The sequence below is a fragment of the Pseudomonas sp. S44 genome, assembly GCF_016624805.1.
Taxonomy (GTDB): domain Bacteria; phylum Pseudomonadota; class Gammaproteobacteria; order Pseudomonadales; family Pseudomonadaceae; genus Aquipseudomonas; species Aquipseudomonas machongensis.
In genome coordinates this window covers 111696-169366 of the sequence record NZ_JACVTY010000005.1, presented here as the reverse complement: position 1 = coordinate 169366, position 57671 = coordinate 111696, and the positions used below count along the sequence as shown (strand labels likewise).

Annotated in this window: 47 protein-coding genes (2 of these 47 cut by a window edge); 27 read left to right on the top strand and 20 right to left on the bottom strand. The window is 64.1% G+C overall.

The window, feature by feature from the left end; all coding sequences use genetic code 11:
* A protein-coding gene (locus IAE40_RS06825; RefSeq protein WP_153772438.1) for a threonine aldolase family protein crosses the window boundary here: on the bottom strand, positions 1-122 show its beginning. It extends 919 nt beyond the left edge of the window; the window shows 122 of its 1041 coding nt (coding positions 1-122); its start codon is at positions 120-122; the stop codon falls past the left edge of the window.
* 270 nt (positions 123-392) lie between these two features.
* Between IAE40_RS06825 and IAE40_RS06820 the strand changes: the two genes are divergently transcribed.
* From IAE40_RS06820 to IAE40_RS06785, 8 genes are all read left to right on the top strand, one after another.
* Positions 393-1646, top strand: coding sequence for a serine hydroxymethyltransferase (locus IAE40_RS06820; protein ID WP_054892148.1), 1254 nt, complete (start codon positions 393-395; stop codon positions 1644-1646).
* Positions 1647-1661: 15 nt separating this feature from the next.
* Positions 1662-2912, top strand: a complete 1251-nt coding sequence (locus IAE40_RS06815) for a sarcosine oxidase subunit beta family protein (protein WP_054892149.1) — start codon at positions 1662-1664, stop codon at positions 2910-2912.
* A gap of 16 nt (positions 2913-2928) precedes the next feature.
* Positions 2929-3264: a sarcosine oxidase subunit delta gene (locus IAE40_RS06810; RefSeq protein WP_054892150.1), complete on the top strand. Its 336-nt coding sequence runs from the start codon at positions 2929-2931 to the stop codon at positions 3262-3264.
* Complete coding sequence (locus tag IAE40_RS06805) at positions 3261-6278, top strand: sarcosine oxidase subunit alpha (protein WP_200602899.1); 3018 nt, start codon at positions 3261-3263, stop codon at positions 6276-6278. Before IAE40_RS06810 ends, IAE40_RS06805 begins: the two co-directional genes overlap by 4 nt.
* 150 nt (positions 6279-6428) lie before the next feature.
* Positions 6429-7061: a sarcosine oxidase subunit gamma gene (locus IAE40_RS06800; protein WP_200602898.1), complete on the top strand. Its 633-nt coding sequence runs from the start codon at positions 6429-6431 to the stop codon at positions 7059-7061.
* 12 nt (positions 7062-7073) lie between these two features.
* The gene (purU, locus tag IAE40_RS06795) at positions 7074-7931 is read left to right on the top strand and encodes a formyltetrahydrofolate deformylase (protein WP_197889773.1); all 858 of its coding nucleotides are present in this window, start codon (positions 7074-7076) and stop codon (positions 7929-7931) included.
* 266 nt (positions 7932-8197) lie between these two features.
* Complete coding sequence (gene fdhA, locus IAE40_RS06790; protein WP_054892154.1) at positions 8198-9397, top strand: formaldehyde dehydrogenase, glutathione-independent; 1200 nt, start codon at positions 8198-8200, stop codon at positions 9395-9397.
* Positions 9398-9569: 172 nt separating this feature from the next.
* Entirely contained in the window at positions 9570-10133 is a 564-nt protein-coding gene (locus tag IAE40_RS06785) for a DUF2780 domain-containing protein (protein WP_197889774.1), read from the top strand.
* A gap of 30 nt (positions 10134-10163) precedes the next feature.
* Here the strand turns inward: IAE40_RS06785 and IAE40_RS06780 are convergent, their stop codons facing one another.
* The gene (locus tag IAE40_RS06780; protein WP_200602897.1) at positions 10164-11051 is read right to left on the bottom strand and encodes an acyltransferase; all 888 of its coding nucleotides are present in this window, start codon (positions 11049-11051) and stop codon (positions 10164-10166) included.
* Positions 11052-11245: 194 nt separating this feature from the next.
* On the opposite strand from IAE40_RS06780, the gene rloA2 reads away from it, so the two are divergent.
* The 4 genes from rloA2 (at position 11246) to creD (ending at position 15430) form a co-directional block, all read left to right on the top strand.
* Positions 11246-11749, top strand: a complete 504-nt coding sequence (gene rloA2 / locus IAE40_RS06775; protein ID WP_054892157.1) for a retropepsin-like aspartic peptidase RloA2 — start codon at positions 11246-11248, stop codon at positions 11747-11749.
* 132 nt (positions 11750-11881) lie between these two features.
* A complete protein-coding gene (gene creB, locus IAE40_RS06770; RefSeq protein ID WP_112897147.1) occupies positions 11882-12562 on the top strand; it encodes a two-component system response regulator CreB in 681 nt (226 codons plus the stop codon).
* Complete coding sequence (gene creC / locus IAE40_RS06765; protein ID WP_200602896.1) at positions 12562-13995, top strand: two-component system sensor histidine kinase CreC; 1434 nt, start codon at positions 12562-12564, stop codon at positions 13993-13995. The genes creB and creC overlap by 1 nt, the downstream gene beginning before the upstream one ends.
* A 106-nt stretch (positions 13996-14101) precedes the next feature.
* Complete coding sequence (creD, locus tag IAE40_RS06760) at positions 14102-15430, top strand: cell envelope integrity protein CreD (protein ID WP_200602895.1); 1329 nt, start codon at positions 14102-14104, stop codon at positions 15428-15430.
* A gap of 141 nt (positions 15431-15571) precedes the next feature.
* On the opposite strand, the gene IAE40_RS06755 is transcribed toward creD, so the two are convergent.
* From IAE40_RS06755 to aceE, 5 genes are all read right to left on the bottom strand, one after another.
* Complete coding sequence (locus IAE40_RS06755) at positions 15572-16186, bottom strand: glutathione S-transferase (protein WP_153772513.1); 615 nt, start codon at positions 16184-16186, stop codon at positions 15572-15574.
* A 7-nt stretch (positions 16187-16193) separates the two neighbouring features.
* Positions 16194-16862 carry a peptide-methionine (S)-S-oxide reductase MsrA gene (gene msrA, locus IAE40_RS06750; RefSeq protein ID WP_054892161.1) on the bottom strand — a complete coding sequence of 223 codons (669 nt, stop codon included), beginning with the start codon at positions 16860-16862 and terminating at the stop codon, positions 16194-16196.
* 153 nt (positions 16863-17015) lie between these two features.
* Positions 17016-19709: a putative bifunctional diguanylate cyclase/phosphodiesterase gene (locus tag IAE40_RS06745; protein WP_153772431.1), complete on the bottom strand. Its 2694-nt coding sequence runs from the start codon at positions 19707-19709 to the stop codon at positions 17016-17018.
* 285 nt (positions 19710-19994) lie between these two features.
* Positions 19995-21641 (bottom strand): dihydrolipoyllysine-residue acetyltransferase, encoded by a 1647-nt coding sequence (gene aceF, locus IAE40_RS06740; protein WP_153772430.1) that lies wholly within the window; start codon positions 21639-21641, stop codon positions 19995-19997.
* A 12-nt stretch (positions 21642-21653) separates the two neighbouring features.
* Positions 21654-24299: a pyruvate dehydrogenase (acetyl-transferring), homodimeric type gene (gene aceE, locus IAE40_RS06735; RefSeq protein ID WP_054892164.1), complete on the bottom strand. Its 2646-nt coding sequence runs from the start codon at positions 24297-24299 to the stop codon at positions 21654-21656.
* Between the two features lie 384 nt (positions 24300-24683).
* Between aceE and glnE the strand changes: the two genes are divergently transcribed.
* The 8 genes from glnE (at position 24684) to IAE40_RS06695 (ending at position 34781) form a co-directional block, all read left to right on the top strand.
* Positions 24684-27617, top strand: coding sequence for a bifunctional [glutamate--ammonia ligase]-adenylyl-L-tyrosine phosphorylase/[glutamate--ammonia-ligase] adenylyltransferase (gene glnE / locus IAE40_RS06730; RefSeq protein WP_200602894.1), 2934 nt, complete (start codon positions 24684-24686; stop codon positions 27615-27617).
* A gap of 203 nt (positions 27618-27820) precedes the next feature.
* Entirely contained in the window at positions 27821-28870 is a 1050-nt protein-coding gene (gene waaF / locus IAE40_RS06725; RefSeq protein ID WP_153772428.1) for a lipopolysaccharide heptosyltransferase II, read from the top strand.
* On the top strand, positions 28871-29929 hold the full coding sequence (gene waaC / locus IAE40_RS06720; protein ID WP_153772427.1) for a lipopolysaccharide heptosyltransferase I: 1059 nt from the start codon (positions 28871-28873) through the stop codon (positions 29927-29929).
* Positions 29929-31053 carry a glycosyltransferase family 4 protein gene (locus tag IAE40_RS06715; RefSeq protein ID WP_197889779.1) on the top strand — a complete coding sequence of 375 codons (1125 nt, stop codon included), beginning with the start codon at positions 29929-29931 and terminating at the stop codon, positions 31051-31053. Before waaC ends, IAE40_RS06715 begins: the two co-directional genes overlap by 1 nt.
* Positions 31050-31856: a lipopolysaccharide core heptose(I) kinase RfaP gene (gene rfaP / locus IAE40_RS06710; RefSeq protein ID WP_054892169.1), complete on the top strand. Its 807-nt coding sequence runs from the start codon at positions 31050-31052 to the stop codon at positions 31854-31856. Before IAE40_RS06715 ends, rfaP begins: the two co-directional genes overlap by 4 nt.
* Positions 31856-32590 (top strand): lipopolysaccharide kinase InaA family protein, encoded by a 735-nt coding sequence (locus IAE40_RS06705; RefSeq protein WP_054892170.1) that lies wholly within the window; start codon positions 31856-31858, stop codon positions 32588-32590. Before rfaP ends, IAE40_RS06705 begins: the two co-directional genes overlap by 1 nt.
* A complete protein-coding gene (locus IAE40_RS06700) occupies positions 32587-33339 on the top strand; it encodes a lipopolysaccharide kinase InaA family protein (RefSeq protein WP_054892171.1) in 753 nt (250 codons plus the stop codon). Before IAE40_RS06705 ends, IAE40_RS06700 begins: the two co-directional genes overlap by 4 nt.
* Positions 33339-34781, top strand: coding sequence for a lipopolysaccharide kinase InaA family protein (locus IAE40_RS06695; RefSeq protein ID WP_200602893.1), 1443 nt, complete (start codon positions 33339-33341; stop codon positions 34779-34781). Before IAE40_RS06700 ends, IAE40_RS06695 begins: the two co-directional genes overlap by 1 nt.
* Here the strand turns inward: IAE40_RS06695 and IAE40_RS06690 are convergent.
* The 8 genes from IAE40_RS06690 to IAE40_RS06655 all read right to left on the bottom strand — a co-directional run bounded on the left by IAE40_RS06690 (position 34754) and on the right by IAE40_RS06655 (position 45840).
* Entirely contained in the window at positions 34754-37552 is a 2799-nt protein-coding gene (locus IAE40_RS06690; RefSeq protein ID WP_200602892.1) for a dermonecrotic toxin domain-containing protein, read from the bottom strand. The genes IAE40_RS06695 and IAE40_RS06690 overlap by 28 nt on opposite strands.
* A gap of 72 nt (positions 37553-37624) precedes the next feature.
* Positions 37625-37801: a hypothetical protein gene (locus IAE40_RS06685; RefSeq protein ID WP_200602891.1), complete on the bottom strand. Its 177-nt coding sequence runs from the start codon at positions 37799-37801 to the stop codon at positions 37625-37627.
* Positions 37798-38910, bottom strand: a complete 1113-nt coding sequence (locus IAE40_RS06680) for a PepSY-associated TM helix domain-containing protein (RefSeq protein ID WP_200602890.1) — start codon at positions 38908-38910, stop codon at positions 37798-37800. Before IAE40_RS06680 ends, IAE40_RS06685 begins: the two co-directional genes overlap by 4 nt.
* A 115-nt stretch (positions 38911-39025) precedes the next feature.
* A complete protein-coding gene (locus IAE40_RS06675) occupies positions 39026-41458 on the bottom strand; it encodes a TonB-dependent siderophore receptor (RefSeq protein WP_200602889.1) in 2433 nt (810 codons plus the stop codon).
* 129 nt (positions 41459-41587) lie between these two features.
* Positions 41588-42544 (bottom strand): FecR domain-containing protein, encoded by a 957-nt coding sequence (locus tag IAE40_RS06670; protein ID WP_153772421.1) that lies wholly within the window; start codon positions 42542-42544, stop codon positions 41588-41590.
* On the bottom strand, positions 42541-43059 hold the full coding sequence (locus IAE40_RS06665) for an RNA polymerase sigma factor (RefSeq protein WP_153772420.1): 519 nt from the start codon (positions 43057-43059) through the stop codon (positions 42541-42543). Before IAE40_RS06665 ends, IAE40_RS06670 begins: the two co-directional genes overlap by 4 nt.
* A 136-nt stretch (positions 43060-43195) precedes the next feature.
* Positions 43196-43906 carry a 3'-5' exonuclease gene (locus IAE40_RS06660; RefSeq protein WP_153772419.1) on the bottom strand — a complete coding sequence of 237 codons (711 nt, stop codon included), beginning with the start codon at positions 43904-43906 and terminating at the stop codon, positions 43196-43198.
* Entirely contained in the window at positions 43903-45840 is a 1938-nt protein-coding gene (locus IAE40_RS06655; RefSeq protein WP_200602888.1) for a putative nucleotidyltransferase substrate binding domain-containing protein, read from the bottom strand. Before IAE40_RS06655 ends, IAE40_RS06660 begins: the two co-directional genes overlap by 4 nt.
* A gap of 216 nt (positions 45841-46056) precedes the next feature.
* On the opposite strand from IAE40_RS06655, the gene IAE40_RS06650 reads away from it, so the two are divergent.
* Positions 46057-46500, top strand: a complete 444-nt coding sequence (locus IAE40_RS06650; protein WP_153772418.1) for a response regulator — start codon at positions 46057-46059, stop codon at positions 46498-46500.
* Between the two features lie 100 nt (positions 46501-46600).
* On the opposite strand, the gene IAE40_RS06645 is transcribed toward IAE40_RS06650, so the two are convergent.
* Complete coding sequence (locus IAE40_RS06645) at positions 46601-48778, bottom strand: malate synthase G (RefSeq protein WP_200602887.1); 2178 nt, start codon at positions 48776-48778, stop codon at positions 46601-46603.
* Between the two features lie 435 nt (positions 48779-49213).
* Between IAE40_RS06645 and IAE40_RS06640 the strand changes: the two genes are divergently transcribed.
* Entirely contained in the window at positions 49214-49732 is a 519-nt protein-coding gene (locus tag IAE40_RS06640; RefSeq protein ID WP_112897161.1) for a glycine cleavage system protein R, read from the top strand.
* A 215-nt stretch (positions 49733-49947) separates the two neighbouring features.
* Here IAE40_RS06640 and rarD read toward each other — a convergent pair whose 3' ends face one another.
* The 4 genes from rarD to IAE40_RS06620 all read right to left on the bottom strand — a co-directional run bounded on the left by rarD (position 49948) and on the right by IAE40_RS06620 (position 53650).
* Positions 49948-50835, bottom strand: a complete 888-nt coding sequence (gene rarD / locus IAE40_RS06635) for an EamA family transporter RarD (RefSeq protein WP_200602886.1) — start codon at positions 50833-50835, stop codon at positions 49948-49950.
* A 63-nt stretch (positions 50836-50898) separates the two neighbouring features.
* A complete protein-coding gene (locus IAE40_RS06630) occupies positions 50899-51873 on the bottom strand; it encodes a serine/threonine protein kinase (protein ID WP_200602885.1) in 975 nt (324 codons plus the stop codon).
* Positions 51874-52092: 219 nt separating this feature from the next.
* The gene (locus IAE40_RS06625; protein ID WP_153772416.1) at positions 52093-52857 is read right to left on the bottom strand and encodes a TOBE domain-containing protein; all 765 of its coding nucleotides are present in this window, start codon (positions 52855-52857) and stop codon (positions 52093-52095) included.
* Positions 52858-52912: 55 nt separating this feature from the next.
* Positions 52913-53650, bottom strand: coding sequence for a ComF family protein (locus tag IAE40_RS06620; protein ID WP_200602884.1), 738 nt, complete (start codon positions 53648-53650; stop codon positions 52913-52915).
* A gap of 88 nt (positions 53651-53738) precedes the next feature.
* On the opposite strand from IAE40_RS06620, the gene bioB reads away from it, so the two are divergent.
* The 5 genes in view from bioB to bioD are tightly spaced (at most 2 nt apart) and all read left to right on the top strand, a layout consistent with a single transcriptional unit that may run on beyond the window.
* Positions 53739-54797 (top strand): biotin synthase BioB, encoded by a 1059-nt coding sequence (gene bioB / locus IAE40_RS06615; protein WP_054892185.1) that lies wholly within the window; start codon positions 53739-53741, stop codon positions 54795-54797.
* Between the two features lie 2 nt (positions 54798-54799).
* Positions 54800-55972 carry an 8-amino-7-oxononanoate synthase gene (gene bioF, locus IAE40_RS06610; protein WP_200602883.1) on the top strand — a complete coding sequence of 391 codons (1173 nt, stop codon included), beginning with the start codon at positions 54800-54802 and terminating at the stop codon, positions 55970-55972.
* The gene (locus tag IAE40_RS06605) at positions 55965-56696 is read left to right on the top strand and encodes an alpha/beta fold hydrolase (protein ID WP_200602882.1); all 732 of its coding nucleotides are present in this window, start codon (positions 55965-55967) and stop codon (positions 56694-56696) included. The genes bioF and IAE40_RS06605 overlap by 8 nt, the downstream gene beginning before the upstream one ends.
* Positions 56689-57507 (top strand): malonyl-ACP O-methyltransferase BioC, encoded by an 819-nt coding sequence (gene bioC, locus IAE40_RS06600; RefSeq protein ID WP_200602881.1) that lies wholly within the window; start codon positions 56689-56691, stop codon positions 57505-57507. Before IAE40_RS06605 ends, bioC begins: the two co-directional genes overlap by 8 nt.
* Before the next feature lies 1 nt (position 57508).
* Positions 57509-57671 carry the start of a dethiobiotin synthase gene (gene bioD / locus IAE40_RS06595; RefSeq protein WP_197889796.1) on the top strand. It continues 518 nt past the right edge of the window, so the window shows 163 of its 681 coding nt (coding positions 1-163); it begins with the start codon at positions 57509-57511; its stop codon lies beyond the right edge, outside the window.

The window sequence follows — 57671 nt, the reverse complement described above, 5'->3', positions numbered from 1 at the left end:
GTCCACTGATCGTCGCCGTAGGCGCGCTCATGGCCCTGGTTGGCCTTTTCCATCGCCGCCCAGGCTTCGGGGCAGATGCCGGAATAGTTGTCGCTGGCGAATTGTTGGTTGTTATCGGTCATGACGCCTGTCCTTTTTACGACGCAAGGCAGCACTCTAAACCATCGATTCAGCAGTTGCCTATACAGGCCGGTGTGGGGTGTCAGTACCGGCCTCTTCGCGGGCGAGCCCGCTCCTACAGTGGGCAACACGGTACCTGCACCACAATGTCGTAAACGCGCCATTGCAAGGCGCGCGCAGGCATCTGTGCCCTCCGGCCCAGTCATACCATCGCTGCAAAGGGTGAGAAGACCCTCATCAGACAAGAAGCGATCGCTGCCGGGAGAAACACGATGTTCAGCAAGCAAGACCAGATCCAGGGTTACGACGATGCACTGCTGGCGGCGATGAATGCCGAGGAACAGCGCCAGGAAGATCACATCGAGCTGATCGCCTCGGAGAACTACACCAGCAAGCGCGTGATGCAGGCCCAGGGCAGCGGCCTGACCAACAAGTACGCCGAAGGCTATCCGGGCAAGCGCTACTACGGTGGTTGCGAGCACGTCGACAAGGTCGAGGCACTGGCCATCGAGCGCGCCAAGCAGCTGTTCGGCGCTGATTACGCCAACGTCCAGCCGCACTCCGGCTCCTCGGCCAACAGTGCGGTCTACCTCGCCCTGCTGCAGGCCGGTGACACCATTCTGGGCATGAGCCTGGCCCACGGCGGCCACCTCACCCACGGCGCCAAGGTGTCGTCCTCGGGTAAGCTTTACAACGCCGTTCAATACGGAATCGACACCAATACCGGCCTGATCGACTACGACGAAGTCGAGCGCCTCGCCGTCGAGCACAAGCCGAAGATGATCGTCGCAGGTTTCTCGGCCTACTCGAAAACCCTCGATTTCCCACGCTTCCGCCAGATCGCCGATAAAGTCGGTGCGCTGCTGTTCGTCGACATGGCCCACGTTGCCGGCCTGGTCGCTGCGGGCCTGTACCCGAATCCGATTCCTTTCGCCGACGTGGTCACCACCACCACCCACAAGACCCTGCGCGGCCCGCGTGGCGGCCTGATCCTGGCCAAGTCCAACGAAGAGATCGAGAAGAAGCTCAACGCCGCGGTGTTCCCCGGCGCCCAGGGCGGCCCGCTGATGCACGTGATCGCCGCCAAGGCGGTGTGCTTCAAGGAGGCGCTGGAGCCCGAGTTCAAGAGCTACCAGAAGCAGGTCATCGAGAATGCCCAGGCCATGGCCCAGGTGTTCATCGAGCGTGGCTACGACGTGGTCTCCGGCGGCACCGACAATCACCTGTTCCTGGTCAGCCTGATTCGCCAGGGCCTGACCGGCAAGGATGCCGACGCCGCCCTCGGCCGCGCTCACATCACCGTCAACAAGAACGCCGTGCCCAACGATCCGCAGTCGCCGTTCGTCACCTCGGGCCTGCGCATCGGTACCCCGGCCGTCACCACCCGCGGCTTCAAGGTTGCCCAGTGCGTGGCGCTGGCTGGCTGGATCTGCGATGTGCTGGACAACCTGGGCGACGCCGACGTCGAAGCCGATGTCGCCAAGAACGTCGCCGCCCTGTGCGCCGACTTCCCGGTCTACCGCTGAGTGGAGTAGAACACCATGCAACGCTATTCGGGCTTCGGCCTCCTCAAGCACTCCCTCAGCCACCACGAGAACTGGCAGCGCATGTGGCGCACGCCAACTCCCAAGAAGGTCTACGACGTGGTCATCGTTGGCGGCGGTGGTCATGGCCTGGCCACGGCCTACTACCTGGCCAAGGAACATGGCATTACCAACGTCGCGGTGGTCGAGAAGGGTTACCTGGGTGGTGGCAACACCGCGCGCAACACCACCATCGTGCGTTCCAACTACCTGTGGGATGAGTCCGCGCACCTCTACGAGCATGCCATGAAGCTCTGGGAGGGCCTGTCGCAGGACATCAACTACAACGTGATGTTCTCCCAGCGCGGCGTCTACAACCTGTGCCATACCCTGCAGGACATCCGTGATTCCGAGCGCCGGGTCAACGCCAACCGCCTCAATGGGGTCGATGGCGAGCTGATCCTCACCGACCAGGTCGCAGCCGAGATCCCGTACCTGGACTGCTCGAAGAACACCCGTTACCCCATTCTGGGCGCCACCGTGCAGCGTCGCGGCGGCGTAGCCCGTCACGATGCGGTCGCCTGGGGTTTCGCCCGGGCTGCCGATGCCCTGGGTGTGGACCTGATACAGCAGACCGAAGTCATTGGTTTCCGCAAGGAGAACGGTGCAGTGATCGGCGTGGAAACCAACAAGGGTTTCATCGGTGCCAAGCGCGTCGGCGTGGTCACCGCCGGTAACTCCGGGCACATGGCCAAGCTGGCTGGCTTCCGCCTGCCGCTGGAGTCGCACCCCTTGCAGGCACTGGTATCGGAGCCGATCAAGCCGATCATCGACTCGGTGATCATGTCCAACGCCGTGCACGGCTACATCAGCCAGTCCGACAAAGGCGACCTGGTGATCGGTGCCGGCATCGACGGCTGGGTCGGTTATGGCCAGCGTGGCTCGTACCCGATCATCGAACATACCCTGCAGGCGATCGTCGAGATGTTCCCGATCCTGTCGCGCGTGCGCATGAACCGTCAGTGGGGCGGCATCGTCGACACCACCCCGGATGCCTGCCCGATCATCTCCAAGACTCCGGTCAAGAACATGTTCTTCAACTGCGGTTGGGGCACGGGCGGCTTCAAGGCCACGCCAGGTTCGGGCAACGTCTTTGCGGCGAGCCTGGCCAAGGGCGAGATGCACCCGCTGGCCGCGCCTTTCTCCATCGACCGTTTCTACAACGGCGCGCTGATCGACGAACACGGCGCTGCTGCCGTCGCCCACTGACCCGGAGACAATCGTCATGTTGCAAATCTTCTGTCCCCACTGCGGCGAGCTGCGCTCCGAAGAAGAATTCCACGCTTCAGGCCAGGCGCACATCGCCCGCCCTCTGGACCCGAACGCCTGCTCCGACGAAGAGTGGGGTACCTACATGTTCTTCCGCGACAACCCGCGCGGTATCCACCATGAGCTGTGGGACCACGTCGCAGGTTGCCGCCAGTACTTCAACGTGACCCGCGACACGGTGACCTACGAGATTCTCGAAACCTACAAGATCGGTGAGAAACCTCAGGTGACCGCCGCATCCAGACAAAGCGCCGCACCGGCGACCGCCAAGGGCCAGGGAGAAAAAGTATGAGCCAGGTCTATCGCCTCGCCAGCGGCGGTCGCATCGACCGCAGCAAGGTTCTGAACTTTACCTTCAACGGCAAGACCTACCAGGGTTATGCCGGCGATACCCTGGCCGCCGCGCTGTTGGCCAACGGTGTCGAGATCGTCGGGCGCAGCTTCAAGTATTCGCGCCCACGCGGGATCATCGCCGCCGGTACCGAAGAGCCGAACGCCATCCTGCAGATCGGCTCCAGCGAAGCCACCCAGATCCCCAACGTGCGTGCCACCCAGCAGGCGCTGTATTCGGGCCTGGTGGCCAGCAGTACCAACGGCTGGCCGAACGTCAACAACGACGTCATGGGCATCATTGGCAAGGTCGGCGGCAACATGATGCCGCCGGGGTTCTACTACAAGACCTTCATGTATCCCAAGTCGTTCTGGATGACCTACGAGAAGTACATCCGCAAGGCGGCGGGCCTGGGCCGTGCACCGCTGCAGAACGACCCGGACAGCTACGACTACATGAACCAGCACTGCGACGTGCTGATCGTCGGCGCGGGCCCGGCAGGCCTGGCCGCCGCACTGGCGGCTGGCCGTAGCGGTGCGCGGGTGATCCTGGCCGACGAACAGGAAGAGTTCGGCGGCAGCCTGCTCGACAGCCGCGAGACCCTCGATGGCAAGCCGGCCGCCGACTGGGTGGCTGCGACCCTTGCCGAGCTGCAGGGGCTGGCGGAAGTCACCCTGCTGCCGCGCAGCACGGTCAACGGTTATCACGACCATAACTTCCTGACCATCCACGAGCGCCTCACCGATCACCTCGGCGATCGCGCGCCGATCGGCCAGGTACGCCAGCGCGTGCACCGTGTGCGGGCCAAGCGTGTGGTGCTGGCCACCGGCGCCCACGAGCGTCCGCTGGTGTACGGCAACAACGACCTGCCGGGCAACATGCTGGCCGGAGCGGTTTCCACCTATGTGCGCCGTTATGGCGTGGCGCCGGGCCGCAAGCTGGTGCTGTCGACCAACAACGATCACGCCTACCGCACCGCCCTGGACTGGCACGATGCCGGCCTGCAGGTGATCGCCATCGCCGATGCGCGCCACAATCCTCGCGGTTCGTTGGTCGAGGAGGCGCGTGCCAAGGGCATCCGCATCCTCACCTCCAGTGCAGTGATCGAAGCCCGTGGCGGCAAGCACGTCACCGGTGCCCGTGTGGCGGCCATCGATGTGCCTGCGCACAAGGTCACCAGCCCTGGCGAATGGCTCGAATGCGACCTGGTGGCCACCTCCGGGGGCTACAGCCCGGTGGTGCACCTGGCTTCGCACCTGGGCGGACGCCCGGTCTGGCGTGACGATATCCTCGGCTTCGTGCCGGGCGACGCGCCGCAGAAGCGCGTGTGCGTCGGTGGCGTGAACGGCGTCTATGCGCTGGGCGACACCCTCGCCGATGGCTTCGAAGGGGGTGCTCGCGCCGCCACCGAGGCCGGCTTCAAGGCCAGCGTCGGCAACCTGCCCAAGGCCCTGCAACGCAAGGAAGAGGCCACTGTGGCGCTGTTCCAGGTGCCGCACGACAAGGGCACTGCGCGCGCGCCGAAACAGTTCGTCGACCAGCAGAACGACGTCACTGCGGCCGCCATCGAGCTGGCCACCCGCGAAGGCTTCGAGTCGGTCGAGCACGTCAAGCGCTACACCGCGCTGGGCTTCGGTACCGACCAGGGCAAGCTGGGCAACATCAACGGCCTGGCCATCGCCGCCCGCTCGCTGGGTATCACCATTCCGGAAATGGGTACCACCATGTTCCGCCCCAACTACACGCCGGTCACGTTCGGCGCGGTGGCGGGCCGTCATTGTGGCCACCTGTTCGAGCCGGTGCGCTTCACCGCGCTGCACGCCTGGCACGTGAAGAACAACGCCGAGTTCGAGGATGTCGGCCAGTGGAAGCGCCCGTGGTACTTCCCCAAGCCTGGCGAAGACATTCACGCCGCCGTGGCACGTGAGTGCAAGGCAGTGCGTGACAGCGTGGGCCTGCTCGATGCCTCCACGCTCGGCAAGATCGATATCCAGGGCCCGGATGCGCGCGAGTTCCTCAACCGCGTTTATACCAACGCCTGGACCAAGCTCGATGTGGGCAAGGCCCGCTACGGCCTGATGTGCAAGGAAGACGGGATGGTCTTCGACGACGGCGTGACCGCCTGCGTCGGCGACAACCACTTCATCATGACCACCACCACTGGCGGTGCCGCCCGTGTGCTGCAGTGGCTGGAGCTGTATCACCAGACCGAATGGCCGGAGCTGAAGGTGTATTTCACCTCGGTCACCGACCACTGGGCGACCATGACCCTGTCCGGCCCCAACAGCCGCAAGCTGCTGGAGCAGATCAGCGACATCGACCTGGACAAGGACGCCTTCCCGTTCATGAGCTGGAAGGAAGGCAACGTCGGTGGTGTACCGGCGCGGGTGTTCCGTATCTCGTTCACCGGCGAGCTGTCGTACGAGGTCAACGTCCAGGCCAACTACGCCATGGGCGTGCTGGAAAAGATCATCGAGGCGGGCAAGCAGTACAACCTCACGCCGTATGGCACCGAGACCATGCACGTGCTGCGCGCCGAGAAGGGTTTCATCATCGTCGGCCAGGACACCGACGGCTCGATGACTCCGGACGACCTCAACATGAGCTGGTGCGTGGGCCGCAACAAGCCGTACTCGTGGATTGGCCTGCGCGGCATGAACCGCGAGGACACCACCCGCGAGAACCGCAAGCAACTGGTTGGCCTCAAGCCTGTCGACCCGAACGTGTGGCTGCCTGAAGGCGCCCAGCTGGTATTCGATCCCAAGCAGCCAATCCCGATGGACATGGTCGGTCACGTCACCTCCAGCTACAAGGCCAACTCCCTGGGCTATTCGTTTGCCATGGGCGTGGTCAAGGGTGGCCTCAAGCGCCTCGGCGAGCGGGTCTATTCGCCACAGGCCGATGGCAGCGTGATCGAGGCAGAGATCGTGTCTTCGGTGTTCTTCGATCCGAAGGGTGAGCGGCAGAACGTTTGAGGCCCAGCCAGTACTCCTGGTTGGAATGAGGTCCCTGTGGGAGCGGGCTCGCCCGCGAATGCGATGGTGCATTCACCGCACTCTTCGCGGGCAAGCCCGCTCCCACAGGGTCTCGGGTCGCGTCGCACAAGAATTCAAGGCAGGTAAGAAATGAGCGCTATCAACGTCTTCCAGCAGAACCCCGGCAGTGATGCCAAGGCCCAATCGCCGCTGCACCATGCAGACCTGACCAGCCTGGTCGGAAAGGGCCGCAACAACGCAGGCGTGACCCTGCGCGAGAAGAAATTCCTCGGTCACCTGACCCTTCGTGGCGACGGCCATGACCCGCAGTTCGCCGGTGCCGTGCACAAGGCCCTGGGCCTGGAGCTGCCGGTGGCGCTGACGGTGGTCGCCAACAGTGAAATGTCGTTGCAGTGGGTGGGCCCCGACGAATGGCTGCTGATCGTCCCGGGCGGCCAGGAGTTCAGCGTCGAGCAGAAGCTGCGCGATGCCCTCGAAGGCCAGCACGTCCAGGTGGTCAATGTCAGTGGCGGGCAGACCCTGCTCGAGCTGCGCGGCCCGAACGTGCGCGACGTGCTGATGAAATCCACCAGCTATGATGTACACCCGAACAACTTCCCGGTCGGCAAGGCCGTGGGTACCGTGTTCGCCAAGTCGCAACTGGTGATCCGTCGCACTGCCGAAGACACCTGGGAGCTGGTGACCCGCCGCAGCTTCTCCGACTACTGGTGGCTGTGGCTGCAGGACGCATCGGCCGAGTACGGCCTGGCCATCGAGGCATAAGGAGCGCAGATCATGAGTCGGGCACCGGACACCTGGATTCTCACCGCCGACTGCCCGAGCATGCTCGGCACGGTCGATGTGGTCACGCGTCATCTCTTCGAGCAGCGCTGCTACGTCACCGAGCATCACTCCTTCGATGACCGACTGTCGGGGCGCTTCTTCATCCGTGTCGAATTCCGCGCACCCGAGGGTTTCGATGAAGATGCCTTCCGTGCCGGATTCGCCGAGCGCAGCGAAGCGTTTGGCATGGCCTTCGAGCTGACTGCACCCAATCACCGCCCCAAGGTGGTGATCATGGTGTCCAAGGCCGACCATTGCCTGAACGACCTGCTGTATCGCCAGCGCATCGGCCAACTGGGCATGGAGGTGGTCGCAGTGATCTCCAACCACCCCGACCTGGAGCCGCTGGCGCACTGGCACAAGATCCCCTACTACCACTTCGCGCTCGATCCGAACGACAAGCCGGGCCAGGAGCGCAAGGTGCTCAAGGTGATCGAGGAAACCGGCGCGGAACTGGTGATTCTCGCCCGCTACATGCAGGTGCTGTCGCCAGAGCTGTGTCGGCGCCTGGATGGCTGGGCGATCAACATCCATCACTCGCTGCTGCCGGGGTTCAAGGGCGCCAAGCCCTATCACCAGGCGTACAACAAGGGTGTGAAGATGGTCGGTGCGACCGCGCACTACATCAACAATGACCTCGACGAAGGGCCGATCATCGCCCAGGGCGTCGAGGTGGTCGATCACAGCCACTATCCTGAAGATCTGATCGCCAAGGGGCGCGATATCGAATGCCTGACCCTGGCGCGGGCGGTGGGGTATCACATCGAGCGGCGGGTGTTCCTCAATGCCAACCGGACTGTGGTTCTCTGACGCCTGCCCTGGCCTCTTCGCGGGCAAGCCCGCTCCTACGGGGGATCGCGTGTCTGAGAACGGCACTGTGCCTGTAGGAGCGGGCTTGCCCGCGAATGGCATCACCGCTTTCGACCTGCCGTAAACAGACAACCCCCTGTCGCATCCAGTCACTGCGACATCCCCCATCAAGCCCACAATTCCCCTCATTCCAGTAACACAGGCCGCCCAAGGATGGCGGCGCTTCAACCACCGCTGCATAAATACAAATCAAGCGAGGTAAGAGCATGTCTGGTAATCGTGGAGTGGTGTATCTCGGCGCAGGCAAGGTCGAGGTGCAGAAGATCGACTACCCCAAGATGCAGGATCCGCGCGGCAAGAAGATCGAGCACGGCGTGATCCTCAAGGTGGTTTCCACCAATATCTGCGGCTCCGACCAGCACATGGTCCGTGGCCGCACCACCGCTCAGGTCGGCCTGGTGCTCGGCCATGAAATCACCGGTGAAATCGTCGAGTTGGGCCGTGATGTCGAGCGCCTGAAGATCGGCGACCTGGTGTCGGTGCCGTTCAACGTTGCTTGCGGGCGCTGCCGTTCCTGCAAGGAGATGCATACCGGCGTCTGCCTGACCGTCAACCCGGCCCGTGCCGGCGGTGCCTACGGCTATGTCGACATGGGTGACTGGACCGGCGGCCAGGCTGAATACGTGCTGGTACCGTACGCCGACTTCAACCTGCTGAAATTGCCCGACCGCGACAAGGCCATGGAGAAGATCCGTGACCTGACCTGCCTGTCCGACATCCTGCCCACCGGCTACCACGGCGCTGTCACCGCGGGCGTCGGCCCGGGCAGCACCGTCTACGTGGCTGGCGCCGGCCCGGTCGGCCTGGCCGCTGCCGCTTCGGCACGCCTGCTGGGCGCCGCGTGCGTGATCGTGGGTGACCTCAATCCGCTGCGCCTGGCCCACGCCAAGTCCCAGGGCTTCGAGGTGGTCGATCTGTCCAAGGACACGCCGCTGCACGAGCAGATCATCGACATCCTCGGCGAGCCTGAAGTGGACTGCGCCGTCGATGCAGTAGGCTTCGAAGCCCGCGGCCACGGCCATGAAGGCGCCAAGCACGAGGCTCCGGCGACCGTGCTCAACTCGCTGATGCAGGTCACCCGTGTGGCCGGCAAGATCGGTATTCCGGGCCTGTACGTGACCGAAGATCCGGGTGCGGTGGACGCGGCGGCGAAGATCGGTGCGCTGAGCATCCGCTTCGGCCTGGGCTGGGCCAAGTCGCACAGCTTCCACACCGGCCAGACCCCGACCATGAAGTACAACCGCCAGCTGATGCAGGCGATCATGTGGGATCGGATCAATATTGCCGAAGTGGTCGGTGTTCAGGTGATCAGCCTGGACCAGGCGCCGGAAGGGTACGGCGAGTTCGATGCGGGCGTGCCGAAGAAATTCGTGATCGATCCGCACAGGACCTTCAGCGCTGCCTGAGGCCTTTGGCGTCGCTTTGCGGGCCAATCGCGGGACGAGCCCGCTCCCACAGGTGGGGTGACTGCCTGTGGGGGCGGGTTCGTCCCTTACCGACATCCGGCCCGGAACAAAGCTCCAGCCCCCCAGTCCAACGCCTCGTTTCCCAGGCCATCCCGGCCTACGAGGTCCTCCGATGAAAGCATTCACCCTGGCAACCCTGATGACCCTGGCCGCAAGCCCGGTGTTCGCCTTCAACCTCAACGATGCCGCCAACGCCGTCTCGGCCATGCAGACCCCGAAAGGCCAGGTCCAGGCGCCGGCCGCCCAGGCCAATCTGCTCAATACCTTGGGCAGCGAACTGAAGATCACCCCCGAACAGGCTGTCGGCGGCGCTGGCGCCATGCTGGGCCTTGCGCGCAACAACCTGAGCAATGACGACTATGGCCAGTTGACCAAGGCGGTGCCCGGTCTTGACCTGTTGTCCGGTGCCAACGCCTTGGGCGGGCTCAACGGGCTGGGCGAGTTGCTGGGGCAGAACAGCCAGCACTCGTCGGCGCTGAGCAATGCTCTGGGCAATGTCGAGAATCGCAACGACCTGGATAACGCCTTCAAGGCGCTGGGCATGGATACCGGCATGATTGGCCAGTTCGCGCCGTTGATCCTGCAATATCTGGGGCAACAGGGCATTGCCGGCTCGTTGCTGCAGAACCTGGGCAGCCTGTGGGGCAGCCCGGCGACAGCGGTGCCATCGGTCTGACGCTGCTGCGGGTTTCGCGCAACGCCAGGCTCAGCGCAACTCTGCGCGCAGTTGCTCGATGCGTTGATCCTTGTCTTCCCACAGCTGGTTGACCCAGGCCTGCACGGTCTGGCGAAACGCCGGATCGCTCTCGTAGTCGCCTTCGCATAATGCCGGGTCCAGCTCGCGCACGCGGATGTCGATGATGACCCGGCTGATGCTGCCGTTGAGCAGGTCCCAGAACCCTGGGGCCTTGTTGCCGGGGTAGACGATGGTCACATCGAGCAGGGCGTCGAGTTGCTCGCCCAGTGCGGCGAGCACGAAGGCGACGCCGCCGGCCTTGGGCTTGAGCAGGTGGCGGTACGGCGATTGCTGCTGTTCGCGTTTGGCTTCGGTGAAGCGCGTGCCTTCGAGGTAGTTGACCACCGTCACCGGCTGGCGCTTGAACAGCTCGCAGGCGGCCTTGGTGATTTCCAGGTCCTTGCCCTTGAGCTCGGGGTGCTTGTCGAGGAAGGCCTTGCTGTAGCGCTTCATGAAGGGGTAGTCCAGCGCCCACCAGGCCAGGCCCAGCAGCGGTACCCAGATCAGCTCCTTCTTGAGGAAGAACTTGAAGAACGGCACACGGCGGTTGAGGCTTTCGATCAGTGCGGGAATGTCGACCCAGCTCTGATGGTTGCTGACGCACAGGTAGGAGGTGTTCGCGTTCAGCGTCTCGATGCCGCGGATGTCCCATTGCGTGGGGATGCACAGGGCGAAGATGGCCTTGTCGATTTCCGACCAGGTCTCGGCGATCCACATCACCGCCCAGGAGGCATAGTCGCGACCACGGCCGGGCAGCACCAGCTTGAGCAGGGCGAAGACCATCAGCGGGCAGATCAACACGAGGGTGTTGAGCAGCAGCAGGACAGTTGTAAGGATGCCGGTCAGCAGGCGACGCATAAGGAGACTCTTGTTGTATGAAAGTGTTGTGTGAGATTTGCGGTTGGCAATGATAAGCAGGGTAACGTCCTACGCCAAACGTCCAGTGCCCAATGGAAGGTACAAATGTTTCACATTATGTTGGATAGGCTGTGACAACGAACCTATCCTCCCCGCGTAGTCTAAGCACTGTCTCATCTCAAGGAATGCTTCCCGTGAAACCACTGCTTGCCCTCCTGTCGCTGCTGGCGTTGCCGGTGATGGCCGCCGAGCCGACACTCTATGGCCGCTACGAGTACATCAAGCTCCCCGAGATCGGCCAGACCCTCAAGGCCAAGATGGATACTGGCGCGCTGACCGCATCGCTGTCGGCCAAGGATATCGAGACCTTCACCCGCGACGGCGAGGACTGGGTGCGTTTCCGCCTGGCGACCAAGGATGCCGACGGCAAGGTCTATGAACACAAGGTGGCGCGCATCAGCAAGATCAAGGCCCGCTCAGGCGATGAGGAAGACGAGGACGAACCGGCCGAGGCTGCCCGCCGCCCGGTGGTGGACCTGGAGCTGTGCCTGGGTGACGTCAAGCGTACGGTGGAGGTCAACCTGACCGACCGCAGCAACTTCAACTACCCGCTGCTGATCGGCGCCAAGGCGTTGCGTGAGTTCAAGGCGGCGGTGAACCCGGCACGGCGGTATACGGCGGACAAGCCGGACTGCTGATCGTCCGGCCTGGCCTCTCGCAGGCAAGCCCGCTTCCCGCAGGTGCAGCGTCAACCTGCAATTGTGCGAGTGGGCTTGTTCTGCGACAGGGCCCGGTCAGACAATCGGCGACCAGCCCTCAGAGCCTCACCCATGCCCCACATCCTCATCGTCGAAGACGAGTCCGCCATCGCCGACACCCTGGTCTATGCCCTCCAGGCCGACGGCCATAGCACCGCCTGGGTGACCCTGGGCAGCGCCGCGCTCGAACAGATGCGCCAGCGCCCGGCCGACCTGGTCATCCTCGACATCGGCCTGCCAGATATCAGTGGTTTCGAAACCTGCCGCCAGCTGCGCCGCTTCAGCGAGGTGCCGGTGATGTTCCTCAGTGCCCGCGATGGTGAGATCGACCGGGTCGTAGGCTTGGAAATCGGTGCCGACGACTATGTGGTCAAGCCGTTCAGCCCGCGCGAGGTGGCTGCGCGGGTGCGGGCGATCCTCAAGCGCATGGCGCCCAGAGCCGAGACGGCAGTCGATGCGAAGCTGTTCGAGGTCGATACGCTGGGGATGCGCATCCTCTATCGTGGCCAGGCGCTGACGCTTACTCGCCATGAATTCCGCTTGCTGCAATGCCTGCTCGAGCAACCCCGTCGGGTGTTCAGCCGCGAGCAATTGCTCGACGGGCTGGGCGTGGCTTCAGATGCCGGTTACGAGCGAACCATCGACAGCCACATCAAGAGCCTGCGCGCCAAGTTGCGCCTGGTGTCTGGCGATGCCGAACCGATCCAGACCCATCGCGGCCTGGGCTATAGCTACAGCCCGGATCACGCCTGATGCGCCTGGGGATCCGGATCTTTCTGGTGTACTTCCTGTTCGTCGGGTTGTCGGGTTACTTCCTGCTCAATACCGTGCGCGAACAGATTCGCCCGGTGGTGCGCCAGTCTTCCGAGGAAACCCTGGTGGACACCGCCAACCTGTTGGCAGAAATCCTTCACGATGACGTCAAGGCCGGCACGCTTGGGCAAAGTCGTCTGCCTCAAGTACTCGAATCCTACGGGAAGCGCCGCCCAGGTGCGGATATCTGGGGGCTGGCGAAAAACCAGGTCAGCCACCGTATCTATGTCACCGACGCCAAGGGCATCGTCCTGCTCGACTCCAGTGGCCAGGCCCTGGGCAAGGATTACTCGCGCTGGAACGACGTCTACCTGACCCTGCGCGGTCAATATGGCGCGCGTTCGACCCGCAGCGACCCGGACGACGAAAGCACCTCGGTGATGCATGTGGCGGCACCGATCATGGACAACGGCCAGGTCATCGGTGTGGTGACGGTGGCCAAGCCCAACAGTTCGCTACAGCCCTATATCGACCGCTCCGAGCAACGTTTGCTGACGCTCGGCCTGGGGTTGATCGTGCTTGGGCTGTTGGTGGGCGCTGCGCTGTCCTGGTGGCTGGCGCGGTCGTTGCGCCGTCTCACCCGGTACGCCCAGGCGGTGAGTGAGGGCGAGCGTGCGGCGCTGCCGCACTACAAGGGCGGTGAACTTCTGCAACTGGCCACGGCGGTGGAGCGCATGCGCACCCAGTTGGAGGGCAAGGCGTATGTCGAGCGCTATGTGCATACCCTCACCCATGAGCTGAAAAGCCCGCTGGCGGCGATTCGTGGGGCTTCCGAGCTGTTGCAGGGGCCGATGCCGGATGAGCAGCGGGCGCGTTTTGCCGGCAATATCGAGCGTGAGAGCGAGCGTTTGCAGCAGATGATCGAGCGCTTGCTCAACCTGGCGCGGGTCGAGCAGATGCAGGCGCTGGAAGACGAGCAGCAGGTGCCGCTCGCTGCGCTGGTCGACGAGTTGCTGCACGGGTATGCGGCGCGGATCGACAGTGCCGGGTTGCAGATCAGGCAACAGGTGACGGGCGGGGTGTTGTTGCTGTGCGACCCCTTCCTGCTGCGTCAGGCGCTGGCAAACCTGGTGGACAACGCACTCGACTTCACGCCGGCAGGCGGCACCTTGTCGTTCGAGCTGGTGCACGACGGCGATCGGGTCGCGTTGAGCCTGTTCAACCAGGGGGAGGCGATTCCGGATTACGCCATCGAGCGGGTCAGCGAGCGCTTCTATTCCCTGCCGCGGCCAGGCACCGGACGCAAGAGCACCGGGCTTGGGCTCAACTTTGTCGAGGAAGTGATGCAACTGCATGGCGGAGCGCTGGCGGTGGATAACGTCGGGGGCGGGGTGCGGGTCAGGCTGTGGCTGCCTGCGCGGCGCATGAGCTGATTCCTGCTGTCCGCCTCGTCATCTCCACACAATCTGCACAAACCCTCCCTATCGGCTCCATGTGCGCGGCGCAAGCTGCGCCCATCACAACTGGAGCCAAAGCCCCATGAACAAGCCCCTGAGTTTCAAGCTCGGCATGATCGTCCTGCTGATGCTGCTGTTATTGATCCCTCTGTTGATGATCAGTGGCCTGATCGATGAACGTCAGGCCGTGCGCGATGGTGTGCTGCAGGACATCGCCCAGAGTTCGAGCTTCGACCAGCAGATCAGCGGACCGCTGCTGGTGGTGCCGTACCGCAAGTACCAGCGCCGCTGGATCGACAAGGACGGCAAGAGTGTGCAGGAAACCAGCACCGTCAGCGGCCACCTGTACTTCCTGCCGGAAACCTTCGAGGTCGACAGCCAGGTCGATACCGAACTGCGCGCCCGCGGCATTTACCAGGCGCGGTTGTTCCATGCCAGGAACCGTGTCAGTGGCCGCTTCAAGCTGCCTGAGCGCTGGGGCGTCGACAAGGACTACGAATACTACCGGTTCGACAAGCCGTTCATGGTGGTGGGCATCAGCGATATCCGTGGCATCGAGAACGCCCTGGAACTGAGCCTCGACGATCAGCGCCTGCCGTTCGAAGCAGGCACCGGCCTGGACTGGATGGCCGGTGGAGTGCACGTCACCCTGCCGGGGCTGGATGGCCAGGCTGCCCGCGAGTTCGGCTATGCCTTCGACCTGGCGTTGCAGGGCACCGGACAACTCCATGTGCTGCCAGTGGGGCGCAGCAGCCGGGTCGAGATGCACGCCAACTGGCCCCATCCGAGCTTCATCGGCAGCTACTTGCCGGCCAGCCGTGAGATCAATGCCCAGGGTTTCACCGCGCGCTGGCAGACCTCGTTCTTTGCCACCAACCTGGAAGACGCGCTGCGCCAATGCGCCGGTGCGGACAAGTGCGCGGATTTCAGTGGGCGCACCTTCGGTGTGAGCTTCGTCGATCCGGTGGACCAGTACCTCAGGAGCGAGCGTGCGATCAAGTATGCGCTGCTGTTCATCGCACTGACCTTTGCAGGCTTCTTCCTGTTCGAGGTGTTGAAGAACCTCAGCGTGCACCCGATGCAATACGTGCTGGTGGGGGCGGCGCTGGCGCTGTTCTACCTGTTGCTGTTGTCACTGTCGGAACACCTGGGTTTTGGCCTGGCGTATGGCTTGTCGGCAGGGGCCTGCGTGCTGCTGATCGGCTTTTACTTGAGCCATGTGCTGCACAGCCCGGTACGCGGGGCGGGTTTTGCGGCGGGGTTGGCGGCGCTGTATGGGCTGCTCTACGGGCTGCTGAGCGCCGAGGACTATGCGCTGTTGATGGGCTCGCTGCTGTGCTTTGGCTTGCTTGGCGTGTTCATGGTGCTGACCCGGCGGCTGGACTGGTCGCGGGTGGGGAGGGCGGCATGAGGGAGGACAAGGTGATCGGGCGCTGGTTGGCGGTTCGGGTGGGGTCGTTGTTTCCTGCCAGGCCGGGGTGAAGCATTCGCGGGCAGGCTGGCTCCTACAGAGGGGATATGTCTGTGGGAGGGGCTTGCCCGCGAAGGGGTTTCAGGCGACCGGCACGGTAGCCAGCATCGACGCGCGCTGGCTCACTTGGGCATACCATTCAGCCAGCCCAGGCTGTTGTTCACGCCAGCCGAACTCCGGCTGGCGCAGGTCCAGGTAGCCCAGCGCGCAGGCCACGCCGATCGCGGCGATATCGAAGCCGGAGGCGATCTCTGCCAGGTGATGCTGCTCAAGATCCGCCAGGCCTCGGCGGATTTTCTGTGACTGCGCCTGCAGCCAGCCATCCCAGCGCTTGTCCTCAGGACGCAGGAAGCTTTCATAGCGGCTCGACACCGCCGCATCCATGATCGCATCGGCCTGGGAGGCCAGGGTCAGGCGCCGCCAGCGCGCCGAGCCCTCGTGGGGGATCAACGGGTTGCCGACGTGCTGGCTGTCGAGGTACTCGCAGATCACCCGGCTGTCGTGCAGCACGCTACCGTCTTCCAGGCGCAGGGCCGGGATCTTGCCGATCGGATTGTCCTGGTTGAGCTGCTCGTCACCGCTCACCGGGCTGATGTTGACGGTTTGCAGGCGTACGCGGTCGAGCTGACCGGTCTCGTGCAGCACCAGCAAGACCTTGCGCACGAAAGGCGACAGCGGCGCATGGAACAGCACCATACCCATGTCAATTACCCTGCAGGCTGGGCGGCAGGCACACGCCAGTGCCACCGATGCCGCAATAGCCTTCGGGGTTCTTGGCCAGGTACTGCTGGTGGTAGGCCTCGGCGAAGTACACGGTCGGCGCCTGGTCGATCTCGGTGGTGATCTCACCGAAACCGGCTTTGTTCAGCTCGGCCTGGAATGCATCGCGGCTGGCCTTGGCCAGTTCCAGTTGCTCGGGCGAGGTGCAATAGATGGCCGAGCGGTACTGGGTGCCGATGTCGTTGCCCTGGCGCATGCCCTGGGTCGGGTTGTGCAGTTCCCAGAACATCGCCAGCAGTTCGCGGTAGCTGACCTTGTCCTTGTCGAACACCACCAGTACCACCTCGGTGTGGCCGGTCAGCCCCGAGCAGACCTCTTCGTAGGTCGGGTTCGGGGTGAAACCGCCTGCGTAGCCGACCACGGTGCTGACCACGCCTTCACGCTGCCAGAAGCGTCGTTCGGCGCCCCAGAAGCAGCCCAGGCCGAAGATGGCGAAGTCGATGCTGCCCTCGAAGAATGGGCCGAGCAGCGGAGTGCCTTCGAACACGTAGTGGAATTCGGGCAGGGGCATGGGAGTTTCGCGGCCAGGCAGGGCCTGTTCGGCAGTGGGCATGACGTTTTTGTTCACGAGGATTTCCGAGCGCAGGACCATGATTGTTCCTCTGTCTGACAGTGGGAGCGGTTGTGGCTTGTTCGCGGGCAAGCCCGCTCCTGCAGGGTTGCATTGCAGCCTGCCATTGTAGGAGCGGGCTTGCCCGCGAAGAGGCTCACATGGCCCCTATAGTGCCCGAGGTTTGCGCGCCTGTCAGGCCACCGGCCCGCGCGGGTAGCGCCTGAGCTTGTCGACCAGCTCGCGCCCCGGGATTGGCCGGTCGAACAGGTAGCCCTGGCCGACGTCGCAGCGGTGGCGACGCAGGAATGCCAGCTGTTCGGAGGTCTCGATGCCTTCGGCGACCACCTTGAGCTTGAGGTTGTGGGCCATGGCCACCACCGCCGAGGTGATCTCCATGTCGTCCTGGTTGGCGGGAATCTCACTGATGAAGCTGCGATCGATCTTGATGATGTCGATGGGAAACTTCTTCAGGTAGCTCAGCGATGAATAGCCGGTACCGAAGTCATCCATGGCCAGGGTCAGACCCAGCTGCTTGAGCTCGTCGAGCTGGCGCCGCGTGTCTTCGGTGGCTTCAAGCAGCAGGCCCTCGGTCAGCTCCAGCTCCAGCAGGTGCGGGGGTAGCGCTTCTTCCTTGAGAATGGCGCCAATCGAGCTGACCAGCTCGGGGTCGGAAAACTGCTTGGGCGACAGGTTGATCGCCACGTGCAGGTTGCCCATGCCGGCCTCGCGCAATTCCTGGCTCATGCGGCACGATTGGCGCACCACCCATTTGCCAATGGGGATGATCAGGCCGGTCTCCTCGGCCACGCTGATGAACTGGTCGGGGCGGATCATGCCGCGCTCGGGGTGGTTCCAGCGCAGCAGCGCCTCCAGGCCCAGCAGGCGACCACTGCGCAGGCACAGCTTGGGCTGGTAGAAGACCTCCAGCTCGTTCTGGGTCAGGGCCCGGCGCAGGTTGTTCTCGACGAACAGCTTGTAGCTGGCCTCGGCGTTGAGCACTTCGGTGAACACCTGGACCTGATGCTTGCCGTTGGCCTTGGCCTTGTGCAGGGCCAGGCCTGCGTTCTTCATCAGGGTCTGCGGGTCGGCGCCGTGCAGGGGCGCGCAGGCCAGGCCCACGGAGGCGGTGACGTTGATCAACTGGTTGTCGACGAACATGGGTTTGTCGAGGGTGCGCAGCAACTGCTGGGCGATGTTCTGGCCGTCTTCGAGGCTGGTGTCGTCCAGCAGCACGGCGAACTCGTTGCTGGCAAAGCGCGCCAGGCTGCCACCGCTGCTGAGGCTATTGCGCAGACGGCGGGCCAGGCTGATCAGCAGCTTGTCGCCGGTCTGGTGGCCGAGGCTGTCGTTGATCCGCTTGAAGTTATCGATGTCGACCAGCAGCAGGCAGATCGGGCTGTCGCCGTCGCGAGCGAAGCGTTCGTCGAGGCTGCGGATGAACGCCGGGCGGTTGCCCAGGCTGGTGAGGTTGTCGGTGTAGGCCAGGCGCTCGATGCGTTGCTGGGCAAGCTTGCTTTGAGTGACGTCTTCGTAGATGCCGATGTAGTGGGTCAGCTCGCGGTTGTCGCCATACACCTTGGAAATCGACAACTGGCCCCAGTAGGGCTCCAGGCTCTTGCGCCGGCTCTTGAATTCACCTTGCCAGCTGTTGCCCATGGCCAGGCTCGACGGTGAGTCGAACAGGATCTGGCTGAGGTTTTCCAGTGCCGGCAGCTCGGCCAGGTGGTGGCCCTGAACTTCTTCGGTGCTGTACTGGGTAATGGCGGTGAAGCTTGGGTTGACGTACTCCACCACCCCGTCGCGGTTGACCAGCAGGAAGGCGCTGGCGCTCTGCTCTACCGCACGTTGGAACAGGTGCAGGGCGCTGGTGGCGGTGCGGCGGTTGTGATTGGTGATGACCTGGGCGAACTGGTCGGCCAGCTCACCGGCAAAGGCGATTTCGTCGGATTGCCAGGCCCGCGGCTGGCCGGTCTGCTCCAGACAGAGCACGCCGACTACCTGGCCGTCGACGCGGATACTGGCATCGAGCATGGCATTGTCAGCGGTGTTGAGCAGGCCCTGGACCATGTCCCGGGTGCGTGGGTCATGGCTGGCGTTATGGGCGTCGATGGCGCGGCTGGCGTGCAGGGCGTCGAGGTAATCCGGGTAGTGGCTGGCGTCGATCGGCTGCGGCAGGCGGTGGGCCTGCTCATGCTGGAACCAGGCGGTGATCGGCTCCAGGCGTTGCTCGTTGAGGTACCAGATGCTGGCGCAGTCGAGCTTGTAGATTTCGCAGGCGCTACGGGTGATCAGTTCAGCCGCTTCGAGCAAGGAGTTGCTGGCGCTGTAGCGCTGGCGTGCCAGGCGCAGGATCAGGTCCTGCTGGGCACGCACCCGCTCCAGGTGTTCGAGTTGCTCTTGCTGGGCGCGCTGGTTGAGTTGCAGGGCCAGCTGCAGGCGGCTGTTGCGTGACTCAAGATCGTTTGCGTCCTGGCCCGGGGTCTCTTCGGCCTGGTCGTCCAGCACCGTGAGGTAGCCGCGCAGCAGCTGGCGATTGTGCTGCTTGTAGGCCTCGCCGACTTCCAGCAAGCGCAGTGGCCCGGAACCCGCGTGCAGGGTATAGCGCACGCGGTAGTGGTTGCGCCGCGACAGTTGCAGTTGGATCTCGTCATGCAGCTTGTAGCGCGCTTCAGGCTCCATGAGGCTGGCATAGGGCGAGCCGATCAGGGCGCAGAGCTCGGCCGCGGGCAGGCCGAACTGGCGATCGCAGCCAGGGTCGAGGTAGAGCATCGCCCAACTGGCTTCGTTCAGCCGCTCGAAACGCAGCATCCCGAGCCGCGAGGGCACGGGTAACTGCGTCACGACCTCGGCCGCCACACGGCTGGCGGCATCGGGTTGGCTTTTCATCGAAGACTCGCTTGAACAAGGCGTTTGGCGCGGTATGCCGCAGGTAAGCGGCGGCGCGTTGAGCAAGGGTGCATCATGTCCCGTGGGCTGGCAAGCGGCCATATGGGGCAGCGTATACAGGTTGTCGGCTGGGCGTGGGAAATCTGAAGCTTGTGCGCCTCGCGGCCCCTTCATGGGGAGGGTGTTTCCAGGCAAAAAAAGCCCCGCCAGGGGCGGGGTTGAGGTACGAGCGTGGCAGCTCGAAATCGGTACCGCCTCCCCGGTTGGGGGAGGCGGGGTGCAGCATTACAGCAGCAGCGTGCGGATGTCCGTCAGCAGGTCGCCCAGGCGCTTGGTGAAGCGCGCAGCGGCAGCGCCGTTGATCACACGGTGATCGTAGGACAGCGACAGCGGCAGCATCAGCTTCGGCTGGAAGGCCTTGCCGTCCCAGACTGGCTGGATGGTCGCCTTGGAAACACCGAGGATTGCGACTTCCGGCGCGTTGACGATCGGCGTGAAGCCGGTGCCGCCAATGTGACCGAGGCTGGAGATGGTGAAGCAGGCACCCTGCATGTCGTCGGCCGACAGCTTCTTGGTGCGGGCCTTTTCAGCCAGCGCAGCTGCTTCGCCAGCCAGTTGCAGCAGGCTCTTCTGGTCGACGTTCTTGATCACAGGGACCAGCAGGCCATCCGGGGTGTCCACGGCGAAGCCGACGTTGACGTACTTCTTGCGGATGATTGCCTTGCCGCTTGGCGCCAGCGAACTGTTGAAGTCCGGCAGCTCCTTGAGCAGGTGGGCACAGGCCTTGAGCAGCAGCGGCAGAACGGTCAGCTTGACGCCGGCCTTCTCCGCCACGGCCTTCTGCGCAACGCGGAAGGCTTCCAGCTCGGTGATGTCGGCGGAATCGAACTGGGTCACGTGCGGCACGTTCAGCCAGCTGCGGTGCAGGTTGGCAGCACCGACCTGCATCAGGCGGGTCAGGGCGACTTCCTCGACTTCACCGAACTTGCTGAAGTCCACGGCCGGGATCGGCGGGATGCCGGCACCACCGGTCGCGCCGGCGGCTGCCGGTGCTTCCTTGGCCTTCTGCATCATCGCCTTGACGTAGACCTGCACGTCTTCTTTCAGGATGCGGCCGTGCGGGCCAGTGGCGGCAACAGCGCCCAGGTCGACACCGAATTCACGCGCCAGCTGACGAACGGCAGGGCCTGCGTGAACCTTGGCGTTGCTGCCAGCAGCCGGTGCGGTGGCAACCGGTGCAGGCGCAGCAGCTGGGGCGGCAGCAGCGGGTGCGGCGGCCGGAGCAGCTTCGGCCTTGGCGGCTTCGGGGGCAGCAGCAGGTGCCGGCGCGGCAGCCGGAGCTGCGCCCGCGACTTTCAGCTTGAAGATCAGGTCGCCAGTGCCGACTTCATCTTCCAGCTTGCACAGGACTTCCTCGACCACGCCAGCGGCAGGCGATGGGATTTCCATGGAAGCCTTGTCGGATTCCAGGGTGATCAGCGACTGGTCGGCTTCGACGGTGTCGCCGACCTTGACCAGCACTTCGATGATCTTGGCCTTGCCCGACGAACCGATATCCGGCACGTGGATATCCTGCACGCTGGCGGCGGCCGGTGCTGCGGCAGGCGCAGGAGCAGGGGCGGCTTCAGCGGCGGGTGCTGCGGCCGCAGGGGCAGCAGCAGCCGGGGCGGCGGCCGGAGCCTCAGGCGCCGCAGCGGCGCCCTCGGCTTCCAGGACCAGCAGTTCGTCGCCTTCTTTCAGGCGATCGCCCAGCTTGACCTTCAGCTCCTTGATGACGCCGGCCTTGGGGGCCGGGATCTCCATGGAGGCCTTGTCCGACTCCAGGGTCAGCAGGCTCTGGTCCGCCTCGATGCGGTCGCCGACCTTGACGAACAGTTCGATGATTTCACCTTCACCGCTGCCGATGTCAGGTACGCGAATGAGTTCGCTCACTTAAGTTACTCCTCAGCAGTCCAGTGGGTTGCGCTTGTCCGGGTCGATGCCGAACTTGACGATGGCGTCAGCGACAACCTTCGGTTCGATCTCGCCACGGTCAGCCAGGGCTTCCAGGGCAGCCAGCACCACGAAGTGACGGTCGACTTCGAAGAAGTGACGCAGCTTCTTGCGGCTGTCGCTGCGACCGTAGCCATCGGTACCCAGGACCTTGAACTCTTTGCTTGGTACCCACTGGCGAATCTGCTCGGCGAACAGCTTCATGTAGTCGGTGGAGGCGATGACCGGACCCTTGCGACCGCTCAGGCACTGCTCGACGTAGGTCTGCTGTGGCTTCTGGCCAGGCTTGAGGCGGTTGGCGCGTTCCACGGCCAGGCCGTCGCGACGCAGTTCGTTGAAGCTGGTGACGCTCCACACATCGGCACCGATGTTGAACTCTTCACGCAGGATCTTCGCCGCTTCGCGGACTTCACGCAGGATGGTGCCGGAGCCCATCAGCTGAACGTGGTGCGCCGCTTCGCGGGTGTCTTCTTCCAGCAGGTACATGCCCTTGATGATGCCTTCCTCGGCACCGGCCGGGATGGCAGGCTGCTGGTAGGATTCGTTCATCACGGTGATGTAGTAGAAGATGTCCTGTTGCTCTTCGGTCATCTTCTTCATGCCGTCCTGGATGATCACCGCCAGCTCGTAGCCGTAGGTCGGATCGTAGGTGCGGCAGTTCGGGATGGTGCCCGCCATCATGTGGCTGTGACCGTCTTCGTGCTGCAGGCCTTCGCCGTTCAGCGTGGTACGGCCGGCGGTACCGCCGATCAGGAAGCCACGGGTGCGGCTGTCGCCAGCGGCCCAGGCGAGGTCGCCGATACGCTGGAAGCCGAACATCGAGTAGAAGATGTAGAACGGCAGCATCGGCTGGTTGTGGCAGCTGTACGAAGTACCGGCAGCGATGAAGGACGACATGGCGCCGGCTTCGTTGATGCCTTCTTCGAGGATCTGGCCCTTCTTGTCCTCGCGGTAGAACATCACCTGGTCTTTATCGACTGGCTCGTAGAGCTGGCCGACCGACGAGTAGATGCCCAGCTGGCGGAACATGCCTTCCATACCGAAGGTACGGGCTTCGTCCGGGATGATCGGGACGATGCGCTGGCCGATTTCCTTGTCCTTGACCAGTTGCGCCAGGATGCGCACGAAGGCCATGGTGGTGGAGATTTCGCGGTCGCCCGAGCCGTCGAGGATCGCTTTGAGCGTCTCCAGTGGCGGGGTCGGAACGCTGAAGCTCTTCGCGCGGCGTTGTGGCACGAAGCCACCCAGTGCGGCGCGACGCTCGGCCAGGTACTTGGCTTCGGCAGAACCTTCTTCAGGCTTGAAGAACGGCAGGTTCTCGAGGTCGGCGTCCTTGACCGGAATGTCGAAGCGGTCGCGGAAGTGACGCAGGCTGTCGACGTCGACTTTCTTGGTGTTGTGCGCGGTGTTCTTGGCTTCGCCAGCACCGGTACCGTAACCCTTGATGGTCTTGGCCAGGATGACGGTCGGCTGCTCTTTGTGGTTCACAGCCTGGTGGTACGCCGCGTAGACCTTGTACGGGTCGTGGCCGCCACGGTTGAGCTTCCAGATCTCGTCGTCGGACAGGTCTTCGACCATGGCCTTGAGCTCTGGGGTGTTGAAGAAGTTCTCACGAACGTACGCGCCGTCCTTGGCCTTGTAGTTCTGGTACTCGCCGTCGATGACTTCGTCCATGCGGCGCTGCAGGGCACCGTTGGTGTCCTTGGCCAGCAGTGGGTCCCAGAAGCGGCCCCAGACGACCTTGTTGACGTTCCAGCCACCGCCACGGAACACGCCTTCGAGTTCCTGGATGATCTTGCCGTTGCCGCGAACCGGGCCGTCGAGGCGCTGCAGGTTGCAGTTGATGACGAAGATCAGGTTGTCCAGCTTCTCGCGGCCGGCCAGGGCGATCGCGCCCAGGGATTCCGGCTCGTCGCACTCGCCGTCGCCCATGAAGCACCAGACCTTCTGCTTGCCGGCCGGGATGAAGCCGCGGGCTTCCAGGTACTTCATGAAGCGTGCCTGGTAGATCGCCTGGATCGGACCCAGACCCATCGAAACGGTCGGGAACTGCCAGAAGTCAGGCATCAGCCATGGGTGCGGGTACGAAGACAGGCCGTTGCCGTCCACTTCCTGGCGGAAGTTGTTCATCTGCTCTTCGCTGATGCGGCCTTCCATGAAGGCGCGGGCGTAGACGCCTGGCGAAGCGTGGCCCTGGAAGAAGATCAGGTCGCCGCCGTGTTCTTCGGTCGGGGCCTGGAAGAAGTAGTTGAAGCCGATGTCGTAGAGGGTGGCGCTGGAGGCGAAGCTCGAGATGTGTCCGCCCAGGTCCGAGTCCTTCAGGTTGGTGCGCATGACCATGGCCAAGGCGTTCCAACGCACCATCGAGCGAATGCGGCGTTCCATGAACAGGTCGCCAGGCATGCGTGCTTCGTGGGTGACAGGGATGGTGTTGCGGTATGGCGTGGTGATCGCGTAAGGCAGCTGGGAACCACTGCGGGTGGCCAGCTCGCCCATGCGGGTCATCAGGTAATGAGCGCGGTCTTCGCCTTCTTTGTCGAGGACCGACTCCAGGGCATCCAGCCATTCCTGGGTTTCGATAGGATCGAGGTCTTGCATGGCTTGCTCCAGGGCGGAAAGGCAACCAGAATCGGAAGCCTGAGTTTGCGACTGGCCTTTTGGGCAGACGTCGTGAATTCTTGGATTTGCCGGACAGTCATCCGGCGCCGTGTAGTTTTACTACAAATGCTTCGGCATTTCATGCTTTTGAGCAGTCGGGGGAGTAGTAATACTACAGAAAAACGGCTTGTGGCCGCCTTTCGGGTTGTGGAGAAAAACGTTCCTGTTGGTTGGTATCGCACTGGCACAAGAGGTTTCTTGATGTTTCGTACCAATGATTTGAGTTTTTCAGCTATTTACAACTTTTGTATGACAGTCCAACCGCGGTCCGTCCCTCTTTCGCCTGCACTCACCCCTCTCATTCACGCCGATCAAGGATAGACCATGCGCCTGCCTTTGCCGCTCGATCTGCCTGGCGCCCTGCAACCGCTGGTCGCCCGTAACCGACAATTCCTGCAGGAGGCGCTGGCGGCGCATCCGGATCTTGATCCAGACAGTTGGAGCGCGGCGCACCGCCTGCAGTTCGATCAGGTGGCTGCAGCCAGTGATTTCGTCCTCGAGCAGGCGCAGCGCGAACCGGCAACGCTGTTCGAGCTGCTCGCCAGCGGCGAAATGGATCGCCCCTATGGCCCCGGCCAGTTGCGTGCCCATATAAAAGCTGCCGCAGACGCGGCCCAGAGCGAAGACGAGCTGGCGCGCAACTTGCGCCGTGCGCGCAATCGCCAGCAGGTGCGGATCATCTGGCGCGACATCACCCGCCAGGCCGAACTGGGCGAGACCTGCCGCGACCTGTCCGAGCTTGCCGACGCTTCGATCGACGAAGCCTATCAATGGCTGTATCCGCGTCATTGCCAGCAGTTCGGCACGCCGATCGGCAACCGCACTGGCCAGCCGCAGCACATGGTGGTGCTGGGCATGGGCAAGCTGGGCGCGGTGGAGCTCAATCTGTCGTCGGACATCGACCTGATCTTCGCCTTCCCTGAAGGCGGCGAGACCGAAGGGGTCAAGCGCTCGCTGGATAACCAGGAGTTTTTCACCCGCCTCGGGCAACGCCTGATCAAGGCGCTTGACCCGGTCACTGTCGACGGTTTCGTGTTCCGCGTCGACATGCGCCTGCGCCCCTATGGCTCAGCCGGCGCGTTGGTGCTCTCGTTCAATGCCCTGGAGCAGTACTACCAGGATCAGGGGCGCGATTGGGAACGCTACGCCATGATCAAGGCCCGCGTGGTGGCGGGCGACCAGGTGGCCGGGGCGCAGTTGCAGGAGATGTTGCGACCGTTCGTCTATCGGCGCTACCTGGATTTTTCTGCCATCGAGGCGCTGCGCACCATGAAGCAGCTGATCCAGCAGGAAGTGCGGCGCAAGGGCATGGCAGAGAACATCAAGCTCGGTGCTGGTGGCATCCGTGAGGTCGAGTTCATCGCCCAGGCCTTCCAGCTGATCCACGGCGGGCGCGATCTGAGCCTGCAGCAGCGGCCGCTGCTCAAGGTCCTGGCAACGCTCGAGGGGCAGGGTTACCTGCCACCGGCAGTGGTAAGCGAACTGCGTGATGGGTACCAGTTCCTGCGTTACACCGAGCACGCGATCCAAGCCATCGCCGACCGCCAGACCCAGATGCTGCCGGACTCGGAGCTCGACCGCGAACGGGTCGCCTACATCCTTGGCTTTGCCGACTGGCAGGCGTTCCACGACCAACTGATGCAGTGGCGCGGCCGGGTCGACTGGCACTTCCGCCAGGTCATCGCCGATCCTGATGAAGAGGAAACCGAGGGCGAGCTGGTAGTGGGCGGCGAGTGGTCGCCGCTGTGGGAGCAGGCGCAGGACGAGGAGGCCGCCGGTCGCCAACTGGAAGAGGCCGGGTTCAAGCAGTCGGGCGAGGCCCTGCGTCGTTTGGCCTCCTTGCGTGCCAGCCCGTCGCTGCGTTCGATGCAGCGCATTGGCCGCGAGCGTCTGGACGCCTTCATTCCACGCCTGCTGGCGCAGACTGTAGAGCACCAGAACCCTGACCTGGTGCTCGAGCGAGTGCTCCCCTTGGTGGAAGCGGTGGCGCGGCGTTCGGCTTACCTGGTGCTGCTGACCGAAAACCCAGGCGCCTTGCGCCGTCTGTTGACCTTGTGCGCCGCCAGCCCCTGGATCGCCGAGCAGATCACGCGCTTCCCGCTGCTGCTCGACGAACTGCTCAACGAAGGCCGCCTGTTCAGCCCGCCGCTGGCGCCTGAGCTGGCGTCGGAGTTGCGCGAGAGATTGACGCGCATTCCCGAGGACGACCTGGAGCAGCAGATGGAGGCCCTGCGTCACTTCAAGCTGGCCCACAGCTTGCGGGTGGCGGCATCTGAAATCAGTGGCAACCTGCCCTTGATGAAGGTCAGCGACTACCTGACCTGGCTGGCCGAGGCCATCCTCGACCAGGTGCTGGCCTTGGCCTGGCGTCAGACCGTGGCCCGTCATGGCCAGCCCAAGCGCAGTGATGGCACCCTGTGCGACCCAAGTTTCATCATCGTCGGCTACGGCAAGGTCGGCGGCATCGAACTGGGGCATGGCTCGGACCTGGACCTCGTATTCATCCACGACGGCGACCCGAACGCCGAGACCGATGGCGCCAAGCCCATCGACGGCGCGCAGTTCTTCACCCGCCTGGGCCAACGCATCATTCACCTGCTGACTACCCAGACCAACTCCGGCCAGCTTTATGATGTGGACATGCGCCTGCGCCCCTCCGGTGCGTCGGGGCTATTGGTCAGTTCGCTCGGGGCCTTCGAGCGCTACCAGCAGAACGAGGCCTGGACCTGGGAACACCAGGCCCTGGTGCGGGCGCGTGTGCTGGTGGGCTGCAAGCAGGTAGGCAGTGCTTTCGAAGCGGTACGTGCCGGCGTGCTGGGCAAGGCCCGCGATCTCGACGCGCTGCGTCAGGAGGTCAGCGAGATGCGCGCCAAGATGCGCGCCAGCCTGGGCAGCAAGAGCACCGTTGCCGGTACCGCCGACAACGCCTTCGAGCCCGGCCAGCCGTTCGATATCAAGCAGGATGCCGGTGGTATCGTGGATATCGAATTTATGGTGCAATACGCCGCTTTGGCCTGGTCTCACGACCATCCGGATCTGCTGCGCTGGACCGATAACATTCGCATCCTCGAAGAGTTGGAGCAGGCCGGGTTGATGCCCGCCGAAGACGCGATTTTGTTGCGCGAGGTGTACAAGACCTTCCGCTCCGCCTCCCACCGCCAGGCACTGCAGAAACAGGCCGGGGTGATCGATGCCGGGCAGCTTGTCGATGAGCGCCGCGAGGTGCGGCGGATCTGGGGTGGGCTGGGTCTGAGCTGATTACCGCGCTGGCTTCTTCGCGGGCAAGCCCGGTCCCACAGGTACACCACAGCACTCAAGATCTGTGTGGTACCTGTGGGACCGGGCTTGCCCGCGAATGAGGCATGTCAGTGGTACACTGTCCGCCACATAGCCTGAATATAAAGAGGGGAGGCCAGGTTGTAGAGCAGCCTGCAGCCTCCCCGAATGTTTCTGGATAAAGCATGAGAATACTGATCATTGGACCCAGCTGGGTCGGCGACATGGTGATGGCGCAGACCCTGTTCCAGTGCCTGAAACAGCGTCACCCCGACTGCGTGATCGACGTGCTGGCCCCCGAGTGGAGCCGGCCGATCCTCGAGCGCATGCCCGAGGTGCGCCAGGCCTTGAGCTTCCCGCTCGGCCACGGTGCCCTGGAGCTGGCCACGCGCCGGCGCATCGGCAAGTCACTGGCCGGCCAGTACGACCAGGCGATCCTGTTACCCAACTCGCTCAAGTCGGCACTCGTGCCTTATTTCGCCGGCATCCCCCAGCGCACCGGCTGGCGTGGCGAGATGCGCTACCTGTTGCTCAACGATGTGCGCAAGCTCGACAAGGCGCGCTACCCGTTGATGATCGAACGTTTCATGGCCCTGGCCTATGAGCCGGGCGCGCCGCTGCCACAACCCTATCCCCGCCCGAGCCTGCGCATCGAAGACCAGAGCCGCGAGGCCGCCCTGGCCAAGTTCGGCCTGGAGCTGGATCGCCCGGTGCTTGCGTTGTGCCCAGGTGCCGAGTTCGGCGAGGCCAAGCGCTGGCCGGCGGAGCATTATGCCGCCGTTGCCGACGCGATGATTCGCCAGGGTTGGCAGGTGTGGCTGTTCGGCTCGAAGAACGATCATCCGGTCGGCGAGCAGATCCGCGACCGCCTGATTCCGGGCTTGCGTGAAGAGTCCGTCAACCTGGCCGGCGAGACCTCGCTTGCCGAAGCCATCGACCTGATGTCCTGCGCCGATGCGGTGGTGTCCAACGACTCCGGCCTGATGCATGTGGCGGCGGCGCTGAACCGTCCGCTGGTGGCGATCTATGGTTCGACCTCGCCGGGCTTCACCCCGCCACTGGCCGACCAGGTCGAGGTGGTGCGCACCGGTATCGAGTGCAGCCCGTGCTTCGAACGTACCTGCCGTTTCGGTCACTACAATTGCCTGCGCCTGCTCGAGCCCGAAAAAGTCATTGCCGCCCTGCACAGCCTGGGTGGTCCGAACCTGATCGATACCGTGGCCGAGGTCGACTAAGTGCGGGTACTGATCATCAAGACCTCGTCGCTGGGCGATGTGATCCACACCCTGCCGGCGCTGACCGATGCCGCCCACGCCATCCCCGGCATTCGTTTCGACTGGGTGGTGGAGGAGGGCTTTGCCGAGATCCCGAGCTGGCACCCGGCAGTCGACCAGGTGATCCCGGTGGCTATCCGGCGCTGGCGCAAGAATCTCTGGCAAACGCTCAAGAGCGGCGAGTGGAAGGCGTTCAAGCAACGCCTGCGCGAGCGCAAGTACGACCTGGTGATCGATGCCCAAGGGCTGGTCAAGTCGGCTTGGCTGACCCGTTACGTCAAGGCGCCGGTGGCCGGGCTCGACCGCTATTCGGCGCGCGAAGGCTGGGCCAGCCGCTTCTACGACCGACGCCTGTCGGTCGCGGTCGGCCAGCATGCGGTGGAACGGGTACGCCAGCTGTTCGCCTTGTCCCTGGCCTACGACCTGCCTGAAGGCATCGGCCAGTACGGCCTGGACCTGAACCGCCTGCAACTGCCCCCGACGGCCCCCTACGTGGTGTTCCTGCATGGCACTACCTGGGCCACCAAGCACTGGCCGGAAGCCTACTGGCGTGAGCTGGCCGAGCGCATGGGGCGGCGCAAGATGAAAGTCGTGCTGCCCTGGGGCAATCCTGCGGAGAAGGCTCGTGCCGATCGCATCGCCCAAGGCTTGGAAAACTGCCAGGTACTCCCCAGATTGAACCTCGCAGGGGTCGCTCGCATACTCGCGGCGGCCAAGGCCTGCGTGGCGGTGGACACCGGCCTCGGCCACCTGGCCGCAGCGCTGGACGTGCCGACCATCTCGCTGTTCGGCCCCACCAATCCTGGTCTGACCGGTGCCTACGGACGCGCCCAGATCCACCAGGCCAGCAACTTCCCCTGTGCGCCTTGCCTGCAGAAGAAGTGCACCTACAAACCGAGCGCCGAGGACCTGCGCCGGTTCGATCTCAAACGCGAGTGGCCGCTGTGCTTCACTCGCCTGAATCCCGAGCATGTGGCGGGCCGCTTGAGCGCGCTGCTGCTGGCTGAGGATGTTCGTTGATGCAACTGGCTTTCGTGCTTTACAAATATTTCCCCTTCGGCGGATTGCAGCGCGATTTCATGCGCATCGCCCTGGAGTGCCAGAAGCGTGGGCATCAGATCCGCGTCTATACACTCATCTGGGAAGGTGATATCCCCCCAGGCTTCGAAGTGCTGGTGGCGCCGGTCAAGGCGCTGTTCAACCACCGCCGCAACGAAAAACTCAGCGCCTGGATGGCCGCCGACCTGGCCAAACGCCCGGTCGACCGTCTGATTGGCTTCAACAAGATGCCGGGGCTGGACGTCTACTATGCCGCCGACGGCTGCTTCGAGGACAAGGCCCAGACCCTGCGCGGCGGCCTGTATCGTCGCTGGGGCCGCTACCGGCATTTCGCCGAATACGAGCGTGCCGTGTTCGCCAAGGATGCTGCCACCGAGATCCTGATGATCTCTGAAGTGCAGCAGCCGCTGTTCATCAAGCACTACGACACCCCTGCGGAGCGTTTCCACCTGTTGCCACCGGGCATCTCCCAGGATCGCCGGGCGCCGTCCAATGCGGCCGAGATCCGCGCAGCGTTTCGCCAGGAGTTCGCGCTGGACGATGACGACCTGTTGCTGGTGCAGATCGGCTCGGGGTTCAAGACCAAGGGCGTCGATCGCAGCCTCAAGGCCCTGGCCGCATTGCCTTCGAGCCTGCGCAAGCGCACCCGGCTGATGGTCATCGGCCAGGACGACCCGAAGGTGTTCCAGTTGCAGAGCGCCACGCTCGGCCTGGGTGACCAGGTGCAGTTCCTCAAGGGGCGCAGCGACATCCCGCGCTTCCTGCTCGGCGCCGACCTGCTGATCCACCCGGCCTACAACGAAAATACCGGCACCGTGCTGCTCGAAGCGCTGGTCGCCGGTTTGCCGGTGCTGGTATCCAAGGTCTGTGGCTATGCCCATTACATCGCCGAGGCCGACAGCGGCCTGGTGCTCGACGAGCCGTTCGAGCAAGAGCAGCTCAACGCCTACCTGCAGCGCATGCTCGAAGACCCCCAGGCCCGCGCCGATTGGGCGCGCAACGGCTTGGCCTTTGCCGACAGCGCCGATCTCTACAGCATGCCGCAGCACGCCGCCGATGTGATTCTCGGCCAGGAGCACGCATGAAGCTGATGCTGGCCGAACCCTTCAAGCGCCTCTGGGCTGGGCGCGACCCCTTCGATGCCGTCGAAGCCCTGCAGGGCGAGGTATACCGCGAGCTCGAAGGACGCCGAACCTTGCGCACCGAGGTCGAGGGCGAGGGCTATTTCGTCAAGATCCACCGCGGCATCGGCTGGGGCGAGATTTTCAAGAACCTGTTCAGCGCCAAGCTGCCGGTACTCGGTGCCGGCCAGGAATGGCTGGCGATCCAGCGCCTGCAGGAGGTCGGCGTGCCGACCATGACCGCCGTCGCCTATGGCGAACGTGGCAGCAACCCGGCCACCCAGCATTCGTTCATCGTCACCGAGGAGCTGGCCCCCACCGTCAGCCTGGAAGACTTCAGCATCGACTGGCTCAGGCAGCCCCCCGAGCCGCGTCTCAAGCGTGCGCTGATCGATGAGGTGGCGAAGATGGTCGGCGGCATGCACCGTGCAGGCGTCAACCACCGTGATTGCTACATCTGCCATTTCCTGCTGCACACCGACCGGCCCGTGACGCCTGAAGACTTCAAACTGTCGGTGATCGACCTGCACCGCGCACAGACCCGTACGAAAATCACCCGTCGCTGGCGCGACAAGGACCTGGCCGCCTTGTATTTCTCGGCCCTGGACATCGGCCTGACGCGTCGCGACAAGCTGCGCTTCCTCAAGGGCTATTTCCAGCGCCCGCTGCGCCAGGTGCTCGCCGAGGAAGCCGCACTGCTCGCCTGGCTCGAACGCAAGGCGCAGAAACTCTACGATCGCAAGCAACGCTATGGGGATGCGCTCTGATGGCGGGTTGGACACTGGCGCCGGGCTACGAACACCTGGCGGCGGACTTCGGCAGTATCGACGCGGTGTTCGCCCTCGACGGCGAGCGCCTGACCCGTGACCCGCTCAGCGAGGTCATCCGCATCGAGCGCGACGGGGTCAACTACTACGTCAAACGCTACACCGGTGCCGGCAAGCACATGCGTCGCTTCCTCGGACGGCCACGGATCAAGGCTGAATGGCAGAACCTCAAGCAGTTCGCCAAGTGGGGCATTCCTACCGCCGAAGTGGTGGCCTGGGGGCTGGAGCGCAAGGGGCTGTCGTTCGGCCGCGGGGCGATGATCACCCGCGAGCTGCCGCGCACCGAAGACCTTTCGGCGCTGGCCGAGCGCAACGATCCGCGCCTGGCTGATCGCACATGGGTCGAGCATGTCAGTCGTCAACTGGCTCGCCATACCCGGGTCATGCACGATCATCACTTCGCCCACAACGACCTGAAGTGGCGCAACCTGCTGGTGGATGATCAGGCGACGCTGTTCTTCATCGATTGCCCGACGGGCGATTTCTGGCGTGGCTTCATGCTCCGCCACCGGCTTATCAAGGATCTGGCGTGCCTGGACAAGGTCGCCAAATATCACCTCTCGGCCACCCAGCGCCTGCGCTTCTACCTGCAATATCGCGGGCACGCGCGGCTCAATGCCCGTGACAAGCGACGGATTCGCCAGGTGGTGAGCTTTTTCGAGGGAAGGGAATGACCGATTACCTGGCCAGCGCCGACCATGCGCTGCTGCAACGCCATGGCCTGAACGACTTCGAGGCGCTGTGGGCGCTGCAACTGGATGCCGTCGACGAACCCAACACCGGGCGCGGCGGCTGGAGCAGCGTGTTCCGCCTGGAACTCGAGGGCAAGGGCTACTACCTCAAGCGCCAGAGCGACTACCTCACGCGTACCCTGCACCGGCCGTTCGGCGAGCCCACCTTTGCCCGCGAATTCCGCAATATCAGCCGCTATGAAAAGCTCAACATCCCAGCACTGCAGGCGGTGTTCTATGGCGAGCGCAAGCAGGGCGGCCAGCATCGGGCGATCCTGATGACCCGCGCGCTCGACGAGTGGAACGACCTGGAGAGTTTCCTCGGCCAATGGCCGCAACTGCCCGAGCCTCGACGCCAGGGTATTCTCGCGGCCTGTGGCGAGCTCGCGCGCACCCTGCACGGCGCCGGCCAGGTGCATGGTTGTTTCTATCCCAAGCATATTTTCCTGCGCGAACGCCGCGAAGGCTGGCAGGCCCAGCTGATCGACCTGGAAAAGACCCGGCCACTGCTGTTCGGTATGCGTGACCGTCTCAAGGACCTCGAGCCCTTGCTGCGTCGTGCCCGTGCCTGGAGCGAGGCGGACGTGCGCAGCCTGCTCGCCGCCTACCTGGCGCAGCCGGCCGACAGCGCGCTGGTCGGCACCTGGCTGCAACGCCTGACGCAACGCCGTCGTGAAAAAGAGGCCCGCTGATGCGCTTGTCTGAACTGAAGGATGCCGGGCGCAGCCCGAGCCTGCCCTTGAGCGTGACGCTCGAAGATGCTGCCGGCAGTGCCGAGCTGCAGTTGCTCAGCCTGCTGCGCGTACTGCCAGGGCAGCGCTATGTCGGTGCCGGTATCTGGCGCGGCACGCCGGTGCTGGCCAAACTGCTGGTCGGCAGCAGCGCCGCCCGCCATTTCAAGCGTGAGCTGGAGGGCGCGCGCTTGATGGCTGCGCAGGGGTTGACCACGCCCCGACTGCTGGCCGATGGCCTGAAGGATGGCGAGGGTGGCTGGCTGCTGTTCGAGTTCCTTGAAAACGCTGAAAACCTGGGCGACGCCTGGGCCAAGGTCGAGCATCTGCCGATGCTGGCGGACGAGCAGCATGGGGTGCTCGGCGAGGCGCTGACCGCAGTGGCGCAGATGCACGCCAAAGGGCTGTGGCAGGAAGACCTGCACTTGGACAACCTGCTGCGCCACGAGGGCCACCTCTACCTGATCGATGGTGCCGGCATCAAGGCTGAAACGCCGGGCCAGCAACTGTCGCGCCAACGTGTGCTGGAAAACCTCGGGGTATTGTTCGCCCAGTTGCCCAAGCGCCTGGAACCCTTCATCGAAGAGGCGCTGGTGCATTACCTGCTGGCCAATGGCGAGCATGCGCTGCCGCTCGAAGCCCTGCAGAAGCAGGTCGACAAGGTACGCAGTTGGCGCTTGAAAGACTACCTGGACAAAGCCGGGCGCGACTGCACGCTGTTCAGCGTCGAGCGCAGCCTCTCGGGCCTGCGTGCGATCCGACGCGAAGAGGTGTCTGCCCTGGTGCCGGTACTGGAGCAGGCCGATACGCTGATCGAGCAGGGCCACCTGTACAAGACCGGCGGTGCCGCCAGCGTGGCACGTATCGAGGCCGGTGACCGCACGCTGGTGCTCAAGCGCTACAACATCAAGAGCACCGCCCACTGGTTCAAGCGGTTCTGGCGCCCGAGTCGTGCCTGGCATTCCTGGATCGAAGGCCATCGCCTCGAGTTTCTCGACATCGCCACGCCGCGTCCGCTAGCGATGCTCGAGCAACGGGTGATGGGGTTGCGCAGCACCGCCTACCTGGTGACCGAATACGCGGACGGTCCTGATCTCACGGCATGTTTTGCGCCCTACGTCGAGAATGGCGAAGTGCCTGAAGAACAGGTTCAGGCGTTGGTCAAACTGATGCAGAGGCTGATTGCCGAACGCATCAGCCATGGTGACTTCAAGGGCCACAACCTGTTCTGGCAGAACGGGCAGTGGTCGCTGATCGACCTCGATGCCATGACCCAGCACGCCACTCAGCTCAGCTTCGCTCCTGCCTACGCACGTGACCGTGCGCGCTTGCTGCGCAACTGGCCAAGCAGCAGTGCCTTGCACCGGCGCCTCGATCAGTTGCTGCCTCGGCTCACCGAATAAGCCTGCGGCAGCGTCAGCCAGTCGCTGCTGCGACCGGCCTGGCGCACGCGAAGGCTCCATTGTCTGTCTTGCCAACGCAAGATGGCCGAGGCGGGGCTTTCGCGGTTTTGCCCGGCAAGCAGCAGCCGGTAGTGGTTCTTGAGCAGATGCGCGCGCAGCGGCAGGGCATGGCCACCGGCAAGCAGGTAAAGCCCTTGGTCGCTTTGGTACAACCCGTCGGCATCTTCGTGTTTTTCCCCCGCAGGCACTTCGGCGAGCCGACAGGTGTCGAACAGTGCCTTCAGGTCTGGCAGGCCGTCGTACCACAGCACGGGGGAGTCGACGACCCATTCGCCGTCCTCGCGACGCTTGACCGGGACCTTGGTGTAAGCGTCCGGCTTGCGCGGATCGACCACTCGCCAGCGGTAACCGTCGAACGCGACCTGATAACTCTGACCGGCGCTGTCCTTGATGAAGTAGAAGGTCAATCCTGGATAGGGTGAGGGCTGTTCATAGATGCCCTCCTTGTGAATGCCGTCGACTCGGTAGCGAAGCTTGCTGGTATTGACCGCGCTGACCATGGCCGGGGGGAGTGACAGTGGCGGCGTCGGTGGCATGGCTCGAATTGCCCGGCGAAGCACCGTTGAACCGGAGACGCTGTTGATGCCGTCGCTGGCATAGCTGAAGGCATCGACCAGCGAGCGCAGCATGCCGATGCGGTCACCTTCGACGTACGCCTTGTGGGTATCGATTATCGAGATCGCGGCACGGGCGAACGACAGCACTGCCAGGGCACGAAGGGGCAGAACCAAGCTGAGCAGGTCGAGGATGACCCACAGCACATGCAGGCTGAAATCGCCCAGCAGCTCCAGTTTCGTATTGGTGGCCGCGTCCACCGCTGAGAGTGCGGCGTGGACCTCGGCCCGATAGCGTGCGTGCTGAAAGTCGCCGGTGATTTCCGGACGGCTTATCCGTGAGCCCAATCCTCCCTTGGACAGCCAGCGTTCGACATTGGCCGGGTTGGCCAACGGCATGCGGTCTTTGACATAGTCACGCAGAGCTGGTTTTTCGCGTAGCGTGCGCAGCATTTGCCGAGCGTTGCGATACTCACGCCAGGCGCGGCGATCCGGGGCATCCGGTGTATAGACCAGAAAGCGCTGCATGCCGGCGTTCTCCGGGGTGACGAGTATGACCCCTTGCACGGTGTGGCCGTCGATCAACAGTTGTCGCACGCTCAGGCGCGTAACCTTCAGTGCCTTGCGCTGCTCGCTGTCGGGATGGTCGAGCACGGTGCTGGTCCACAGATAGCCGCGTTCGAAGGGGTCTTCCAGGTAATGGCCGGCGTATCGCGCCTTGGCCGCCTCGGCGCGCATGCGCGCTCTGCTGATTGCAGCGTAACTGTCGCGTCGCCACTTGGCCGTCGGTGACTCCAGCAGGTGCGTGCGCAGGTAGCGGCTGTAGCTTTCGCCAACGTCCAAGGCACGAACCATCTGCTTGATCTGCGCCGGGGTGATCTCTGTCACAGGGCTGTCGTCCGCGCGGTGTACTCGTGCCGTCAGCCAATAGTCGACGTCAAGCCAGCCGACGTTGAGCATGGCCAACTGATCGAGGCTATAGCTCTGCGATACCAACTCGACGGTGTCGCCGACCTGCGGGCGGCTGGCGGCGGGGATGTAGCCGGTAGTGAGTCCGGGATGGAGGACAGGCCCTCTCTGGCGCGCCATTGTCACGCTGACATGGATCTCACGCGGGTCGGCATCGAATTGATACTGCTGGCGCATGGCTGTACGCAGTTGTTCGCAAGTCCAGGTGCGCAGACCCTCACGGTCGAGGAACTGATCGTGACTGAGAATGCCTGGCGCGGCAGCCTTGTCGATGGCAATCACCAGCTCCTGCATGGTTTGCATGATATGGGTCAGGCCTTGTGCCGACGCGTTCTTGAGCCAGGCGGGGCTGTTTCTCTCCAGCAGCAGGGCATAGCGTGTCTGCAGGGCCGCCCTGCTGTCGGCCAGGGGCAGCAGGTCGGCAGCTGTGTCCAGTTGGCTGGTCAGGGCAGGCCAATCGATTGGCGATGTCTGGGCTGCGTTTTCCCAGACCTGCGTCAGGCTTGCATGTTGGCTATCTATCAGGGCCTGTACCTGCAGCTGCAACGGATCATCGTTGAACCATTCGTAGCGCAGGCGCTCGGCGTTGCGCGCACGCTCTCGCTGTTCATCACCGGCCATCAACCGCAGTAGCGGCCTGCTCTGCTGCAGGTCGTCCAGGCGCTCGCACAGTTCGGTGTGCAGCTCTGCCAGGTCGTCGAACGGCTCGATGCCATGGGAAAGACTGCACAGCAAGGCGTAGTCGCTGGACTCAGCGGGGTCGGGCATGCTGCCCTCGGGTTCGCCTTCGACAATCACGAAGGCGCCGGGCAGGTACTCGCGCCAGTGAGGGCTGCCGATGTCCAGCAGTGGGCGGTAGATTTGTGGGCGCTCGGCAGGAGGCAGGTGCTGGCGTTGCCCGGGCAGCGGCATTTCTATGCTGGTTTTGAGCAATTCGGCGTGGTTCGAACCTAGGGTGTGATCATCGACGCGCAGGGTGATCTGTGCGAGCAGTTGCGCGCGTAGCAAGCTGACCAGTCGTGCTTTACGACTTTCGCCGGTGACGCCGGTGTCGAGCCAATACTCGGCGAGGTCTGCGAAATACCGCTGGCGTGCCTTGAGCCAGGGCTGCGAGGTTTCAGGCCGGGGCGGCGACGCAAGCAGGTCGCTCAGCTGTTGATCGAAGGCTTGGAAATGTTGCAGGCTCATTAGCTGCGCTCCGTAGTGATGGAGCGGCCAGCTTGGCGTGCCAGGCCTCGGTGGGCGCGTTAGCCGATTACCTCATCGTCTCGACAGGCCGCGCACTCCAAGTAGCGCCGGTATCCCCAGCCCCGCCCAGGACAGCACATCCCAGGCACCATCACCGAGCAGAGCCGCGAACAGCCCTGCAGCGCTCAGGAGGGCGATGGCGATTGGCCAGGCGAAGATCCGGCGAGTGCTTTGCGAGCGGTGGCTCATGTCCGCACCTCGCGGGGCTTGCGCTGCTTGCCCCACCACAGATACAGGCCACTGAGCAGGACGACGATGGTCAGCACATCCAGTACTGCCCAGAGGATCTGCATTGGTCGTCCGCCATAGTCGCCGAAGTGCAGCGGCTGTGACAGGCCCATGGCGTCCATGTACCAGGGGCGATCGCCAATGGCGGTGACTTCCAGGGTACGGGCATCGATCAGTACCGGCGTCAGCAAGTGCGACGTCAGGTGTGTCGCGCCTTTCATGAACACCGCGTAGTGGTGTTCGCTGGAAAAGCGTGTGCCGGGAAAGGCGATGAAGTCTGCACGCATGCCGGGTGCGGCCTGTTCGGCGATTTGCAGCAATTGCGTGGCAGGCGCGCGTTCGGTGAGTGGCGGGGCATCGCGATAGGGCGCAACCATCGCCGCCAGGCTGTCATTGCGCCAGGCGGCGATGACCAGGTCGGACAGCGCGCTGATCACCCCGGTGACACCGACCACCAGCGCCCAGGTCAGGGTGACAACGCCGATCAGGTTGTGCAGGTCGAGCCAGCGCAGGCGCCGCGATTTATCGGTGCGGACCGTGGCGAACTGCAGGCGGCGCATGAACGGAGCGTAGAGCACCGTGCCCGAGACGATGGCAACGACGAACAGCACGCCCATGGCGGCCAGCAGGAGTTTGCCGGGAAGGCCGGCGAACATGTCCACGTGCAGGCGCAGGATGGTCATCATCAAGCCGCCATTGGCGGCGGGCATGGCCACCGCCTCGCCGGTGCGGGCGTCGAGCATGAAAGTGTGCGAGGCGTTGGGTTCGGTGCCAGCGGTGGCTGCGGTGATCGCCACCACACCGTTGCGCTCGTCATCCTCGAAACCGAAATACTGCATGACCTCGCCGGGGCGGTGTTGCTCGGCCTTGATTACCAGTTGCTGAAGGTCCAGATACGGCGTGTCGGCAGGCATCTCGCGCAGTTCCGGGGCGTCACCGAGCAGGTGTTCGAGTTCGTGGTGGAAGATCAGCGGCAGGCCGGTCAGGGCGAGCAGCAGCAGGAACAGCGTGCAGATCAGGCTGGTCCAGGTGTGGATCGCCGACCAGCGGCGGATGGTTTGGCTTTTCATCAGGGTTGCAGCCTTTGCAGCTTGTGCTGTTTTTCAGGACGCAATCGCGGGGCAAGCCCGCTCCCACAGGATCGTCGTGTACCTGTAGGAGCGGGCTTGCCCCGCGAGGCGTCACTCAGAACTTGTAGTTGGCGCTGACCACAACGCTACGCTGGTCGCCGTAGTAGCAGTAGTACGAATCGCAGGTCGAAATGTAGTCCTTGTTCAGCAGGTTGGTGGCATTGACCGCCACCGAGGCGCCCTTGAGGCTATTGTCCAGGCGGCCCAGGTCGTAGTGCACCGAAGCGTCGAATACGGTGTAGGCCTTGGCCTTGCCGAGGTAGGTATTGCCCTGGTCACCGTAGGTGTTGCCGGTGTAGCGCGCACCGCCGCCGATGCCGAAGCCGTCGAGTACACCGCTGTGCCAGGTGTAGTCGGCCCACAGTGAGGCTTGCTGGTTGGGCATCAACTGCAGGCGGTTGCCCTTGAACTGGCCGTCCTGTACTTCCGATTTGGCCAGAGTGTAGGCCGCGATCACCTTCAGGTTCTCGGTGACATCGGAGACGGCTTCCAGCTCCAGACCACGTACCTTCACTTCGCCGGTCTGGCTGGTGACGGTCACGTTGCCGATGTTGTTGGTGACCGAAACGTTTTTCTGCGTCAGGTCGTACACCGCCGCAGTCAAAAGGGTATTGGAGCCCGGTGGCTGGTACTTTATCCCCAGCTCCCACTGCTTGCCTTCGGTCGGCTTGAGACCGTTGGTCGGGTCGATGTCGGCCTTGCTGCTTGGCTGGAACGACTCGGCATAGGACAGATACGGCACGAAGCCCGAATCGAAGACATAGCTGATCGCGGCGTTACCGCTGAATTTCTTGTCGCGCTGGGTGTTGGTGGCATCGCCCTTGTTGAAGAACTTGGTGCCGGTGTGCACCCAGTCCTCGCGTCCACCCAGGGTCAGGCGCCAGTTGTCGAGGGCCATCTGGTCCTGGACGTAGAGGCCTGTCTGGCGGGTCTTCTGGTCGTAGTCGTAGAACGCTGTAGAACGATCCGGGCGGGTGATGGGCAGGCCGTAGGCCGGATTGTTCACGTTGATCGGCGGCGCACTGCCGAAGATGGCCAGATAGTTGTTGTTCATGCGCTGGTGATCCAGGCCGATCAGCAGGGTGTGGCTGATAGCGCCGGTGCTGAAGTCGCCCTGGAAGTTGTTGTCGACAGCGAACTGGCTGATATCTTCGTCGACGTTGGTGGTACCGCGCCCGGTGTTGCCCTGATCGTCCACCACCATCCCGAACCCTGGGTTGTAGCTGTTGACGGTCACGGTCTGGAATGACAGTTCGGATTTGGTGTAGCGCAGGTTCTGGCGGAACTGCCAGACATCGTTGAAGCGATGCTCGAAGGCATAGCCGACGGCGTAGTAGGTGCGGTCGTAGAAGTCGTAGTTCGGATCTCCCAGGTTCTTGTGGTGCGAGATCTTGCCGAACGGCATGTCGATCTTGGTGCCCTGGATCGGGTAGAACTGGCTGGTGACTCCCGTATCGTCGCGGGTGAACTGGCTGAGGAAAGTCAGCGAGGTATCCTCGTCGATGTTCCAGGTCAGGCTTGGGGCGATGTTGTAGCGTTTGTCTTCGATGTGGTCGATCTGCGTGCCGCTGTCGCGGATCACACCGCTGACGCCATAGAGGAATCGGCCTTCATCGTCGATCTTGCCAGTGCTGGCAAAGTTGATCTGGCGATGGTTGTCGCTGCCGTATTGCACTTCGATCTCGTGAGCGGCTTCGGCTTGTGGGCGGCGGCTGACGATGTTCAGCAGGCCGCCAGGCGGGGTCTGGCCGTAGACCGATGACGCCGGGCCGCGCAGCAGGGCCAGGCGGTCGAGGTTCCAGGTTTCCGGCTTCGGGTTGGCGTAGACGCCGCGTGGCAGTGGCAGACCGTCAAGGAACTGGGTCGGCTCGAAGCCCCGCACGCGCATCCAGTCGTAGCGAGTATCGCTGCCGAAGCTGGCGGAAACGATACCTGGCATGTACTTCACCGCGTCATCGAGGCTGTGCACGCCGCGGTCGCTCATCTGCTGGCGGGTGGCAACCGAGATCGAGCGCGGGGCCTCGACCAGTGCGGTGTCGGTCTTGGTGCCGGCAGCGGTGCGCTTGGCCAGGTAGCCATCGACCGGGCCCCAGGCGCTTTCGCTGTCGCTGGATGCGTTCACGCTGGTTTCCGGTAGCGCCAGGCTGCCTTCCGGCACGGCGACCAGGCTGTAGCTGCCTGCGCTGCCCTGCTGCAGTTGCAGGCCGGTGCCGCGCAGGGCGGCCTGCAGGGCGCCGATGCCATTGAAGGTGCCACGGACCGGTGCCGAGGTACGTCCGCTGGCCAGGCTCGGGTCCAGGGCCAGGGCGATGCCGGCCTCGCTGGCGATCCGGTTCAAGGTGCCGGCCAGCGGCGCGCTGGGCAGATCGTATGCCCGCACGCTGGACTGCTCGGCAGCCAGCAGCATGGGGCTGACCAGAGGGGTGGCAAGGCCGATGGCCAGGGCCATCAGGCTGGGACGCAGGTAAGACTCGACAGCACGGGACATGCAGTGGCTCCTAGACGGATAAGTGCTAACTGCTTCCTTGCCGAGCGAGATTTGGAAAGTGACAGGGGGGTGGAGATTTTTTTGTCTGGGGTTATCACCGATGTGAAGAACGATAGGGTCGGTACTGATTCACCGCGGCCCGACGGTCACCCACCAGGGCGTCCGCCGTTCGATCTTCACCGGCAAGGCCGGCACCAGCGAAGCCAGCGCCAGGTCGGTATCCGTCAGCGGGAAGCTGCCGGTCACGCGCAGGTTGGCGACTTCATCCGACACCCCCAGGTGCCCGCTGCGATAACGACCGAGCTCGGTCACCAGGTCCGCCAGGCGCACGTTGTCCACCACCAGCATGCCCCGGGTCCAGGCGTCGGCACCGGCGCTGACCGGGCCGATCAGGCCGAGGCCGTTGCTGTGCATCAAGACTTGCTGGCCCTCGTTCAGCACTTCTTCGTTGCCCGTGTTGCTCGGTTGCGCAGCTACCTGGGCCTGCAGCACTTCAAGGCGTGTGCCGGCAGTTTCGCGTTTGACCAGGAAGCGCGTACCCAGCGGACGCAGCCGCCCATCGTCGGTGCGCACCCACAACGGGCGAGGGTCGTCGTGGCCGGTTTCCACGGAGATCTCCCCTTGGTGCAGCACGATCACCCGTTGTTCTCCCTCGTAGTCGATATCGACTGCGGTGTGGGTGGCCAGGCTCAGCAGTGTGCCGTCCTCCAGGCGCAGGGTACGCAGCTCTCCGGTCCCGGTGCGTTGATCAGCCAGCCAGTAGCTGGGTGCCAGCGAAGGGGCGCCGATCCAGGCCAGCAGGCCACCGAGCAGGAGCATCCCGGCCAGCCCGCCACCGAGCTTGCCAACCCGCTGGCGCAGGCCGGCGCGAGACTGCAGCAGGGCGTGGCGGGCGGGACCTGCAGCCGCGCCCACACGTTGGTCGAGCATGCCAAGCTGGAACCAGGCGCGCGCATGTTCCTCGCTGGCGGCGTGCCAGCGCGTGAATTCGTTGCGCTCATCGGCGGTGCCGTCGCCGCCCTCCAGGCAAAGCTTCCACGCAATGGCGGCTTCCAGGACCTTGGCCGAGACCGGCGTATTGCTCACGTCGGCTCCCCGTACAACGCCACGTAGCACTGGCGCATGCCTTGGGCAATGTACTGGCGCACTCGCGACACCGACACACCCAGGCGTTGGGCGATCTCGGCATGGCCCATGCCGTCCAGACGGTTGTATAGAAACGCGGTACGTGCCTTGCTCGACAGTTTGCCCAGCTGGCGGTCGATGGCCTTGAGGTCTTCGAGGATCAGGTGCTGGGTTTCTGGCGAAGGCTGCTCTGCTTCAGGCAGCAGCGACAGCTCGGCAAGGTACGCCTGCTCCAGGGCGGCGCGGCGGAAATGGTCGAACAGCAGCCCCTTGGCCACCGCGACGAGAAACGCGCGGGGTTCGCGAGGCGCGATCAACTGTTCGCGGCCGAGCAGGCGCACGAAGGTGTCCTGGCTGAGGTCTTCGGCGCGCTGGCGGCAAGCCGTGCTGCGCTGCAGCCAGGCCAGCAGCCAGCTGCGGTGGTCGCGGTACAGGCTGCCGACCAGCTCGGCATGTGGGCTGTGCGCAGAGGACAAGGGCGTTCCCCGGGGAAGAATGCGTTATATAACGATAATGATTCGCGATTGTGGCAGAGGAGGGCGGGGGGATGCAATTGACGCTGGTCAGAATGCCTGTGGGCGCGGGTTTATCCGCGAAAAGGCCAGCGCCTGCCTACAGGCCATGGCTGTGCACGGCGCGCCGCCGCCACTGCCTCAGCCGCTGTTCCAGTTGCAGCGGGCTGTCCAGTTGCTGGCGTCGTGCCTGGCTGAACAGGATCAAGGCCAGCTCTGCGGTGACCTGGGCGTCGGCACTGGCATGATGGCGCGCCTGTACCTCAAGGCCGAAGCGTGCCACCCAGTCGTCCAGGCCTGCCTCACGTAGCACGGTGTCGGGGTTGAGCATCGGTGCCAATTCCGCCACATCGATGAAGACATGTTGCAGGCGATAGCCGAGGGTTTCCTTCAAGGCGCGCCCGAGCATGCCCTGGTCGAACGGCGCGTGAAAGGCCAGTACCGGGCTGTCGCCGATGAACTCCAGCAAGTCCACCAGCGCTTCGGCCGGGTCGCTGCCTGCCGCCAGTGCGCTGGGCCCCAGGCCGTGAATAAGCACGCTGGCGTTGGTCTTCTGTTCGGGACGGTGCAGGGTGCGTTCGAACTGGCGGCCCAGGTCGATACCGCCGTCCTCGATGGCCACGGCACCGATCGACAGCACCTGGTCACGGTTGAGGTTCAGACCACTGGTTTCGAGGTCCAGTACAACCCAGCGCTGCTCGCGCAGAGGCTGCACGCCGTACGCTGCCGGCCCTGGCAGCGCGGCCAGGCGCTGGCGCAGTTCTTCGTCGAGCGCCGGTGCGCTGGAGCGTAGCCAGGCGAACAGCTTCATAGCTGGTACCGCTGCGCCAGGCTGCTTTGCAGGCGCTGGGCCTGGCGCAGCGATTCACGCAGGATGCGGCGGTCCAGATGGTTGAGGCTGTCCGGGTCGACGCGGTTGGAGTAGGTCAGGTTATCGCGACTCTGGCGCTGGTGCTGTTGCATGCGGGTCTGCTGGATGAAGTGATAGGCCTCTTCGAAGGCGGCGCCATCGAGGGCATCGATGACGCCCTTGGCCACCAGCTGGCGCAAGCGTTCCAGTGTGTTGTTGGCACCGATGCCGTTGGCCAGGGCGAGCAGGCGGGCGCCATCGACGAAGGGTGTCAGGCCCTGGACCTTGAGGTCGAGGGTGGCGGCCTTGTCGTTGCCCTGACGGGTCAGCACGAACTCGCGCAGACGCCCGACCGGCGGGCGCTGGCGCAGGGCGTTGTCAGCCATCATGCGCTGGAAGATGCGGTTGTCGGCGACCTGGGTGAGGATGCCCTGGCGAAGCGCTTCGCAGCCTTGCTCATCGCCCCAGACCACGCGCAGGTCGAAGTAGATGCTCGAACCCAGCAGGTTTTCCGGGCTGGCTTCGCGGATGAAACCGGCAAAGCGCCGCGCCCATTCGGCACGCGACAGGCATAGCTCGGGGTTGCCGGCCATGACATTGCCCTTGCACAGGGTGAAGCCACACTGGGCGAGGTTGTGGTTGATGTACTGCGCCAGTGGCAGCAGGCGCGCGCGAATGGCGTCGGCTTCGGCGCTGTCGCGGGCCTCGAAGAGAATGCCATTGTCCTGGTCGGTGTGCAGGGTCTGCTCGCGGCGTCCCTCGCTGCCGAAGCACAGCCAGCTGAAGGCCACGCCGGGGTCGCCGCGTTCGGCCAGCGCCAGCTCGATCACCCGGCAGACGGTATGGTCGTTGAGCAGGGTAATGATCTGGGTGATCTGCGTCGAGGAAGCACCATGGGCGAGCATGCGCTCGACCAGTTGGCCGATCTCGCCGCGCAATGCCACCAGTACTTCCAGGCGCGGCGCGTGACGGATGGTGCGCGCCAGATGCACCAGGTCGACCCGCTGCAGGGAGAACAGGTCGCGCTCGGACACCACCCCGCACAGGCGACCGTTGTCCACCAGGCAGACATGCGCGATATGCCGTTCGGTCATCGCCATGGCGGCATCGAAGGCGCTGGCCTGGGGGCTGAGGTAGAACGGTGCGACGGTCATGTGCCGGTCGATCGGTGCGCTGAGCTCGGCGCTGGCGTCGGCGACCACCTGACGCAGGTCGCGCAGGGTGAAGATACCGATGGGGAAGCGCTGCTCATCGACGATGGCAATGCTCCCCACCTGTTGTTCGTGCATCGACCGTACGGCGTCGCGCAGCGGCGTGTCGGGCGTGCACACCACCGGATGACGCATGGCCAGCTCGCCCAGCGGTGTATTGAGCGAATACTGCGTGCCCAGGGTTTCCACGGCGCGCTGGCGCACCTGCTGGTTGACCTGGTCGAGCAGGCTGCTGACGCCGCGCAGGGCGAAGTCGCGAAATACGCCGGACAACGAGAACACGCGGATGAACGCCGCCTTGTTCAGTTGCAGGCAGAAGGTGTCTTCGCCGGCCAGGTGTTCGGTGCGCGTGGCCCGTTCGCCAAGCAGTGCGGCCAGGGGGAAGCATTCGCCGCTGGCGATCTCGAAGGTGGTTTCCACACCGGGGCCGGTGACATGTTGGCGTTCGCCCACCACCCGGCCCTGCTTGACGATGTAGAAGTGTTCCACGGGCCCGTCGGCGGGCTTGATGATGCTTTCGCCGCTGGCATAGAAGCGCAGTTGGCACTGCTCGACCAGATAGGCGAGGTGGCCCTGTTCCATCTGGTTGAACGGCGGGAAGCGCTGCAGAAACTGCAGCGTACCTTGGATGTTCTGCAGCACCGCTGTCCTGCCGGCCTGGGTGTAGGCGTCCTTTTTGCTCATGAAGCTGACCGTATCGCTACGCCGAACTATATATATCTATCTATAGGTATCGGCTTTGTTGTTTTCGGCCTCCATGGTCGGCTGGCTGCCCGTGGATGCCCATTGGACGTAAGTCTATCGGTGAGAGTCGCTGTCAAGGATCCGACGAAAGGTGGGTAGGCTACGCCGGTTTTCGCGGTCCTAAACCTAGCACGAGATTTTTTTGACGAGATGACCATGGCTGAGCATGACGAAATACTGAGTGACGCCGAGCGCGAGGCGTTGGCCGTGGTGAGCGCGCCAGTGGCGCCCAGGCCGGTGGTGCTGGTGGTGGACGACAACCCGGTGAACAGCGAGGCCCTGAGCCTGTACCTGAAAAGCCGTGGCATCGACTGCATGATGGCCGATGGTGCGCAGGAGGCGATGTTCAAGCTGCACTACGAACCGCGCATCGCGCTGATGATCACCGATCTGCGCATGGAGCCCAAGGATGGCCTGGAGCTGATTCGGCAGATTCGCGAGTCGGAGCGGGCGGCGTTGTCGATCATCGTGGTGTCGGGCGACACCGATGTGAAGGAGGCGGTGGACGTGATGCACCTGGGGGTGGTGGATTTTCTGCTTAAACCGGTGGATCTGGGGAAATTGCTGGAGTTGGTGAAGCGCGAGTTACGCATCGAATAACCGTGTAACGGCATTCGCGGGTAAACCCGCTCCCACAGGGCCTGCACTGCCTTGAAGGCAGCAGTGGATCTGTGGGAGCGGGTTTACCCGCGAATAGGTCTTACAGCCCGTTACGCGCCTTGAACTCGCGACGGCGGCGATGCAGTACCGGCTCGGTATAGCCGTTCGGCTGCTTCGCACCCTCGACGACCAGCTCGACCGCGGCCTGGAACGCGATGTTGTCATCGAAGTTCGGCGCCATCGGGCGGTACTGCGCGTCGCCGGCGTTCTGCTTGTCGACCACCGCTGCCATGCGCTTGAGGCTTTCCAGCACCTGCTCCTGGGTGACGATGCCATGACGCAGCCAGTTGGCCAGCAGTTGGGCGGAAATGCGCAGGGTGGCGCGGTCTTCCATCAGCCCGACGTTATTGATGTCCGGCACCTTCGAGCAGCCCACGCCGTGGTCGATCCAGCGTACGACGTAGCCGAGGATGCCCTGGGCGTTGTTGTCCAGCTCGTTGCGGATCTCGTCGGCAGACCAGTTGGTGTTGGCCGCCAGCGGAATGGTCAGGATGTCGTCCACCGAGGCCGGGGTACGCGAGGCCAGCTCGCGCTGGCGCGCCTGGACGTCGACCTTGTGGTAGTGCAGCGCGTGCAGGGTCGCGGCGGTCGGCGAAGGGACCCAGGCGGTGTTGGCGCCGGACAGCGGGTGGGCGATCTTCTGTTCGAGCATCGCCGCCATCAGGTCAGGCATGGCCCACATGCCCTTGCCGATCTGGGCACGGCCTTGCAGGCCGGTGGCCAGGCCGATATCGACGTTGTTGTTTTCGTACGCGCCGATCCATTTCTCGCTCTTCATGGCGCCCTTGCGCACCATGGCGCCGGCTTCCATCGAGGTGTGGATCTCATCGCCAGTGCGGTCGAGGAAACCGGTGTTGATGAACACCACGCGCTCGGCTGCCGACTTGATACAGGCCTTGAGGTTGACCGTGGTACGGCGCTCCTCGTCCATGATGCCCACTTTGACGGTGTTGCGCGGCATGCCCAGCAGGTCTTCGACGCGGCTGAAGATCTCGGCGGCGAACGCCACTTCCTCAGGGCCGTGCATCTTCGGCTTGACGATGTACACGCTGCCGCTACGGGTGTTCTTGCGGCTGGTGTTGCCGTTGAGGTTGTGCAGCGCGATGAGGTTGGTGAACAGGGCGTCCTGGATACCTTCGGGAATTTCATTGCTCTGGGCATCGAGGATCGCCGGGTTGGTCATCAGGTGACCGACGTTACGCACGAACAGCAACGAACGACCGTGCAGGGTAACGCTGCCGCCATTGGGCGCTGCGTACTCGCGGTCGGGGTTCATGGTGCGGGTGAAGGTCTTGCCACCCTTGGTCACGCTTTCGGCCAGGTCGCCCTTCATCAGGCCCAGCCAGTTGCGGTAGACGACGACCTTGTCGTCGGCATCGACGGCGGCGACAGAGTCTTCGCAGTCCATGATGGTGGTCAGTGCCGATTCCATCAGGATGTCTTTCACGCCGGCGGCGTCGGTGCTGCCGACCGGGGTGCTGGCGTCGACCTGGATCTCGAAGTGCAGGCCGTTGTGCTTGAGCAGCACGGCCGTCGGCGCTGCGGGGTCGCCACGGAAACCAATCAGCTGGGCGTCGTCGCGCAGGCCGCTGTTGCTGCCGCCCTTGAGGGCGACGATCAGCTTGCCGGCGTCGATGCGATAGCCGGTGGAATCGACGTGGGAGCCGGCAGCGAGGGGCGCGGCCTCATCGAGGAAGGCGCGGGCGAAGGCGATGACTTTGTCGCCGCGTACCTTGTTGTAGCCCTGGCCTTTTTCGGCGCCGCCTTCTTCGCTGATAGCGTCGGTGCCATACAGTGCGTCATACAGCGAGCCCCAGCGGGCGTTGGCGGCGTTCAGGGCGAAGCGAGCGTTCATCACCGGCACCACCAGCTGCGGGCCGGCCATGTGGGCGATTTCTTCGTCGACGTTTTGCGTGGTGGCCTGGAAATCGTCGGCTTGTGGCAGCAGGTAGCCGATTTCCTGGAGGAATGCTTTGTAGGTCGCGGCGTCGTGGGCCTGACCCTGGCGTGCCTGGTGCCAGGCATCGATCTTGGCTTGCAGCTCGTCACGCTTGGCGAGCAGGGCTTTGTTCTTTGGAGCGAGGTCGTTGATGATCTTCTCTGCACCGGCCCAGAACTGCTCGGCGACGATGCCGGTCCCCGCAATGGCTTCGTCGTTGACGAAGTCGTACAGGACCTTGGCGACCTGAAGGCCACCGACTTGAACGTATCCAGTCATTGCTTGCCTCACTCTGCTCAGCTATTTCGCTCTTCTGTATTAAGCCTGTAGCGCTTCTCTAAACACGCGGCCAGTACATGCCCTCGTCATGCAGCCCGAGCGCGGCTGGGTGCGGCCTGCCAGACAGGCTGGCGGGCGATTCGCGTATTTTCACAGGCGCCTTGGCAGACATCCAAACGACGTTTTGTAGTCCGCGCTGGCGCATACTACATGATGCAGTAGGCGAGTGAACATCAGACTAAAAGCGTCGTTGTGCGACCCATTGGTCGCATGGGGTCACGCTGGGAGACAGTATGTTCGCAAAAAACCTGTAGATTGTTCCAGATAAATCTCTAAACGGTACACGATTTGTTGCTCGGTCTGCCCTGCGGCAGGTTGCCGCGCCTTGCCTATACTGATTCGATGCCCTTGTACGAGCAGGTAGAGGAGTGGCCCGTGGATCATCTTGTACTCACCGTGATCGCCCCTGACAAGGCCGGACAGGTCGAACGCATCGCCCAGTGCATCTCAGATCACAGCGGTAACTGGCTGGAAAGCCGCATGTCGCGCATGGCCGGGCAGTTCGCCGGTATCCTGCGGGTGGCGGTGCCGGCGGAAAACTATGACGAGCTGGTCGAGTCACTGCAGAAGCTGGGCGACCATGGGATCCGCGTGCTGATTGCCGAGAGCGGCATCGAACCGTCCTGCACCTGGAAACCGATCGCGATGGAGCTGGTGGGCAATGACCGCCCCGGGATCGTTCGCGATATCACCCGGTTGCTGGCGGAGCAGGGGGTCAACCTCGAGCGCTTGAGCACCGAAGTGCGCCCGGCACCGATGAGCAGCGAGCCACTGTTCCACGCCGATGCCTTGCTGGCATTGCCGCTGACCTTGTCGCTGGATGACCTGCAGCAGAAGCTCGAAAGCCTCGCCGATGACCTGATGGTGGAGTTGAAGCTCAGGCCGGAGGAATAGCGGGTTATCCCGATTTAACGGGGAAGCCCCTGTGGATAACCTGAGGGTACTCGAGGCCAGCCCCGATAGATCGCGGGCTGCAGCGGATTGTGCAAAAAATGACCATATTTCAGGGGCTTGTGCACAAAGCGCGGGGATCAGGGTGTGGATAACCTCTGGAGACCTTGCTGCAGGCCACGTGATCCGTGGCCTGCATGGATTTGATCGTTTTTTGATCAGGCGCGTTTGCGCAGGCTCAGCCAGGCGTCGACGCTGTAGATCGCCAGGCCCGCCCAGATGAACATGAAGGCGATCAGGGTACTCGAGGACAGGTGCTCGTCGAACAGCAGCACCGCCTGCAGCAGCACCAGGGTCGGCGCCAGGTATTGCAGGAAGCCCAGGGTGGTGTAGGGCAGGTGGCGCGCGGCGGCGTTGAAGCACACCAGCGGCACCAGCGTGACCGGTCCCGCAGCCATCAACCACAACGCTTCGCTGCTGCTGAAGAATGCTAGGTTGGCGCTGTCGGCTTGCGGGTGCAGCAGCAGCCAGCCCAGTGCCAACGGCACCAGCATCCAGGTCTCCACCACCAATCCCGGCAGCGCCGCCACCGGCGCCTGCTTGCGGATCAGGCCATAGAAACCGAACGACAGCGCCAGCCCCAGCGACACCCAGGGCAGGCCACCGACCTGCCACACCTGTTGCGCCACCCCCGCTGCGGCCAACCCGACCGCCAGCCATTGCAGGCGGCGCAGGCGTTCGCCCAGCAGGAGCATGCCCAGCAGCACGTTGACCAATGGGTTGATGTAGTAACCCAGGCTGGCCTCGAGCATGCGCCCGTTGTTCACGGCCCACACGTAGGTCAGCCAGTTGCCTGCGATCAGTGCGCCGCTCAGCGCCAGTATCGCCAGGCGCCGCGGGTTGTCGCGCAGCTCGCGCCACCAGCCTGGGTGTTTCCATACCAGCAGCAGGAGCGAACCGAACAGTGCCGACCACAGTACCCGGTGGACGATGATCTCCACCGCCGGGACGCTCTGGATGGCTTTGAAGTAGAGGGGGAACAGCCCCCAGATGATGTAGGCGCTGAGGCCCAGGATGTACCCGCGCTGCGGGTTTGTGGCGTGCATGCAGATTCCTTGCTTTGGCAGCTGATATCGCGGCGCCTATTGTAGACAGCTGGCGCCTTGCAACTAGAACAATTTGAGTGGTGCTTCATCCAGCGCCGCCATCTGCTCGCGCAGGGCCAGGATCTGGTCGCCCCAGTAGCGCGGCTGGCCGAACCAGGGGAAGCTGCGCGGGAACGCGGGGTCGTCCCAGCGCCTTGCCAGCCAGGCGCTGTGATGCAACTGGCGCAGGGCGCGCAGCGGCTCGATCAGCGCCAGTTGGCGCGGGTCGAAATCGTGGAACTCGTTGTATCCGTCGATCAGTTCGGCCAACTGCGTCAGGCGCTCTTCGCGGCTGCCGGCCAGCATCATCCACAGGTCCTGCACTGCCGGCCCCATGCGGCAGTCGTCGAGATCGACGACGTGGTAGACGTCGTCGCGGTGCATCAGGTTGCCAGCGTGACAGTCGCCATGCAGGCGGATCGCCTCGAAGGGCGTGCGTTGGTAGATGTCCTCGACCCGCTTGAGCACGTCGCGGGCCACGGATTCGAAGGCCGGCAGCAACTCGCGCGGGACGAAATCGCCGTCGAGCAGGGTCTTGAGCGAGGCATGGCCAAAGTTGTCCACAGCCAGCGTTTCGCGATGCTCAAAGGGGCGCGTGGCGCCGACGGCATGCAGGCGTCCGAGCAATTGCCCGAGGCGATACAACTGATCGAGGTTGCCAGGTTCGGGCGCATGGCCGCCGCGGCGGGGGAACAGGGTGAAGCGAAAGCCCTGGTGCTCGAACAGGCTGCGACCTTCATGCTGAAGCGGGGCGACGACCGGCACCTCGTGCTCGGCGAGTTCGAAGCTGAAGCTGTGTTCCTCGAGGATGGCTGCATCGCTCCAGCGCCCGGGGCGGTAGAACTTGGCGATCAGCGGTTGTTCACCTTCGATGCCCACCTGATAGACGCGGTTCTCATAACTGTTGAGCGCCAGTACCCGGGCATCGCTGAGAAAGCCCAGGCTTTCGACGGCGTCCAGGACCAGGTCGGGGGTGAGGGTATCGAAGGGGTGGGACATGGGAGCTCCGGCAGGGGAATGCATGCGCGGCATGGTAACGCATTCCATGGCGGCTTCAGGTGCCAACGCTCCCAGCATTCGTGTGGGAGCGGGCTCGTCCCGCGATCGGGCGCGAAGCGGCCGTAAACCAGCCACTACAATGCTTCAGGCCCATCACGTCGCCTGCCAGGTAGCCGCTTCGGGTGATCGCGGTGCGAGCCCGCTCCAACGCATTGCGCGCTACACCGGCACCCCTAGCAGCACGAACGAAGGATGAAACTGCGCTCGCACCTTGCTGCCTGCCGCGACTGCCTGGTGCTGCAGCCATTGCGGTTCGGCAAAGGCGCACAGCGTCTGTCCGTTCTCCAGCGCCAGCCGCATTTCACTGCTGCCGCCTTCATTGGCCAGTACTTCTTCCACCTGGGCGTGCAGGCAATTGCTCTCGGCGTCCGGCTGATCACCGTCAGCCAGCACTTTCACCCATCCGGCCTTGAGCAGGGCCACCACCGTGCTTCCCAGGGCCAGCTCCAGCCGTTCGGTACTGTCCGGTGTGATCAGCGCATCGATTTCCAGCCCGCTGCCCAGTGCCAGGCTGACCCTGTCGTAACGCCCCTCGCGGCGCAGCCCGCTGATCTGCCCGCGCAACTGATTGCGAGCGCTGGTGCGCAGCATCAGGCGGCCGAGCAGGTCGAGGTCGCTGTGTTCTTCGGTGGATTCGAGAATTTCGCTCTGCAACGCCTGGATGCGCTGATACAGGCGCAATACTCGCGCGCCCTCCGTCGACAGCTTGGCACCGCCACCGCCACGCCCGCCGGCACTGCGCTCGACCAACGGCTGCGCGGCGAGGTTGTTGAGCTCGTCGATGGCATCCCAGGCGCTCTTGTAGCTGATCCCTGCCGCCTTGGCGGCGCGGGTGATCGAGCCTTGTTCAGCGATGTGCTGCAGCAGGGCGATGCGCTGCGGACGACGGAAGATGTGCTGGGCAAGCAGGGCGGGCAAGGACATTGGGCAGGTTACCGGCGGTGTGATGCGGCGAAAGTGCCTTCGAGACCGAGTCTAGTCAACCCTGCCCAGGCCTGGGCGTGCGTGCCAGGCAGTACACATCGACCCGGCGCGCCCCGGCCTTGCGCAGCAGGCTCGCCAGCGCGCGGGCAGTGGCACCGGTGGTCAGCACGTCGTCGACCAGGGCCACATGGCGCCCGTCGAGCGTGGCGTGCGGTGCGACGGTGAAGGCCTGGCGCAAGTTGCGCCAGCGCGCTTTGGCGTCGAGAGTCTGCTGCGCCGCGGTGTCACGTGGGCGCAGCAGCACGCGCTCGTCGCAGGGGATGTGCAACTGGCTCGATAGCCAGCGTGCGAGCATGGCGGCCTGGTTGAAGCCGCGTTGGCGCAGTCGACGTGCAGCCAGTGGCACGGGCAACAGTTGGTCGGGTTTTGTCAGGCCTTCGTCATAGCGGTGCTGCAGGGCTTGTGCCAGCAGATCTGCCAGCAACCGCCCCAGCGGCCACTGGCTGCGGTGCTTGAAGCGGCTGATCACAGCGTCCAGCGGATACCCGTAATGCCACGGCGCAATGACCCGTTCGAACGGCGGTGGCCTGCGGCTGCACTGCCCACAGGTCAACGCCCGCATCGCCAGGGGCAGCGCACAGCGCGTGCACTGGTCGTCGAGCCACGGCAACTCATGCTCGCAGGCCGGACACAAGGGATATGCCTGTTGCGCAGGCTCATCGCAAAGCAAGCAGGCCTGTTCAATATTTAGCCAGTTGTAAACCAGTGTTTTTATGTTTGGTTGACAGTGCATGGGCCTTCCCTGACTATGCGAGCTATCCGTGAAGCGCTGCGGGCTTTCCTGTCCCGGCGCCTGTCAGAGCCTAGATAAGGAAACGCCGATGAGCGCCAGCACAAATGCAACAACACGTCACGACTGGTCCCTGGCCGAGGTCAGGGCGCTGTTCGAGCAGCCATTCAACGACCTGTTGTTCCAGGCGCAGACCGTGCATCGCGCGCACTTCGACCCGAACCGCGTGCAGGTCTCGACGCTGCTGTCGATCAAGACCGGTGCCTGCCCCGAAGATTGCAAATATTGTCCGCAGTCCGGCCACTACAACACCGGGCTGGAAAAACAGAAGTTGATGGAAGTGCAGAAGGTGCTGGAAGAGGCTGCCCGGGCCAAGGCCATCGGCTCGACTCGCTTCTGCATGGGCGCCGCGTGGAAGCATCCCTCCGCCAAGGATATGCCCTACGTGCTGGAGATGGTCAAAGGGGTCAAGGCCATGGGCCTGGAAACCTGCATGACCCTCGGCAAGCTCGATCAGGACCAGACCCAGGCACTCGCCCAGGCGGGTCTGGACTACTACAACCACAACCTCGATACCTCGCCGGACTTCTACACCAGCATCATCACCACCCGCACCTACAGCGAGCGCCTGCAGACCCTTGCCTACGTACGCGATGCCGGGATGAAGATCTGCTCCGGCGGCATTCTCGGCATGGGCGAGTCGCTGGACGACCGCGCAGGCCTGCTGATCCAGCTCGCCAACCTGCCCGAGCACCCGGAGTCGGTGCCGATCAACATGCTGGTGAAGGTTGCCGGTACGCCGCTGGCCAACGCAGAAGACGTCGATCCGTTCGATTTCATCCGCATGCTCGCGGTCGCGCGGATCCTCATGCCCAAGTCGCACGTGCGCCTGTCTGCTGGTCGTGAACAGATGAACGAGCAGATGCAGGCCCTGGCCTTCATGGCTGGCGCCAACTCGATCTTCTACGGCGAGAAACTGCTGACCACCGCCAACCCGCAGGCGGACAAGGACATGCAGCTGTTCGCGCGTCTGGGCATCAAGCCCGAAGAGCGTGAGGAGCACGCCGACGAAGTGCACCAGGCGGCCATCGAGCAGGCGCTGGTCGAGCAGCGCAGCAGCGAGATGTTCTACGACGCCGCTTCGGCCTGATCATGGCCTTCGATCTGGCGGCGCGCCTGGCCGAACGGCGCGCCGCGGACCTGTATCGGCGCCGCCCCCTGTTGCAGAGCCCGCAAGGCCCGGAGGTGGTGGTCGATGGGCAGCGTCTGCTGGCGTTCTGCAGCAACGATTATCTCGGGCTGGCCAATCACCCGGAAGTGACCGCCGCCTGGCGTGCCGGTGCCGAGCGCTGGGGTGTCGGTGGCGGTGCCTCGCACCTGGTGGTCGGCCACAGTACTGCGCACCACGAGGTCGAAGAGGCCATCGCCGAGTTGACCGGACGCCCGCGTGCGCTGCTGTTCACCACCGGCTACATGGCCAACCTCGGCGCCATCACCGCGCTGGTGGGGCAGGGCGATACGGTGTTGCAGGATCGTCTGAACCATGCGTCGCTGCTCGACGGCGGGCTGCTCAGCGGCGCCCGCTTCAGCCGCTACCTGCACAACGATCCGGCGAGCCTGGCGAGTCGCCTGGATAAAGCGGTCGGTGACACGCTGGTGGTCACCGATGGCGTGTTCAGCATGGACGGTGATCTTGCCGACCTGCCCGCCCTGGCGACGGTGGCGCGTCCACACGGCGCCTGGCTGATGGTCGACGATGCCCATGGTTTCGGCACGCTGGGCACCAATGGTGGCGGTATCGTCGAGCACTTCGGGTTGGGCATCGATCAGGTGCCGGTGCTGATCGGCACGCTCGGCAAGGCCTGCGGTACTGCCGGCGCGTTCGTCGCGGGCAGCGATGACCTGATCGAGGCGCTGGTGCAGTTCGCCCGTCCTTATATCTACACCACCAGTCAGCCGCCGGCACTGGCCTGTGCAACGCTGAAAAGCCTGCAACTGCTGCGTGACGAACGCTGGCGGCGCGAGCACCTTGGCGCGTTGATCCGCCAGTTCCGCCAGGGCGCGCAGCAGATCGGCCTGGCGTTGATGGACAGCCCGACCGCGATCCAGCCGATCCTGGTCGGCGATGCGGCGCGGGCATTGACGCTGTCGAAGATGCTGCGCGCGCGGGGTCTGCTGGTCACCGCGATCCGCCCACCAACCGTACCGGTCGGCAGTGCGCGCCTGCGCGTAACCTTGAGCGCCGCGCACAGCGAGGCGCAGGTCCAGCTATTGTTGAATGCATTGGCCGAGTGTCATGCACAGCTGGAGTCCGCCGATGCGTAACCGACTGATCCTCTTGCCCGGCTGGGGGCTGGGCACCGCTTCACTGGAACCCCTGGCTGCCAGCCTGCGGGCGCAGGATCCACGCCTGCAGGTCGATCTGGCAGCGTTGCCGGAGCTGCCTGATGCTGACGTCCAGGCCTGGGTCGATCACCTCGACCGCAAGCTGCCGACGGATGTCTGGCTGGGTGGCTGGTCGTTGGGCGGCATGCTTGCCAGCGCCTTGGCGCACAAGCGTGGCGACCATTGCTGTGGCCTGCTGACGCTGGCCAGCAATCCGAGTTTCGTGGCCCGCCACGACTGGCCCCACGGCATGGCCGAAGACACTTTCGGCACCTTCCTTGATGGTTGTCGCAGCCACACGCAGGTCACCCTCAAGCGATTTCGCACGCTGTGCAGCGAGGGTGCGCAGCAACCCCGCACCTTGCTGCGCCAGCTCGGCGTGGGCGTGCCGGACACCGATCCCTTGTACCTGGCCACCGGCCTGCAAGTGCTGGCCAAGCTGGATACCCGCCAGGCGCTCGAGCAGTACGGCGGCCCACAGTTGCACCTGTTCGCCGGCAGCGATGCACTGGTGCCGGCGGATGCGGCCAAGGCGCTCAGCGAGCTGCTGCCGGATGTTGAAGTCGGCCTGGTCGAAGACAGTTCCCACGCGTTCCTGCTGGAGTACCCACAGGAGCTGGCGGCGGGTATCAAGAGTTTCTTGCATGAGAGTGGTGATGACTGATCTTTCCCGCCCGATCCTGCCCGGCGCCCTGCCGGACAAGCGCCAGGTGGCGGCCTCGTTCTCTCGCGCGGCGGCCAGCTATGACAGCGTCGCAGCCCTGCAGCGCGCGGTGGGTGACGCTTTGCTCGCGCGCTTGCCGGCGTCGATGGCGCCGACCCGCTGGCTCGACCTGGGCAGCGGCACTGGCCATTTCAGTCGCGTCCTGGCTGCGCGCTTCGAGGCTGCCCATGGCGTGGCGGTGGACATCGCCGAAGGCATGTTGAGCCATGCCCGCGAGCAGGGTGGGGCGCATCATCATGTGGCCGGTGATGCCGAGCGCCTGCCGCTGCGCGATGGTGCCTTCGACCTGGTGTTCTCCAGCCTGGCAGTGCAATGGTGCGACCAGTTCTCCAGCGTGCTGGCCGAGGCCCGGCGCGTGTTGCGACCGGGCGGAGTGCTGGCGTTCAGCAGCCTGTGTGTCGGCACGCTGGAGGAGTTGCGTGCCAGCTGGCAGGCAGTGGATGGGCTGGTGCATGTCAATCGTTTCCGGGGTTTCGAGGATTACCAGCGCCTGTGCGCCGACAGCGGCCTGACCCTGCTCGGGCTGGAGCGCCTGCCCCACGTACTGCACTACCCGGATGTGCGCAGCCTGACCCGCGAACTCAAGGCGCTGGGTGCGCACAACCTGAATCCCGGGCGCCCGTCGGGCCTGACCGGGCGTGCACGCATGCAGGGGCTGCTGCAGGCCTATGAGCAGTTCCGTGACGACCAAGGTCTGCCTGCCACCTATCAGGTGGTCTATGGGGTGTTGCGCAAAGGCGAAGAGGAGTGACATGAGCCAGGCCTATTTCATCGCCGGTACCGACACCGATGTCGGCAAGACCACCATCGCCACCGGGCTGTTGCGTGCAGCACATAACCTTGGGCGTAGCACGCTGGCTGCCAAGCCTGTGGCGTCCGGATGCACGGTCAGCCCCAAGGGGCTGCGCAACAGTG

Excerpts from the sequence above, each read along its gene's own strand:
- IAE40_RS06805 (WP_200602899.1), top strand. The coding sequence starts at position 3,261 with ATGAGCCAGGTCTATCGCCTCGCCAGCGGCGGTCGCATCGACCGCAGC.
- IAE40_RS06780 (WP_200602897.1), bottom strand. The coding sequence starts at position 11,051 with ATGCGTCGCCTGCTGACCGGCATCCTTACAACTGTCCTGCTGCTGCTC.
- rarD (WP_200602886.1), bottom strand. The coding sequence starts at position 50,835 with ATGCACGCCACAAACCCGCAGCGCGGGTACATCCTGGGCCTCAGCGCC.
- bioF (WP_200602883.1), top strand. The coding sequence starts at position 54,800 with ATGGCCTTCGATCTGGCGGCGCGCCTGGCCGAACGGCGCGCCGCGGAC.
- IAE40_RS06675 (WP_200602889.1), bottom strand. The coding sequence starts at position 41,458 with ATGTCCCGTGCTGTCGAGTCTTACCTGCGTCCCAGCCTGATGGCCCTG.
- IAE40_RS06695 (WP_200602893.1), top strand. The coding sequence starts at position 33,339 with ATGCGCTTGTCTGAACTGAAGGATGCCGGGCGCAGCCCGAGCCTGCCC.
- IAE40_RS06815 (WP_054892149.1), top strand. The coding sequence starts at position 1,662 with ATGCAACGCTATTCGGGCTTCGGCCTCCTCAAGCACTCCCTCAGCCAC.
- IAE40_RS06655 (WP_200602888.1), bottom strand. The coding sequence starts at position 45,840 with ATGAGCAAAAAGGACGCCTACACCCAGGCCGGCAGGACAGCGGTGCTG.
- creC (WP_200602896.1), top strand. The coding sequence starts at position 12,562 with ATGCGCCTGGGGATCCGGATCTTTCTGGTGTACTTCCTGTTCGTCGGG.
- IAE40_RS06715 (WP_197889779.1), top strand. The coding sequence starts at position 29,929 with ATGCAACTGGCTTTCGTGCTTTACAAATATTTCCCCTTCGGCGGATTG.
- IAE40_RS06820 (WP_054892148.1), top strand. The coding sequence starts at position 393 with ATGTTCAGCAAGCAAGACCAGATCCAGGGTTACGACGATGCACTGCTG.
- fdhA (WP_054892154.1), top strand. The coding sequence starts at position 8,198 with ATGTCTGGTAATCGTGGAGTGGTGTATCTCGGCGCAGGCAAGGTCGAG.
- glnE (WP_200602894.1), top strand. The coding sequence starts at position 24,684 with ATGCGCCTGCCTTTGCCGCTCGATCTGCCTGGCGCCCTGCAACCGCTG.
- IAE40_RS06745 (WP_153772431.1), bottom strand. The coding sequence starts at position 19,709 with ATGAAAAGCCAACCCGATGCCGCCAGCCGTGTGGCGGCCGAGGTCGTG.
- IAE40_RS06690 (WP_200602892.1), bottom strand. The coding sequence starts at position 37,552 with ATGAGCCTGCAACATTTCCAAGCCTTCGATCAACAGCTGAGCGACCTG.
- IAE40_RS06705 (WP_054892170.1), top strand. The coding sequence starts at position 31,856 with ATGGCGGGTTGGACACTGGCGCCGGGCTACGAACACCTGGCGGCGGAC.
- IAE40_RS06810 (WP_054892150.1), top strand. The coding sequence starts at position 2,929 with ATGTTGCAAATCTTCTGTCCCCACTGCGGCGAGCTGCGCTCCGAAGAA.
- IAE40_RS06785 (WP_197889774.1), top strand. The coding sequence starts at position 9,570 with ATGAAAGCATTCACCCTGGCAACCCTGATGACCCTGGCCGCAAGCCCG.
- IAE40_RS06660 (WP_153772419.1), bottom strand. The coding sequence starts at position 43,906 with ATGAAGCTGTTCGCCTGGCTACGCTCCAGCGCACCGGCGCTCGACGAA.
- creB (WP_112897147.1), top strand. The coding sequence starts at position 11,882 with ATGCCCCACATCCTCATCGTCGAAGACGAGTCCGCCATCGCCGACACC.
- IAE40_RS06625 (WP_153772416.1), bottom strand. The coding sequence starts at position 52,857 with ATGTCCTTGCCCGCCCTGCTTGCCCAGCACATCTTCCGTCGTCCGCAG.
- IAE40_RS06680 (WP_200602890.1), bottom strand. The coding sequence starts at position 38,910 with ATGAAAAGCCAAACCATCCGCCGCTGGTCGGCGATCCACACCTGGACC.
- rfaP (WP_054892169.1), top strand. The coding sequence starts at position 31,050 with ATGAAGCTGATGCTGGCCGAACCCTTCAAGCGCCTCTGGGCTGGGCGC.
- IAE40_RS06685 (WP_200602891.1), bottom strand. The coding sequence starts at position 37,801 with ATGAGCCACCGCTCGCAAAGCACTCGCCGGATCTTCGCCTGGCCAATC.
- IAE40_RS06645 (WP_200602887.1), bottom strand. The coding sequence starts at position 48,778 with ATGACTGGATACGTTCAAGTCGGTGGCCTTCAGGTCGCCAAGGTCCTG.
- purU (WP_197889773.1), top strand. The coding sequence starts at position 7,074 with ATGAGTCGGGCACCGGACACCTGGATTCTCACCGCCGACTGCCCGAGC.
- aceE (WP_054892164.1), bottom strand. The coding sequence starts at position 24,299 with ATGCAAGACCTCGATCCTATCGAAACCCAGGAATGGCTGGATGCCCTG.
- creD (WP_200602895.1), top strand. The coding sequence starts at position 14,102 with ATGAACAAGCCCCTGAGTTTCAAGCTCGGCATGATCGTCCTGCTGATG.
- IAE40_RS06605 (WP_200602882.1), top strand. The coding sequence starts at position 55,965 with ATGCGTAACCGACTGATCCTCTTGCCCGGCTGGGGGCTGGGCACCGCT.
- bioC (WP_200602881.1), top strand. The coding sequence starts at position 56,689 with ATGACTGATCTTTCCCGCCCGATCCTGCCCGGCGCCCTGCCGGACAAG.
- waaF (WP_153772428.1), top strand. The coding sequence starts at position 27,821 with ATGAGAATACTGATCATTGGACCCAGCTGGGTCGGCGACATGGTGATG.
- IAE40_RS06800 (WP_200602898.1), top strand. The coding sequence starts at position 6,429 with ATGAGCGCTATCAACGTCTTCCAGCAGAACCCCGGCAGTGATGCCAAG.
- IAE40_RS06650 (WP_153772418.1), top strand. The coding sequence starts at position 46,057 with ATGGCTGAGCATGACGAAATACTGAGTGACGCCGAGCGCGAGGCGTTG.
- msrA (WP_054892161.1), bottom strand. The coding sequence starts at position 16,862 with ATGGTCCTGCGCTCGGAAATCCTCGTGAACAAAAACGTCATGCCCACT.
- IAE40_RS06630 (WP_200602885.1), bottom strand. The coding sequence starts at position 51,873 with ATGTCCCACCCCTTCGATACCCTCACCCCCGACCTGGTCCTGGACGCC.
- bioB (WP_054892185.1), top strand. The coding sequence starts at position 53,739 with ATGAGCGCCAGCACAAATGCAACAACACGTCACGACTGGTCCCTGGCC.
- IAE40_RS06620 (WP_200602884.1), bottom strand. The coding sequence starts at position 53,650 with ATGCACTGTCAACCAAACATAAAAACACTGGTTTACAACTGGCTAAAT.
- IAE40_RS06755 (WP_153772513.1), bottom strand. The coding sequence starts at position 16,186 with ATGGTGCTGTTCCATGCGCCGCTGTCGCCTTTCGTGCGCAAGGTCTTG.
- IAE40_RS06700 (WP_054892171.1), top strand. The coding sequence starts at position 32,587 with ATGACCGATTACCTGGCCAGCGCCGACCATGCGCTGCTGCAACGCCAT.